Genomic DNA, 57,671 nt, shown 5'->3' with positions numbered 1-57,671 from the left:
TTCGGCCCGCGCCTGCAACCCGCCTGGCAGAACCTCAACAGCGATCTGCATACCGCCATCGGCACCGCGCACAGCCAGACCCTGGCAGACGGCTCGGTACTGGAACTGGACACCGACAGTGCCGTGCGCGTGCGCATGAGCGACCACCGCCGCGACATCGAACTGCTGCGCGGCCGCCTCGCCATCGCCGTGGCGAAAGATGCGTCGCGCCCGCTGCACGTGACCAGCGGCGACGTCGACGCCATGGCCGTGGGCACGCGCTATGTGGTCAACCGCACCGATGCAGGTACCGAAGTCGGCGTGCACGAAGGCATAGTGCGCGTGGCCACGGGCAAGGGTTCGCCGGTGGATCTGCACGCCGGCCAGCAGGCCTTCGTCGCCGCCGATGCCAGCACTGCCCAGCTGTCCGCGCTGTCGGGCGGCAGCGACGACTGGACCCGCGGCGTGCTCAGCGTGGAACAGATGCCACTGCGCCAGGTGCTGGCCGAGCTCGACCGCTACCTGCCCGAACGGGTGGTGCTGAGCAACGCTGCGCGCGGCGACATGCCGATCACCGCGACCTTGCCGCTGGACGATCCGCAGGCGGCGCTGCGCGTGGTGGCGCAGACGTCGCAGCTGAGCCTGCGGCATATTCCGCGCGTCGCCTACATTCTGCGATGAGGACAAGCGTCTGCGTCCTATCGCTTGCCTGCTTGCCGCGCTGCTGCCCCTGCACCTGATCGCGGCCGAACCCGAACCACTCTACGACATCGACCTTGCGCCCGGCCCCTTGCTGGGCTGCCTGGAACAGTTGGCGCTGTTGGCCAATGTGCCCATCGTCGACCGCTCCGACCGCGTGCCGACGGCACCGTGCACGCCGGCCAAAACACGGGCAACGCTGGCGCACGCGCTGGACAACCTGCTCGCCCCGGCCGGCCTGGCCTGGCGCCGGCGCGACGACGGTGCGATCGAAATCGTGGCGGCGGCGCCCAGCCAGCAGCTGAACCTGTCCGAGCTGACCATCGAGGACACGCCACTGCCCTCGGCCGCACCGGTTACCGCGGCCTCGCCACCGGTGACCCTGCTGGCGCACGAGGCCATGAGCATCACCCGGGTCGAATCCGAACGCCTGGCCGACTCGCCCTTCCTCAGCCTGAACCAGATCGGCCGCTACGCACCGAACGTCTATGCCAGCGGCGCCAGCCTCGCCATCCGCGGCCAGGAGCGCGACCTCGACCAGTTCAGCGGCCTGGCCGTGCGCCTGGACGGCATCGACCTGGGCACCAGCCTGATCGAAGGCGACATGGTGCCGGTGGATGCGCTCGCGACCCTGGAACTGCAGCGCGGTCCGCGCAGCTTCGAGCGCGGCGGCAGCGCCACCGCCGGCGCGCTGGATCTGTATACCGGCGCCCCGGCGGAAACGCCGACACTGCGCCTGGGCACCGGCATCGGCAACGAAGGCGCACTGCGCGGCTCGGTATCCTGGTCCGGCCGCTTCGGCGACAGCGAATCCGGCCTGCGCGTAGCGACCGAGCGCCGTGTACTGCCCGATTACGTACACGAAAAATTCGTCACCGAAGCCAATCGCGAAGACCGCGCGGTCGACAACGCCTTCGTCAAGCTCAACCTGGTGCCGGAATTCCTGCCTGGCTTCAGCCTGGAATGGGCCCTGCTCGGCGTCAGCGGCGACGACCCCGCCTTGTATACCGCCGCCGGCGAATTCCCGTTTCCGCTGGACCGCGAGCGCATCAGCTATTCGCGCGAAACCTCGCGTACCCAGACCCATGCCTACGGTTCGGCCCTGAGCCTGCAATACGCACTCGACGACTGGACATTCCGCCTCAACGCCAACAGCACCATCGCGCAGCAGAAAGGCCTGTGGCTGGGTTCCGGCTTCGGCCCCAGCGGCGACTGGAACGTGGAGCGCCGCCGCGCCGTCGGCAGCAGTGCGCAGTACCGGCTGGGCCGCTGGCAGTTCGCCGCAGGCGCGGAGATCAGCGCGGTGTCCTTTGCCGACCTGGACGCGCTGTGGATCGCCGGCTTCCGCCGCCTCGGCGACAGCCGCCAGGACATGGACTTCCGCACCCGCAGCGCCTGGCTCTGGGGCGAATACCGCTTCGAGTCGCCGTTCAGCGTTGGCGTCGGCCTGCGCCAGGTGCGCGAGACGGCCAAGCAGGACTTCCTCAGCATCAGCTGCAGCGTGCCCGAGGGCATCCCGCGCCCAGGCATCTGCGCCGAACTGGACTCCACCCTGGAATTCGCCGAATCCGGCCGCGTCGACACCAATACGCCGGTGCCGCTGATCGTCGGTACCTGGCAGATCGACGAGGACCAGCGCCTGAGCCTCAGCCACGGCCGCGGCATCCGCTCCAGTGCCGGCGTGCGCGCCGAATTCATCCAGCCGGCAGAACGCGACGACTCCACCCAGCTGGGCTGGCAGACGCGCTGGTGGCAGGACCGCCTGGGCATCCGCGCCTCGCTCTTCCATACCTTGATCCGTGAACGGTTCCACTATGTGACCAACCACGTCGGCGCCCGCGGCCGCGTCTACGGCGCCGAGCTGGAAATGGACCTGCGCCTGCACCGGCTGTGGCGCGCCACGCTAGGCCTGGGCCGGCTCAGCGCGCACTACGACTATTACCGCTACTACAACGAAGACCCCAGGCAGCGCCTGCCCGGCGCACCGCGCCAGACGGTGCTGTTCGGCCTGCGTTTCGGCGATGGCGACGGCTGGTACGGCGCGCTCGACGCCTATCACGCCGCCGAAGCCGAAACCACGCTGGACATCAACCCGGGCAACCGCCGCCCGGCCTACAGCCTGCTCGATTTCCGCATCGGCTACCGCCTGCCCTACGCCGACTTCTCCCTGGCGGTGAGCAACGCACTGGACGCGCTGTACCTGGACCGCGTCGACTTCCGCTACAACGACCGGCGCCAGGAAACCCGCTACCGCCTCGGCGATCCGCGCCGGGTGGAACTGCGCTGGCAATACGATCTGCAGTAGCCCCGTGGCCGGCGCAATGCCGGCCCGCACACCTGAAGACCGTGGCGGCTGACGTAGCCGCACCGCCTCGTAGCGGGTTTGCCGCGCCACCGTCGTCAGCCGCCGCCCTGCTTCCGCTGTCGCCCGCTGCGTCGCACGAGCAATTTTTATTTTGCTCGGGTAAAAGACCGGTGCGCCCCTGACTGCTGCGAATCGAGACTGCACATGTTCCGCCCCCGCTTCCTGCTCCTGGCCCTGGCCCTGCTGGCCAGCCCCCTGCTCGCCCAGGCCAAGACCTGCCTGGTACTCGGCGGCGGCGGCGCCCGCGGCGCGGCGCATATCGGCGTACTGAAAGTACTGGAGCGCGAGCGCATTCCGGTCGACTGCATCACTGGCACGTCCATGGGCGCGATCGCCGGCGGCCTCTACGCCGCGGGCTACGACGCCGACGCGGTCGAGGCCGTGCTCAAGGGCATCGACTGGAAAGACATGTTCCGCGACGACCCCTCGCGCGAAGAACTGCCGATGCGGCGCAAGGAAGACGAACTGCGCTTCCTGGGCGGCATCGAACTGGGCCTCAAGGACGGCAGCATCGCCCTGCCCCGCGGCATGATCCAGGGGCAGAAACTGCAATTGCTGCTGCGCCGGCTGCTGCTGTCCACCGCCCACCTGGATACATTCGACCAGCTGCCGATTCCGTTCCGCCCCGTCGCCACCGACATCATCAGCGGCGAAAAAGTCGTGTTCCACGACGGCGACCTGGCCATGGCCATCCGTGCCTCCATGTCGGTGCCCGGCGCGTTCGCGCCGATCCGCTACCGCGGCAAGCTCATGGTAGACGGCGGCATTGTGGACAATGTACCCATCGACATCGCGCGCGAGCTGGGCGCCACGCGCATGATCGTGGTCAGCGTGGGCGAGCCGCTGCTGCCCGAGGAAAAACTCAACTCACCCTTCAGCATCGCCAACCAGATGCTGGGCACCCTGATGAAGCGCGAGACCGACCTGCAACTCGCCAGCCTGGACCAGGACGCCGACGTGCTGCTGGTGCCAGTCATGGGCGATATCGGCAGCGCCGATTTCAACCGCTCGCCCGAAGCCGTCGCCGCCGGCATGGCCGCGGCCGAAGCCGCCCTGCCGGCGCTGCGCCGCTACGCCGTCAGCGAGGCCGACTACGCCGCCTTCCAGCAGCGCCATCGCAAGCCGCGGTTCGATCCGCCGCTGATCGCCTTCCTGGACGTGCTGCGCGGCCGCAGCCGCACCGCCGCTTACGTGGAGCAGCGCCTGTCCGACAGCGTCGGCAAGCCGCTGGATACCGAACAACTGGAAAAAGACATTGGCCTGGCCTATGGCGACGGCAGCTACGAACGCATCACCTACCAGCTGGAAAACCGCGACGGCCAGACCGGCCTGTCGGTACAGCCGGTGGACAAGGGCTGGGGACCGAACTTCCTGCGCTTCGGCCTGCGCCTGTCAGACGATTTCGCCGGCCGCAACAGCTACCAGCTGATCGGCGAAATCAACTTCACCGGCCTGAACGAGCGGGGCGGCGAATCGCGCAACCGGGTCGAGCTGGGCCGCGTCACCGGCCTGCACAGCGAGTTCTACCAGCCCTTCGGCGACGCCGGCCAATACTACGTCGCCCCGTATTTCGACTACCGCGCCTACAACTTCCCGATCGGCGCCGATCTCTCCGTCGCCAACGACGCCGTGGCCGAATACCGTCGCAGCCGCGGCCTGCTCGCGACCGAACTGGGCTATACGCCGAACTCCACCTGGCGCCTGTCCAGCACCCTGGAATACGGCTACGACGAGGCCAAGCGCCGCGTCGGCACGCCCGAGCTGCCCGGCGCCATCAGCAATACCTACGGCGGCCTGATGCTGCGCGCCACCCGCGACAGCCTGGACGATTCCGGCTTTCCCAGCCGCGGCACACGCCTGGACCTGTCGCACGAATTCCTTTTCAGCGGCGAGGACGGCACCGCCTCGGACGTCTCGCGCCTGAGCTGGGACACGGCCTTTTCCCGCGGGCCCAACCGCTGGCTGCTCGGCGCGCGCGTGCATTCCGCGGGCGGCGACAACAACCTGCTGTCCACCTTCGGCACCCTGGGCGGCCTGGCCAACCTGTCGGGCTTTACGGAAAACCAGATCCTGGCCAACCAGATCGCGCTGGGCCGGATGGTCTACTACCGCCGCCTGACCGACGCGGAGCAACTGGTGTCCGTTCCCGTCTACCTCGGCGGCAGCCTCGAAGTCGGCGGCATCTGGGATTCGCGCGAAGCGATCAACCGCAGCGACCTCATCGGCGCCGGCAGTGTCTTCCTCGGCGTGGATACCTTCCTCGGCCCCATGTTCCTGGGCTTCGGCCATGCGGAGGGCGGCAACAATTCGTTCTACCTGAGCTTCGGCAGCCTGCTGCGTTCGGACCCGTAGGGCGGTTTTCCCCGAAGTACAATTGGCCGGATACGTGCCGGCGTACTACCCTCGCGCCGCTGCCAGCCGCCCCGTGCGGGCGAGCCGGCCACCCGACCCGCCGCTTCTTGAAAAGGACGCACCGTGAAAAAGGTATACAACTCCGCCGCCGAAGCCCTGGACGGCCTGCTCTTCGACGACATGACCCTCGCCGCCGGCGGCTTCGGCCTCTGCGGCATTCCGGAGAACCTGATCCAGGCGCTCAAAGAAGCCGGCACCAAGGGCCTGACCATCGTCGGCAACAACGCCGGCGTCGACGATTTCGGCATGGGCCCGCTGCTGAAGACACGCCAGGTCAAGAAAGTCATCGCCTCCTACGTCGGCGAGAACAAGGAATTCGAACGCCAGGTACTGGCCGGCGAGCTGGAACTGGAACTCACCCCGCAAGGCACCCTGGCCGAGCGCCTGCGCGCTGGCGGCGCCGGCATTCCCGGCTTCTATACCCGCACCGCCTTCGGCACCAAGCTGGCGGAAAAGCGCGAGACCAAGGAATTCGACGGCAAGGAATACGTGCTCGAACCGGCCATCACTGCCGACGTATCCATCGTCAAGGCCTGGAAAGGCGACAAGTTCGGCAACCTGGTCTATCGAAAAACCGCGCGTAATTTCAACCCGATGATCGCCACCTGCGGCAAGGTCACCGTGGCCGAAGTGGAAGAGCTGGTGGAAACCGGCGAGCTGGAACCCGACCAGATCCACACCCCCGGCATCTACATCGACCGCATCGTGCAGGGCAAGAACTACGAAAAGCGCATCGAATTCCGCACCGTCACCGGCGGCGCGGCCGGCAAGGAAAACCCCGTGCGCGACATGATGGCCCGGCGTGCCGCGAAAGAACTGCGCGACGGCTACTGCGTCAACCTCGGCATCGGTATCCCGACCCTGGTGGCCAACCATATTCCCGCCGGCGTCAACGTCACCCTGCAGTCGGAGAACGGCCTGCTCGGCATCGGCCCCTTCCCGACCGAAGACAAGGTCGACGCCGACCTGATCAACGCCGGCAAGCAGACCATCACCGCGATCCCCGGATCGAGCTTCTTCTCCAGCGCCGATTCCTTCGCCATGATCCGCGGCGGCCATATCGACCTGTCCATCCTCGGTGGCCTGGAAGTGTCGGAAAACGGCGACCTGGCCAACTGGATGGTGCCGGGCAAGATGGTCAAGGGCCCGGGCGGCGCGATGGACCTGGTCTCCGGCGTCAAGCGCGTCGTCGTGCTGATGGAACACACCGCCAAGGACGGTTCGCCCAAGATCCTGCCCGAATGCGCCCTGCCGCTGACCGGCAAGAACGTGGTCGACCTGATCATCACCGAACTGTGCGTATTCGAAGTCAAGGAAAGCGGCGGACTGCGCCTGATCGAACTGCACGACGGCATCAGCCTGGCCGACGTCAAGGCCAAGACCGGCTGCCAGTTCGAGATTGCCGACGGCGTAGGCTGACGCGGCAGCGTAGGCGAAAGCCAGGTTGGGGTAAGCCAAAGGCGTATCCCAACATCGCGGCCTGTCCGCAGCCCAACGCCCATGCCGAAGCGGTTTACACCCCGCCGGCACACGCATCGACACAACGGAAAACGCTTCGTTTTACAGTCTTTGCCAATGGAACACCGCGATGTCGGGGTTCGCGCTGCTCAGCGCCAACCTACGTAGGTTGGAGTAAGCCAAAGGCGCACCTCCGACATCGCGGCATATCCGCAACAAAAAGCCAGAGCAAGGTCCGATCCAGCCGGCATCTACCGACACGCCCGCTACGCTTTCCGCCACCGCCTCACGGCGGCGCATTCATCCGCGGCATGCCCATGAAATCGCGCTTGACCAGCGCCACGCCCTTCCAGCGCAGCAGGTCGTATGCCGTCGTCGCATGGAAATAGAAATTCGGCTGCGAGAACGACAGCAGGAAATTCTCCGCCGTGAAATCCAGCCGGCGTTCGCCCGCGATGAATTGCATGGGGCGGCCGACAAAGCCGTTCACTTCCGCCGGGTCTATCGCCTGCAGCGCTGCAAGGGTTTCGTACAGGCGCGTCCGCAATGCGTCGAAGGTATCCGGCGGCGTGCTGTTGTCAGGGCTGAACGACCCCTTGCGCACGCCTTCGATCGCGCCCAGCGAATGCACCGCGGTCGATTTGATCTGGTAGGTGAACGGACGCATGTCCTCGGCCAGCCGCGCCTGCAGCAATGCCTCGGCAGCAAGGCCGGTTTCCGCGCAATAGGCCTCGGCCTTGTCGATCAGGCCGAGCATCGCACCCAGCATCTGCACATAGGACGGAACGGTTGCCGCATAGAGCGAGAAAGTCATGCCAGGACTCCGCAGGGAATGGTCGAATCGCGCCGGAGTATACGGCAGCAGTTCGCCACGGCACTGACAGCGAACCCGTCAACACCATGCAACATTCCGCGTGATCCGCCGCAATTGCCCGGCATGTCGTATCCGGTCACACGACGCCTGCGGGCGACTCGCTTAAACTGCCCGTCCCGCCCCACGAACGGACGCACCATGACCGTCAGTCACCATGCCGAAACGTTCTTCGGCAAGCGCGTAGTCGAATTCGCCTACGGCGACGAGCTGAAGAAATCCGCCGCGGTCTACCGCCTGGGCCAGGAATACGAAGCCGACGAAAGCCAGGTCGCGCTGCTCGACGATTTCCTCGCCAAGACCACGCCGGCCACGCTGGAAGCACTGATCCTCGGCGCCTGGGCGACGGCCTCCGAAGACGACCCGCAGGCCTTCCTCGACCGCCTGGTCGAACGCCAGCCGGAACTGACCGAACTCAAGGCGCTGTTCATCGGCGACATGACTTCGGAAGACTGCGAGATCTCCTGGATCAAGCAGGGTGACTACAGCAAATTGCTGAAAACCTTCCACGGCCTGGAAACCCTGCGCATCCGCGGCACCGACGGCCTGGTACTGCCCGCCTTCGAACACCATGCCCTGCGCGAGCTGGCCCTGGAAACCGGCGGCCTGCCCACGAAAATTGTACGCAATATCCAGAATTCCACCATGCCGGCCCTGCGCCATCTGGAACTGTGGCTGGGCGACGACGGCTACGGCTTCGACGGCAAGCTGGGCGACTACATCGAGCTGCTGCGGCATATCCGCCCGGAACGCCTGCACTACCTTGGCCTGCGCAATGCGCAGATCGCCGACGAACTGGCCGAGCATATCGCCCAGCAGCCCTGGCTGAGCAGCCTGCACACGCTGGACCTGTCCATGGGCACCCTCGGCGACAAGGGCGCCGCCGCGCTGATCGCCAGCCCCTATCTGGCCGGCCTGAAAGTGCTGGATCTGAACCACCATTACATTTCCAAGCCGCTGATCACCAGCCTGCGCGCCCTGCCGCTGCAGCTGCGTATCGACGAAGCCCAGGAAGAGGATGACGGCGATCGCTACGTCGAAGTCTCCGAGTGAAGTGCTGCTGCTAGGCCATGCCGCATCGCGGCGCAGCCAGCTGCTGCAGCAGGCCTGCGCACGCGCCGGCGTGGCGCTGGACCTGCTCGACTGGAACGCCTTCCTCGCCGCGCCGGCCCTGCTGGCGCAGCGCCTGGCACAAGGCCGCCATCGCTGGCTCAAGATCGACTCGCCCGGCGAAGACGCCGACTGCGCCCAGCGTCTGCGCCTGCTGGGCTGGCAGGCCGGCGACCGCGCCGCTGCGCCGCCCTCGCCCGTGCTGCACGGCGAACTCGCCACGCAGCACTACTGGCAGGCCGGCTTCGGCCAGGCACTGGGCTGGATCGACGCCGCCGTCGCAGGCGCCGCCGCGCCGCCGCGCCTGCTCAACAGCACGGCCGGCATCCGCGGCATGACCGACAAATGGCAATGCCAGCGGACCCTCGCCGCGCATGTGCCGGTACCGCCGCTGCTGGGACTGTTGCATTCGCTGGAGCAGCTGGATGCGCAGTGGCCCGCAGGCGACTGGCCGCGCGTCTTCCTCAAGCCGCGCTACGGTTCTTCCGCCGCCGGCGTGATCGCCCTGCAGCGCCACCGCGACGGCCGCCTGAGTGCCTACAGTTCGGCGCGGCGCGATGCGAGCGGCCGCGTGTTCAACCACCTGCGCGTCAGCCGCTACAGCCGCCGCAGCGACATCGCGGCACTGGTCGACGCCATTGCCGCACAAGGCGCCTATGCGGAAGCCTGGGTGCGCAAGCCGCGCGCACCGTCGCCGCAGCGCGGCCACTACGATCTGCGCGTCGTCGCCCATGCCGGCCAGGCACGCCAGCGCGTCGCCCGCATCAGCCGCAGCCCCATGACCAACCTGCACCTGGGCAATGCGCGCGCCCAGCCCGACTGGCTGGACCCGCACCGCCAGGCCAGTCTTGCCCGCACCATCGCTGCGGCGGCACAGGCCTTCCCCGGCTGCCACAGCATCGGCTTCGACGCCATCGTGACACCCCACGGCACCACGCTGCTGGAAGCCAACGCCTTCGGCGACCTGCTGCCCGGCCTGCGCCACGACGGCTGCGAAACCTATGACGACCAGGCCAGCCTGATGTGCCATGCCAATTGAAATCCCCGATATGCGCCACATCGCCGGCACGCACGACCTGGTGCTGGTGACCCTGGACACCTTGCGCTACGACGTGGCGCAGCAGCAGTTCCATGCCGGACATTTGCCGCATCTTGCACAATTCATGGGCACCGACGGCTGGCAGCTGCGGCATACGCCAGGCAGCTTCACCTATGCGGCGCATTGCGCTTTTTTTGCCGGCTTCCTGCCCACGCCGGCACAGCCCGGCCTGCATCCGCGCCTGTTCTGCCTGCGCTTTCCCGGCAGCGAAACCACCCACGCCCACAGCCTGGTACTGGACGATGCCGACAGCATCGTCGGCGGCCTCGCCCGGCTCGGCTACCACACGCTGTGCATCGGCGGCGTCGGCTTTTTCAACAAGCAGACGCCGCTGGGCAGCCAGTTGCCGAACCTGTTCGCGGAAAGCCATTGGCAGCCGGAATTCGGCGTGACCGATGCCGATTCCACGGCGCGGCAGGTCGCCCTGGCCTGCGCGCGGCTGCAGAGCGACGATCTGCGCGGCCGCCGCGTTTTCCTGTTCATCAATGTCTCGGCGATCCACCAGCCGAACCGGCATTACCTGGCCGGCGCAGCACAGGATGGCCTGGATACCCATGCCGCCGCGCTGCGCTATGTCGACGCGGCCCTCGCGCCGCTATGGCAGGCGCTGGCGCAGCGCGGGCCGAGTTTCGTCATGCTCTGTTCCGACCACGGCACGTCCTATGGCGAAGACGGCTACCATGGCCATCGCCATGCCCATCCCAGCGTGATGCAGGTGCCGTATACGCATTTCCGGATTGCCGCCCATGACTGACCTGCTCACGCACCTGCGCCAGTCGCCCTATCAGTCCTACAGCTACTCCTATCCGCACAAGTCGGCCTATCGTCCGCTGGCACAGCCGGTGGCGCTGGATATGCTGTGGCAGCAGGAAGACCGCAGCGCCTTGTTCGGTTATATCCATGTTCCTTTCTGCACCTACCGCTGCGGCTTCTGCAACCTGTTTGCCCTGGGCCAGCCGGGCGCGGCGCTGGTCGACGACTACGTGACCCAGCTGGTCGCCCAGTTACGCGTGACCGGCGCGCTGCTGGGCCAGCGCCAGTTCGCCCGTTTCGCCATCGGCGGCGGCACGCCCAGTTACCTTTCCGCTGCGCAGCTGGCGCGCGTATTCGACGCGGTTTACAGCGCGCTTGGCGCAGAGCTGGCACAGATTCCGAGCGGCATTGAAGTCAGCCCCGAGACCGCCACGGCCGAGCGCCTGCAGGTCTGCCGCGACGCCGGCATCGACCGCGTCAGCATGGGCGTGCAGAGCTTTGTCGAAGCAGAACTGTCGGCCCTCGTACGCCCGGCGCAGAACGGCGCCGTGCTGGCCGCCGTCGAGCAGGTGCGCCGGCTGGGCTTCCCCACGCTGAACCTCGACCTGATCTACGGCATACCCGGCCAGACCGCAGCCAGCTTCGCCGCCTCGCTGCGCAGCCTGGTCGCGCTGCAGCCGGAAGAAATATACCTATACCCTTTGTACGTGCGCGAGCGCACCGGCATGGCGCGCCTGCAGCGTGGCAACGTGGCGCTGGCCGACGATCCGCGCCGCGCCCTCTACGACATCGGCCGCGATACCTTGCGCGCTGCCGGCTATACCCAGGTATCCATGCGCCTGTTCCGCGCCGCGCATGCGCCGGAAAGCGGGGGCCCGGCCTACTGCTGCCAGGACGACGGCATGATCGGTTTCGGCTGCGGCGCCCGCTCCTATACGCGCACGCTGCACTATTCCGATCACTACGCGGTGGAACGTGCCGGCGTCAGCGCCATCCTGCGCAACTACATCGCCCAGGATGCAGCCAGCTTCGCCACGGCACGCTACGGCTTCGTGCTGGACGCCGCCGAACAGCGCCGGCGCTACCTGATCCAGTCGCTGCTGACCTGGCCCGGCCTCGATACGCAAGCATTCGCCCGGCGCTTCGGCCTGCCGGCGCACGATTGCTTCGCCGAGCTGGCCGAACTGGAACGGGCCGGCCTGGCCGAGCGCCGCGGCGCTGTCGTGGCGATGACCGAACTGGGCATGGCCCATGCCGATGCCATCGGCCCCTGGCTCAATTCCACCCAGGTGCAGTCGCGGATGAACGCCGATGCGGCGGCTTGAGGCCGATACGCTGCGCCTGCTCTATCGCGGCCGTCTGGCCAGCTGCAACTACGACTGCAGCTATTGCCCGTTCGCCAAGCGGCGCGATTCGGCCGACACCCTGCGCCGCGATGCGGCCGAGCTGCAGCGCTTCGTCGCCTGGTGCGAGCAGGCGCCGGAAACCCTGGCCGTGCTGTTCACGCCCTGGGGCGAGGGCCTGGTGCGGCGCCACTACATCGATGCCCTGGTCCGGCTTAGCCACGCGCCGCGCCTGCGCCGCGTGGCGATACAGACCAACCTGAGCAGCAACCTGCGCTGGCTGGCCCGGGCCAATACGCAAACCCTGGCGCTGTGGTGCACCTTCCATCCTTCGCAACTGGCACAAGCCACGTTTCTGAGGCGCCTTGACCTGCTGCGCGACGCCGGCGTGCGCTTCAGCGTCGGCATGGTCGGCCAGCGCGAAGACATCGCCGCGATAGAAGCCCTGCGCCGCGCGTTGCCGGGCGATGTATACCTCTGGATAAATGCCTTCGATCCGCGCCCGGCGGACTACTACAGCACGCAACAGATACAGCGCCTCAGCGCCGTCGATCCGCATTTCCCGCGCAGCCTGGCGCCGCCGCCCAGCCTCGGCGCCGACTGCCGTGCGGGCGATACGGCGCTTTCCGTCGACGGCGACGGCAACGTGCGGCCCTGTCATTTCGTGCCGCTGCCGCTGGGCAACCTCTACGACGGCAGCTTCCGCCGGCACCGCGCACCGCGCGCCTGCCCGAACGCGCACTGCGACTGCTACATCGGCTACATGCACCGGCGCGATATCGGCCACGAGCGTTATTTCGACCAGGGCGTGCTGGAGCGCGTGATGGACGGCTGGCCGGCAAGCGTGCGTCAGAGTCCGGCAGCCTCGCCGCCGCTGGCGGATTTCGCACCTTGAATTGGCCGGCCTGCTGCCCTAGTCGGTAGCCACCGCCATCCATCGGAACACACCGTCATGATCGAGCTGTACTACTGGCCTACGCCGAACGGTCACAAGATCACGCTACTGCTGGAAGAAGCCAGCATCGACTACCGCATCCATCCCGTCGATATCGGCGCGGGCGAACAGTTCAAGCCCGACTTCCTCGCTTTCTCGCCGAACAACCGCATGCCGGCCATCATCGACCGCGCGCCGGCCGACGGCGGCGAAGCCATCGGCGTGTTCGAGTCGGGTGCCATCCTGCTCTACCTGGCGGAAAAGACCGGCCAGTTCCTGCCCGCCGATGCGCGCCACAAGAAAGTCGTCACCGAGTGGCTGTTCTGGCAGGTCGGCGGCCTCGGTCCCATGGCCGGGCAGAACCATCATTTCGGCACCTATGCGCCGGAAAAGATTCCGTACGCGATCCAGCGCTACGTCAATGAAACCAACCGGCTCTACGGCGTGCTGAACAAGCGCCTGGCCGGCCGCGAATTCATCGCCGGCGACGCCTATACGATTGCCGACATGGCCTGCTATCCGTGGATAGTGCCGCACGAGCGGCAGCAGCAGGATCTCGCCGACTTCCCCCACCTCAAGCGCTGGTTCGACGCCATCGCCCAGCGGCCGGCGACGATCCGCGCCTATGCCAAGGCCGCTGATTTCGCCAGCCGTCCGACCATCACCGAAGAAAGCCGCAAGATCCTGTTCGGGCAAACGGCGCAGAACATTCCCCGCTAGGCCACGCGGCAAAACTACCGATCCGCCCGACATTGCAGCCGGCGGCGCACCGACGCGCCGCCGGCTGCAATGCACCTGCGCTCATTGCCCCCTGCCTACCCACAGCGACGCTTGCCCTGGTAGGGCGCGATGAGCGAAAGCGAATTGCGCCGCCAGACCTACGCACAACGCCGAACCCAGCGCCGCACCGGACGTCCCGCCTGCCGCAGCCACGCAACACACCTACCGGTTCGATCGCGCTGCAAAAGCGCTACTGCTACGAAGCAGTTCGTTGCAACCCTCGCGCGCAGGCCACGCTTGCCGCCGAAGCACGTGTACGCACGGACGAATCGGCAAAATCACCGCGATATATGACGCTTTTGCGTAAGCCAGTGCTTTTGCACACCGCACCGTGGCCGCGGCGGAATCGGTAGAGACTGAACAGAAGACGCATGCGAATGTTTGCCTGCCACGCCGGCCCCGCGCCGCGTGCCGGCAGGAATGCCCCAGCGGCAATCCATAACGCAACGAACGCCACGGACATGCCGCCGTCGGGCGGGCTCGCGCCGGAAAACCGCCTGGCCGGCAGCGTGGACGCGCTGCCGGAAAAGTTCACAACATTACTTTGCACGTCATTGGGGGGATGTATGCGTCGCACACCACTCTACCTGGCCATTGCCTTCGCCAGCTTCGGCGCAGTGCCGGCTATTGCCGCGGCACAGTCGGGCCAGCCGGCCGCTACCGACGAAAACAACGCTACCGAACTGGAAAGCGTCGTCGTCACCGGCTCGCGCATTCCGCGCGCCACCATCGAAGGCCCGGCGCCCGTCACCGTGATCACCGCCGACGACATTCGCGCCAAGGGACTGGCCACGGCCTACGACGTGGTGCGCTCGCTCACCCAATCCACCGGCTCGGTGCAGACGCAGCAATTCCAGGGCTTTACCCCGGGCGCGCAGCAGGTCGACCTGCGCGGCCTCGGCCCCAGCTATACCCTGGTACTGCTCAACGGCCGGCGCATGGCGGATTTTCCGCTGGCCTACAACGGCCAGAGCAATTTCACCGACATCGCCAATATTCCGGTATCGATGATCGAACGCATCGAAGTACTCACCGGCAGCGCCTCGGCGGTGTATGGCTCTGATGCGGTTTCCGGCGTGATCAACTTCATCCTGAAGAAGAAGGCCGACGGCAGCACGCTGAACTATCGCATCGGCGATACCAGCGACGGCGGCGGTTTCTCGCAGCGCCTGCAGATGACCACCGGCGGCAGCATAGGCCGGCTCGATACGCTGTTCGGCGTGGAGTTCTACAAGCAGGATCCCATCTTCCAGTACCAGCGCAGCTTCCAGGATTCGCTCAATGACGATCCCAGCCTGAACGGCCGCGCCGCCGTGCCCAGCCGCGTCTTCCTGCGCTGGAACCCGGCCACCTTGCGCTATATCGACCCGGGCCAGGCCACCTGCGATGCCCTGTCCCATCTGGACCGCGGCACACTCGACTACAGCTTCCGCCCGAACCGCGGCTATTACTGCGGCAGTACCGAAGCGCTTTACGGCACGGTGCAGAACGAACGCGAGAACGGCGTCGGCTACGCCGCACTGACCTACCACCTGACAGACGACACGCGCCTGTACCTGGACTACCAGGCCGCGCATACGCGCGCCAAATTCGGTGGCGGGCCGAATTTCTGGGGCTATACCGGTTCCGGCGACAACGCCTTCATCAATGCCGATACCGGCACCTTCGAAGCCTGGCAGCGCATCTTCACGCCCGAGGAAGTCGGCGGCCTGGACGCGGTGCTGGACTACAACCGCGATACCACGCGCTCGCTCACCACCGGCATCGAAGGCCAGCTCGGCGCCTGGCACTACGACGCCGGCTATTCGCACTCCAGCTTCACCATGGTGCAGGCACACCGCGCCATCCTGTCGGCCGAAGCCGACCGCTTCTTCCTCGGCGAATCCGAAGGCGTGGACGAGGAAACCGGCTATGACATCTTCCGTCCCGACGTGTCGCGCCTGTACCGGCCGCTGACGGTCGCGGAATACAATTCCATTTCTCGCTTTACGCCGATCCGTGGCCGCACCCGCGCCGAGTCGTTCAACCTCACCGTCGACAACGGCGAACTGTTCTCGTTGCCCGCCGGCGACGTCGGCATCGCCGCCGTGGCGGAATACGGCACCCAGTCGTATTCCATGCAGATCGATCCGGATGTACTGAACAACCGCTATTTCAGCTGGACCGGCACCGGCGGCGCCGGCTCGCGCAGCCACTACGCGGTTGGCGCGGAACTGCGCGTGCCCATCCTGTCCACGCTCAGCCTGACGCCGGCCGCGCGCTACGACAGCTACCGCTTCGCCGGCCATTCCACCGGCAAGGCAACCCAGTCGCTGGGCCTGGAATGGCGGCCGCTGGATTCGCTGCTGGTGCGCGGCAGCGCGGCCACCAGCTTCCGCGCACCCGACCTGCACTACGTCTTCGCCGGCCCCAGCGGCGCCTACTACACGCTGACTGACTATTACCTGTGCCGCTCGCGCCAGCCGGACGTGCCGTATTCCGACTGCGATTTCGACAGCGTCTCGGTCAAGGGCACGCGCAGCGGCAACCGCCAGCTCGACGACGAAACCGGCAAGTCGTTCACTTATGGATTTGTCTGGTCGCCGCTGCCCGAGTTCGACCTGAGCCTGGACTACTACGATATCCGCCTGGACAACGCGATCACCGACCGCAGCCTCGACGAAATCCTCAGCAAGGAAGCCGACTGCCGCCTGGGCCGCACCGAAGGCGGCACCGTCGTCGACATCAATTCGCCGACCTGCCAGCAGGTACTCGCCCTGGTCAACCGCAACCCGGCCGACGCGCTGATCAACCCCGGCCAGATCGCCGGCGCCGACACCTATCCGATCAACGCCGCGTCGCTGCGCAACGCCGGCATCGACGCCACCGTGAACTACCGGCTGGAAACCGCGCGCCTGGGCGACTTCCGCTTTCGCTTCAACTACACCGGTGTATTGAAATACACCTATCAACAATTTCCCGGCGACGACGAAATCAACGTGCGCGACGACCGCGGCAACAACAACCTGCGCAGCAAGGTCAGCGGCAGCGTGGCCTGGACCCTGGGCCCGGTCACCACCACCGTGTTCGGCCAGCGCTACGGCTCACTGCCCACGCGCGACCAGAGCGGCCGCTACGGCCCGACCATGACTTACAACCTGTCCGCCGACTACCGCATCAACGACCGCGCGCGCATCGGCCTGGCCATCAACAACGTGCGCAACACACCGCCGCACCGCGACAACACCAACAGCACCTATCCGTACTACGACCAGTTCCAGTTCGACCCCATTGGCCGCCAGTATTTTCTCGAATTCGCCTATCGCTTCGGCGGTTCGGCGGAGCGGTAGGCCGGCACGTCGACGTCGTTGGGGCGAGCCGCCAGGCGAACCCCAACATCGAGGTATTTCCGCCGGGAAATGCATCAAACGGAGCAAAACCGCCGGCTTGAACCAACCCGCTGTTGCGGCGTGACGGTAGGCTTTGTCACGGATTCTCCATCGACGCAACGCCCCGATGCGAAAGGCTTCGGCATCGGGTCTTCGTGGGTGGAACCTCTCGATACGGAAAGCTTCGTTGTGGGTTGTTCGTGGATGACCCACCTCGATGCCGGGGTGCGCCTGGCGGCTTGCCCCAACCGACGTTTTTGTTTGACCGATACGCCGCAAGCACACTCCCGCCGCACGGTGCCAGCTGCCTACCCCCCAACACGGGCAGGCTGGTGCCGGTGAGCGACGCCCACGCAGCGCCCCACCCCGCTGCAACCCCGGCGGTCGTCGCTACAGCGGCGGGAGTGGCTTGCGGCCTATCCCTATCGCCGCTGGCAATGCCGGCTGAGCAGTCCTTCGTTCGGCGCATGGCGTGGTGTCCATAGGCCATACGCGATGCTTTGACGCACCTGGCGCTTTGCTCGACGTTGCGCGGCGTACCGACGGATTTCACGGATTCGGCATCCGTTTTCGCAAGCAGCAAAACCGGCGCCCGTCGTGCGCTACCAGCGAATCCAATCCGCCGGCGCGACGTATTTCTTCGCCGTGAATCTGCAGGACCGCCGTAGCACCCTGCTGGTCGACTGCATCGCGCTGCGGCGCGACTCGCTGCGCCAGGTCCGCCGCACGCATCGCTTCGCTATCGACGCCTGGGTGGCTCTGCCTGACCCCCTGCATGCGATCTGCACAGTGCCCGCAGGCGACGCCGACTATGCAATCCGCTGGGCCTTGATCGAGGCGAAATTTTCCCGCGCCATTGCGCCCAGCGAATTTCGGCATAGCCGCGACAGCGCGCCTGCGCACAGCCGCCGCACGCCGGCGCAATCCATTCCGCCCTGGCGTTGCCCATCCGCGCCAAGGCGCAACTCGTCGCAGCGCGCTTCAGTCGCCGCGTTGCGCCGGCAACACTGCGTGCCACCGCCAGCGCGACCTGTCGCAGCAGCGCCCGCCATCGCCCGAAAACCCGCATCGCAGGTTAATCCATGAATACACTTATCAACACGCCGGTGCGGACGACAGGTATCCGCGCCGGTATGCCACCGCATGCCGCGGCCAGCGAGGATCGCCTGGCACGCCTGGCCGGTCCCGCACTCAAGGCTGCCGCTGCGTTCTGGTATGGCGTCGTCGCGCTGGGCCAGCTGGCCTTCGTCGTCTACATCGCCGGCTTCTACGGCCGCGCCGCCTGGCAGGGCGAGCCCGAACGCTGGAACACCGTGCTGCCACAGGGCTACGTGCCCGGCGACACGCTGGGCAATCTGGTGCTCGGCGTACACCTTGTCTTCGCCTTTGTCATCACCGTCGGCGGCGTGCTTCAGTTGCTGCCGCCACTGCGTCGCGTCGCGCCGGCATTCCACCGCTGGAACGGCCGTGTCTATCTGATCGCCGCCGTGCTGATGAGCATCGGCGGCCTGGTGATGGTGTGGACGCACGGCGCCGTCGACGATGTGTGGCGGCACCTGTCCACCAGCCTCAACGCCGTGCTGATCCTCGTCTTCGCCGGCTTCGCCGTGCACCACGCGCGGGCGCGGCGCCTCAGCCTGCACCGGCGCTGGGCACTGCGCCTGTTCCTCGCCGTCAGCGGCGTGTGGTTTTTCCGTGTCGGGCTGATGTTCTGGATCGTCGCCAACCAGGGACCGGTCGGTTTCGATCCCAAGACGTTTACCGGTCCTTTCCTCACCTTCCTCGCCTTCGCCCAATACCTGCTGCCGCTGGCGCTGCTGGAACTGTATTTCCGCGCAGAGGCCAGCACCGCCACCTATCGGCGCCTGGCCATGGCGGCAGCACTGGCAGTGGTTACGCTGGCCATCGCCGTCGGCATCGTCGCGGCTGCGCGAATCCTCTGGTTGCCCCACCTCTGATGCGCGGCACCGAACGCTGGGTAGACACCGCCGGCAGCGCGCATTCGCAGGTATCGTAGCCGTCATGCCTACTCCCCCCGCTCAGCCGCAACGCGGCCTGGCCCAACTGTTCAACCGCCGCCGCGTCGTCGCCACGCTGGGCCTGTCGCTGCTGTGGGGCCTGCTGCTTTCGCCCAGCTGGTCGAGCAATCGCGCCGGCCTGCTGCTGCGCACGGTGGAAATCGGCCTGGTCGCGATGATCGCGTTCGGCATCGCCGAGCAATGGCCGCGGCGTCTGCCGTCGTGGATTGCGCGCTGGGTGCTGCAGATCATCGCCGTCGCCCTGTCCATCGTGCCGACCGTGGTGGCGATCTACGTCTACACCACCGCGCAGGGCGAACTGCCCTTCTGGAGAGACAGCCAGCGTGCCAGCGGCGTCATCACGCTGAGTGTCACCGGCCTGCTGTTCATACCCTGGGTAGCCGTAACCTCGCTGGTACGCCAGCGCGACAGCTTCATGCGCAACCAGGCCCTCGCCTTCCAGCTCGAACGCAGCGAACTCGAACGCCGTGCCGCCGATGCCCGCCTGCGCCTGCTGCAGGCGCAGGTGGAACCGCACTTCCTGTTCAACACCTTGGCCAACATCCGCGAGCTGGTCGACTCCGGTTCGGCCCAGGCTTCGGCCGTACTCGGCAGCCTGATCGCCTACCTGCGCGCCGCCGTGCCGCGGCTGAACGATCCCGCCACCACGCTGGGCCAGGAAATCGACCTGGTACGCGCCTACCTGGAACTGATGCAGATGCGCATGCCCGACCGCCTGCAGTTTTCCCTGCGCGCCGATGCCGCCGCCCATGCCTTGCGCTGTCCGCCCATGACCTTGCTCGCCCTGGTGGAAAACGCCGTGCGCCACGGCATCGATCCCAGCGAAGAAGGCGGCCGCATCGACGTGCGCATACAGGTGGAAAATGGACATTGTTGCATCCAGGTCCGCGACAGCGGCATTGGCCTGGCTGCCGGCAGCACCGCCGGACTCGGCACCGGGCTGTCGTCCCTGCGCGAACGCCTGCACCTCACCTTCGGCAACGAGGCACAGCTGAACCTCAGTGCCGTACACCCGCACGGCGCCTGCGCCGACCTGCAGTTTCCCGCCCGGCCCAGTACCGCATGAACCGCCGCCCGACTGCCCTGATTGCCGACGACGAACCGCTGCTGCGCAAAGCCCTCGCACGCCTGCTGGCCACGGCCTGGCCCGAACTGGAGATCGTGGCGCTGGCGCGCAACGGCCGCGAAGCCGTCGAACGCTTCGAGGCCTTGCAGCCGGACATCTGTTTTCTCGACGTGCACATGCCGGGGCTTTCCGGCGTGGAAGCCGCGCAGCAGATCGGCCGCCGTGCGCAGCTGGTGTTCGTGACCGCCTACGACAACTACGCCGTGCAGGCGTTTCAGCACGGCGCGCTGGATTACCTGATGAAGCCCGTCGACAGCGCGCGGCTGGCCGATACCGTGGCGCGGCTGCAGGAACGCCTGCGTGCGGCGCAACCGCGGCCAGATACCGACGCCTTGCTGGAAGAACTGGCCGTGCACCTGCGCAGGAAGCTGGGCCTGGGCCAGCCATCGGCTGCCAGCGACAGCGCGCCGGTTCCGGTACCTGAGCCGCAGCCCGCCGCTGTCGCATCGAGCACGCCGACGGCGCCCTTGCGCTGGCTTCGCGCCGCCGTCGGACAGGCGGTACGGCTGATCGCCGTCGACGACATCGACTATCTGCGCTCGGACGAGAAATACACGCGCATTGCCTGGCGCGGCGACGGTGGCAAGGCCGCCGAGGCGCTGGTGCGCACGCCGCTGAAAGAGCTGTTGCCACAACTGGACCCGGCCCAGTTCGCCCAGGTGCATCGCTCGGTGGTGGTGAACCTGCGCGCGATCAGCCATGTGGTGCGCGGCGAGAACGAGACGGCGGATATCCACCTGAAACACCGGGCAGAGGTACTGCCGGTGAGCCGGAGCTATCTGGGCTTGTTTCGGCAGATGTAGAAAGCCGCACGATCCTGCAGACGTTGCGCTCCGCGCGGTTGCTGGTCGAAGGAGCGCCGATCGATCACCGCGTGGTGGCACCGGGCGCGCAGCCGGTTTCGATGACGCGCCAGCGTTGGAGGGAAGCCGGCATGAAGGCGGCGGCATCGCGGCGCGGACGACGCACGGGCGGACAGACCGGCGGAGGCGGATTGAGACGGGATAGCCACAGACGCGTTGCTGCGCTTGGCGTGTGAGCAGCAGTGGCAATCGTCTGAATGGGCCAGGCCGCGCCTTGGGCGCGGCGCTTCGCGGTCCGGGCGTGGAAGGAGGCGAAAAAAGCGCGGAACGCAGCGGTAAACGGGCCGAGAGCCGCAGTCAACGCGTGGAGTTCCGCGGTCAAAGGGTGGAACGCCACGGTCAACGCGTGGAACGCCGCGGTCAAAGGGCGGAACGCCGCGGTCAACGCGTGGAGTTCCGCGGTCAAAGGGCGGAACGCCGCGGTCAACGCGTGGAGTTCCGCGGTCAAAGGGCGGAACGCCACGGTCAACGCGTGGAGTTCCGCGGTCAAAGGGCGGAACGCCGCGATCAAAGCGCGGAACGCCCCGATCAATGCAAGGCCGCTACACCGTCCAGATTGCAGACCCGAATCACCGGACCGGCTAGCTGGCCCGGCTGGCCTGCCGGATGACGGCCAGCGCTTTTTCGGGATCGCAGCCATAGATGCCCGCGCCCCAGGCGGCATTGAGTTCGACACAGGCCCAGCCGCGGCCAGCGATATGGCCGATGTCGACGACGATGGCCGCGGGCAGGTCTACGCGCGAATCGGCGAGCAACTGCGCCATGAAGGCTTCGGCGGCGGCGTCTTCGCCGGGTTCGCTGTGGAATTCGCTGGCACGCTGCAGTTCGCCGTGGCGGCTGTAGAGGGAATAGGTCACCAGCTTCCGGTCGAGAACAAAGCAGCGGAATTCGCATTCCCAGGCGACGACGTCGGAGACCAGCACGGGCATGTCGTCGTCGAACGCATGCGGCAGTTCGTTGCCGGTATAGACGTCGGCGGGGAAGGATTTGTCGTTCGGCGGTTTGACGAAGCGCGGCGCCGGCTGGCTTCGCGCGGCGCCCAGGCTGGTCAACGTAATGGCGCGCCGGCGGTATTCGTCGGGCAGGCGTACCAGCCAGTCTTCGGGCGGGTCGATCAGGGTCACGCCGGCCTGTTCGGCGAGGGAAGGGCCGAACAGGGCCTCGACGTAGAGGACGAGATCAGCACGTGCCTGCAGGTGTCCGGGCAGGCGCCAGCTGGACAGGCGCTCTACGGACCAGCCCAGCCGGCCGGCGGCGCGCCACAGCGATTGGGCGTCTTCGGTCTGGCGGGGAGTGAGGATCAGGGTTGGCATGGGAGGCGGAAGTCCGGGAAGCGTGTCGCGAGACAGGGGGCTTGCTCGAAGGGTGATTGCAAGCGCCTTGGGTAGGGGTTCTTCGATGCGGTGGTACCGCGATGTTGGGATGCGCCTGCGGCTTACCCCAACCTACGTTGTTTTTGTGGTTTTTCGCGCATTTCCTGCCGGGTTCTGCCGCCCGATCTTACGTCCGGCACAGGTCTGGCGCGGGGTTTGCACGCAGCATCCGCGGTGGCTTTCGGGAATCTCATGGCTCATTTCGTTACCGGCCTTATCGCGCGTCGCACGGCTTTGCGGGCTTTTGCGAATCGGTATGGTTTGCCGGCCCCGGTGATGTTGAACGAGGTGCTGGCGCTTCTGCCGCTGGACGAGGACATGCTGGATGCCTTGCTGCCGGCGCCTGCAGCGGATTTCGTGGCCGGCTTCAATATGCTGTCGCCGGGCCTGATGCAGGCGCTGCAGGCGGGCTCGGAGCGCAGCACGCTGCTGTATTTCGAGACGGAATATTTCGGCGGCATGGGTACGCAAGGCGCTGTCGTGTTCCGCGACGGCGAGCTGGTGTTCGGGCCGCAGTCGGCGGAGCTGGGGCCGATCAACAATGCACTGGCTTTGCTCGGCGTGCGCACCGTGCCACCGGCAGTCGACGAATTCGAAACGGTAGGCCTGCAGCTGCATGGCAGCACGGACGAATGGCTGGCCAGCGCGACGGAGGATTGAGCCGCCCGCTGCCGTAGCCGCCGCTTGTAGCACCCCTCCCGCGGCACCCGCAGCGGCAGAACTGTTACGCCCCGTGTCAGACAACGACACGCGTGACAGTCCCCGCTGTCGGATTGCGCTTGTGCCCGGGAAACAAGCGGCGTCTGCGCGGGATGCCGGCCAGGTTATCGGCGGCGGCCTGGCTTTTGCTGTTGCCACGCGGCTGCACCACAGTTTTCAAGCAGGGGGGGGGGGGATTTATGCACTCGTACACTTTGCGTTCTTTCGGAGCGCCCGAATGAGCGCGCGACATCTGGCGGCGGCCACCTTGCTGATGCTGCCGGCAGCGGCGTTCGCGGCCTTCAGCATGGACTGGTATTCGATCAACGGCGGCGGCGGTGTTTCCAGCGCGCCCGGCATCAGCCTGGCCGGCACGATAGGCCAAGCCTCGCCGGGCTACTCCAACAGCACCGGCTACAGCCTGACGGCCGGTTTCTGGGTGGCCGCGCCGCTGGTTTCCGATGTGATCTTTCGCGATGGCCTTCAGGGGGCAACACCATGATTTCGGCACGACGCTGCCTGCTGGCGGCATTGATTGCCAGCGCACTGGCTTTTGCCGCCGCACAGGCGGCCCCGCAGGGGCAGAGCTTTACCTACCAGGGCCAGCTGAAGCTGGATAACGCGCCGTTTACCGGCACGCGCAATCTCACCTTCGCGCTGTTCGACGCGGCCACGGGCGGCGTGCAGATCGGCAGCACGGTGACGGCGAATGCGTACCCGGTGCTGGACGGGCTGTTCACCATCGACCTGAACTTTCCCGGCGCCTTCGGCGGCCAGCAGCGCTGGCTGGAAGTGACGGTGAACGGCCAGCCGCTGACGCCGCGCCAGCCGGTCACGGCGGCGCCGGTGGCGCAGTACGCGCTGAGCGGCAATCCCGGGGCTACCGGCGCGACGGGAGCAACCGGCGCGACCGGCGCAACGGGTTTGCAGGGACCGACCGGCGCGACCGGCCCGCAAGGTGCCGCCGGCGCAACAGGAGCCCAGGGCAGCACGGGCGTCACCGGCGCGCAGGGCGAGACCGGGGCAGCCGGCCCGACCGGGGCGACCGGTGCCACGGGCAGCAATGGCGTCACCGGAGCGACGGGCGATACCGGCGCGGCCGGCGCAACCGGACTTATCGGTCCCATCGGACCTGTCGGCCCGACCGGGGCAACCGGCAGCAACGGCGTCACGGGCACGCAGGGTGAAATCGGTCCGGTAGGCCCGCAGGGCCCGGCCGGTCCGCAGGGCACCGCCGGCACGCTGGCCGCCTACGGCGATGGCAGTGCCGGCACCTTGTCGGTACCGGTGGGCAATACGCTGGATCTGACCACGGCAGGCGGCTACAACACCCTCACCGCGCAGGGCAAGAGCACTCTGCAGTTCAGCGACATCACGATCTCTGGCAACCTGATCGTTCCCAGCGGCACCCAGCTGCGCGCAACGGGCACGGTGACGATCAGCGGCTCCATCACCGTGGCTACGGCTGCGATGGATTCAGGCAACGGCCCGGCGCATCCCGGGGTTTCGCTGGCACCCGCCGGCCAGCTGCAGGGCGGTATCGGCCTGGGCCCCCTGCAGGCGGCGCAGCTGCGCAGACCGGTCGTCGTCGGCGGCGGTGCCGGCGATCGCAATATCTCCTTCGCCACCACTACCGGCGGCGAAGGCGGCGGCAGCCTGGTCATCGCGGCGCGCGGCAATGTCAGCATCAGCGCCAGCGGCTCGATCACTGCCAACGGCAGCAGCGGCGCAAACCCCGGCGTAACCAGCGATATTCCCGGCCCGGGCGGCGGTGCTGGCGGTGTCCTGCTGATCGCCTCCCAGGGCAACATCAGCGTCAACGGCACGGTTCGCGCCAACGGTGGCATCGGCGGTCCTGGCGTCAACGGCAACGGCGGCACGGGCGGAGCGGGCGGCGGCGGCGGGGGCGGCGGCGGCATCATCCGGCTGATGGCGGCGGGCACGATCGCCACTGCCGGCACCCTGCAAGTCAACGGCGGCGCGGCCGGTACCGATGCGTCTTCCAGCGCGTTCAACCAGGCCGGCAGTGGCGGTGGCGCCTGCGGCGGCAATGGTGGCAATGGCGGCAACGGCACGACGGCGTTCGTGCCGTCGACCGCGGGTTCGGCGGGCTATGTGTTCAGCGTGACGACGCCCACGCCGGAAAACCTGTTGTAAGCCAGCGAGAAAACCGCGGCGGTGCTGCGACAGCGCCGCCGCGCGCAGGTGCGGTGAGCCAACGGCGAACGCCTCCATCGCGGCCTGTGCGCCACACCAATCGCCAACCGCAACGATCTGCCTCCCCGCAACCCACGCTGCCGCGACGGCCACGGCATTTCCGCCGGCAGGCGCGTCGATTTACCCTGCTTCCGCTCCGCCCCCGCTTCGCCCTTTTGCCGTGGCAAAGGCGGGGCCTTGGCCTGCCGGACAGACCTTGGTCTGGGGTTTTTTCGGCACGGAACGCCTCGATGTGGAGGTTCCTTCGGCGGGGGCTTGCGCGGGGCGGTGCGCCTCGATGTCGCGGTTCCTTCGGCACGGGCTCTACGCCGGGCGGTATACCTCGCTGTTGGGGTGCGCCTGCGGCTTGGCCCAACCTATGTTCTGGACTGCTTGTGAGCCGACCTGTCTACCGCTTCGCCTCGTTCCGCCTGGATGTCGCCGCGCGCGAATTGCGCGGCGACGGCGTGCTGCTGAACGTGTCGCCGAAGGTGTTCGACGGGCTGGTCTGGCTGATCGAGCACCGTGACCGCGCGATCGGCCGCGACGAGCTGATTGCGGCGATCTGGGGCCGCGCCGACGTGACCGATGCGCAGCTGGGCCAGCTGATGCGCAAGCTGCGCCGCGCAGTCGGCGACGAGGGCGAAGGCCAGTCGCTGGTGCGCACGGTGCCGCGCTTCGGCTATCGCTGGGTGGCGGAAACGCGCCTGGAACCGGCCGCCGCTACGCCAGTCGCCGCCGATACACCGCCCGCCGCGCCTGCTGTGCCGGCAAAGCCGCGCCGACGCTGGGCAATGGCCGGCATTGCCGCCGTGCTGCTGGCCGCGATCGGCCTGGCCTGGTGGCAGACCCGGCGCGATGCCCACGAGAACGACGTGATCGCGGTGCTGCCGGTGGCGATCGAACCCGCCGGCGAGCGCGAGTCGGCCTGGCTGCGCCTGGGCCTGATGGACCAGCTGGCCGAGGAGCTGCGCCGCGCCGGCCTGCGCGTGGTGCCTAGCGACAATATCGCCACGGCGGCGCGCAACGACGGCACTGCGCTGCTCGGCGAGGAACGCGTGACCGCCGCCACCGGCGCACGGCGGTTCGTCGCGGCAACCACGCGGCGCATGGCCAGCGGCTGGGTCAGCCGCATCGAATGGCGCGAAGAGGGCCGCGTGCGGCGCGAAGTGGAAGCCAGCGCCGACAGCGCCGTGGGCGCCACGCGCAAGGCCAGCCGGCAATTGCTGCTGGCGCTGGGACGCCCGCCCGCCGCGCTGGGCGCCGAGCAGGGCGATGCGGCTGCCGCGCAATGGCTGGAGCGCATCGACGCGCTGCTGCTGGATACGGATTTCCCCGCCGCGCGTGCCGCCCTGGCCAGTGCGCCCGAGGCGCTGCGCCGCAGCGTGGCCGGCCAGTTGCGCCAGGCCGACCTGGAACTGGCCACGCAGCGCATGGCCGAGGCCAGGCAGGGCTACGTGGCGGTGCTGGCGCACGAACCGGCCACCGAGATCGACGCGCTGACCCGCGCCCGCGCCCTGATCGGCGTGGCCGGGCCGGTGGCCCAGGAAGGCGACCTGGCCGGCGCACGGCAGCACCTGAGCAGCGCCATCGGCATTCTCGATGCGCTGAATGCGCCGCAGCTGCTGGGCGAAGCGCTGTACGGCCGTGGCATGTTTGCCCTGGTACAGGGCGACCTGGACCACGCCGAGGCGGATTTTTCCCAGGCGCGCATTGCGCTGGAACTGGCCGGCGCCAGCCTGCAGCTGGCCCGCCTGCAAGGCCAGCAGGCCAACCTGCTGGCGGTGCGCCACCGGCACGCGGAAGCGCTGGCCTTGTGGAGCGGGGCCGCCGACCGCTTCGAACGCTTCGGCGATGCCGAGGCTTTCATCGATGCCCTGGGCAATGCCGCCACCGAACAGCTGTCGCTGCTGCAGCCGCAGTCGGCCCAGGCCACGCTGCAGCGCGCCGACGCCTGGCTGGCGCGGCTGGATCATCCGCTCAGCGATGCGCTGTTCCGCTTTGTCGCGGCCCGCGTACTGGCGCAGAACGGCCGCCTGCAGGCCGCGCGCGAGCAGTTCGAGGCCTTGCTGACCGATACCGCGACCGGCCAGGTCAGCGGCATGGCCGCGACCGTCGGGCTGGAGCTGGCCAGGCTGGACCTGGCCGGTGGCAACGCCGCCGCCGCGGCGCGTCGCGCCGACGCAGCCATGACCCGGTTACAGCAGCCGGACCTGGCCTCGCCGCTGTACGCGCGCATTCGCCATGACGGCTGGCTGCTGCTGATCCGCGCGCTGCGCAGTGCCGGCGACGGGCCACGCGCGGCGCAGGAAACGCAGCGTTTCCTGGCCCAGGCCGATGCGGACGAAGCCGCACCGGTCTATACCCACCTGGCCGACGCGGAATTGCAATGGCCGGGCAACAGAGTGGCGGCCGTGCGTGCCTATGAAGCCAGCCTCGCCGCAGCGCGGCGCAGCGGCGCGCCGGGCGACATGGCCGAGGTAGTGGTGTCGTACGCGCAGGCCCTGCTGGCCGCCGGCGACATCGACGCGGCCACGCGCATCGCCGGGCAGACCAGCGCCTGGGCCACGCAGGATTTCGCCTGCGCCGTGCTGCAGGCCCGCCTCTACCTCGCCCTGCAGCAGCGCGACGCCTTCGCCCGGGCCATGGCCAGCCTGCGCCAGCTGGCGGGAGAACGGCCGCTGCCGCCGGATCTGGCCGCTGCGGCGCGCACGCCGCGCTGAGCCAGCGCCTGGAAAATTCCTTGGCATTTCAAGCCGTAGTGGCAATCGATCATGGAACGGCCATGCCGATGCCGCGCAACAGGGCCGACAGTGCGCTGCTATCGCTGGCAGACCGCCGTGCGATACGCGCGCCCTGCCACCGATCCGGGACAACACCGTGACCTACTCACACCGATTGCTCAGCCTCTTCCTGCCGCTGCTGTTGGCGGCTACGGCAAACGCCGACACTGCCGCACCGCGACGTACCCTGGGCCCGGACGTGCAGGCGGCGCAGGCCGGGCAGCCGCGCGAAGGGCTGCAGCCGACGCCAGCCTCGGTGCACGCGCTGCTGGGTTCGGTGCCCGCCTACGCACTGGAAATGACCCTCAGTTTCGCCCGGCGCTATTCCACCTTCGATGCCTCGGCCCCGGCCAATACCGCCATCGTCGGCCCTACGCCGGCCGATGCCCAGCTGTGGACCGGCACCTTCGTGCGCGACGATTTCAGCAAGCAGTACCTGCTCGGCGATGCCAACGTGCTGCGCACCATCAGCACCGCCAGCGGTGCGGTCACTGATATCGGCGACAGCGTGCCGCCGGTCGAGGGCGAATACTGGGTCGGCATGAAGTGGGACCCGACCACCGACCAGGTCTTCGCCGCCGCCTGCAATCACACCGTCGGTGCCGGCTGCCACCTCTACACCATCGACACCGCGACAGCCGCCGTCACGCCGGTGGCGCCGATCGCCGGCGCCTCGGGCGACTACGTGCTGATGGACCTGGCGATCAATTCGGCCGGCGAGATCTACGCGGTCAACCTGATCGAGCCCTACGACAACTACCTGGTGAAGCTGGACAAGGTCAGCGGCGCAGTCACGGTGATAGGCCCGACCGGCGTGAATGCCGCCTATGCCCAGGGCATGGATTTCGACAAGCGCACCGACACGCTGTACTGGGCCGCGTTCGGCGCGCTCGGTGCCGGCGGCGCGTTCCAGGGCCAGGTGTATACGGTGGATACCGCCACCGGCGGCGTCACCCACCTGGGCACGACGCCCAACGGCGGCAGCGAGATCTGGGCGCTGTCCATCGCCACCAGCGCGCCCAGCGGCCAGGCCTGGAATTTCGACGACGTGACGGCGCCGGCCCTGCCCGCGGGCTGGACCACGGCGGCCAGCGGCGTCGGCGCCGGCTGGGCCACGCAGACGGCGGTTCACGCCAGCGCGCCGAACGCCGCGCATAGTGCCGAGGCCACCGTCGCCGGCGAGGCCAGCCTGTACAGCCCGGTCGTGCGCGCCGGCAACAACTACGAACTGTCCTTCCGCCACCGCTGGAACCTGGACATCAGCCCCTACGACGGCGGCGTACTGGAAATCGCCATCGACGGCGGCGCATTCAACGACATCATCGCGGCCGGCGGCACCTTCGTTTCCGGCGGCTATACCGACCTGCTGTTCGGCTGCTGCGGCGGCAACCCGCTGGGCGCGCGCAACGCCTGGACGCGGGGCAACCAGTCCACCTTCGTCACCACCCGCGTCACCCTGCCCAGCGCCGCCGCAGGCCGCAACGTGCAATTCCGCTGGCGCTTCGGTACCGACTCGTCCACCGCCGCGGCGGCACCGAATGGCTGGTGGATCGATTCGGTCAGCCTCGGCGCGCCCGGCCCCAGCGGTCCTGCCGCGACGCTGTCGGCCGCCAGCCTGGAGATCAGCGTGCCGGCCGGCGCCACCCTGGCCGAAGCGGTGAACCTGAGCAATGTCGGCGCGGCCGCATTGACGTTCAGCAGCAGCCTGTCCAGCAGCAATTGCAGCGCCAGCACCGGTCCGGCCTGGCTCACGGCGACGCCGGCCAGCGGCACGCTCGCGGCCGGCCAGGGCAAGGACGTCTGGGTCGCCGCCAACGCCAGCACCCTGGCCCCCGGCCAGTACTACGCCGTGCTCTGCGTGGCCAGCAATGACCCGGCCCACGCCACGCTCAGCGTGCCCGTGGCGGTCACGGTCACGCCGGCCGAAAACGACGACGGCCTGTTCTGCAGCAGCTTCGAAGGCGGCGAAAACGGCGGCTGCGCCACGACGACCGTCGGCAACGTGGTCTACAGCGGCCCGCTCAACTGGCCCGTGCCGGCCGACCTGGACGGCCTGGCCATCGACCTGGTGACCGGCGCCCACGGCCCCTGGAACGCCGCCACGATTGCCGACATCAACCTGTATTCGGCCAAGGAAGCCAGCGGCGCTTCGCTGCACGTGTACTGGTATGCCGACCTTGTCACCACGGCCAATGTCGGCGGCCTGATCGACATCAGCCCCGCTGGCGGCATCCATTTCTCGGTACTGCAGCGCGGCGCCCGCTTCGGCCCGGAAGACAGCATGTGGTTCGTGCCCACTTCCGGCCCGCTGGACAACTGGCTGCCCGGCGCCACCGGCTACCTGGGCCTGACCTTCCTCAACGAACAGACTGGCCAGCTCAACTACGGCTACGTACATGTACAGGCAGGCAGCGGCGCCGGCTTTCCCGCCACCGTGCTGGACTATGCCTACGACCGCAGCGGCGCGGCCATCGCGATTCCGTAAGCACACCGCATCATTTTCCCCATCGACGCCTTGAAAACAAATATACGCAGGCTGGGGTAGGCCGCAGGCGCACCCCAACATCGAGGCACTTCCGCAACAGAAACTCCACGGCGAAGGAATGCTTTTCCGGCACAGCCAGGCATTCCTTCGCCCAGAGTTCGTAGCAGCCGGCACACCGGGATGCCGGCATGCACCCAACACCGGATGCCCCGCTCACGGAATCGCATACGCCGTATACAGCTCGCTGGCGATCTTCCACTCGCCGTCCACCTTGAGCAGCTGCAATACCTTCCAGCCATAGCCACCGCGCCCCGTCGACAGACGAGTGGTGACGAAATCCAGCGACACCTGGGCCAGCTCGCCGTCCTGCGCGATGCGCACGTTGTAGAACTGCTGCTGGAAACGCTCGCCGCTGTCGAATACCGCGGCCTTGAAGTCGGCATAGCGCCGTGTGTCGACCGCACCGGCCGTCTTGCCGCTCGCCGCGTCCGTGGAGGAAAACGGGATATCGCGACTGAGCAGCAGCGATTCGAATCGCGCCGGATCGCGCCCGATGACGCTTTGCGTATAGGCGGCAAGCACCTGCCCGATGGCCTCGCGATCGGCCGCGCTGGCCCGGTGCCTGCCGACATAGCCCGGCACTGCCGCGGGCGCGGCGACAGCGCCGGCGGCAATGCACAGCAGCGCCAGGGCGGACACGCAACGTATTGCATAATTTCCTAAAGCGGCATAGTTCATCTGAAGTTCCTGGGAAGAGAAAAACAAAACGGCACGAGCACTGCTATGGCGCCGCAGCAGGTGCCGACAGGTGCAGCACCTCGAGTACCTCGCTCTCGCTCGTCGCTGCGGGCGGCGAACGCCACAAGGCAAAGCGCAGCCACTGCCAGGCCGCTGCATCCAGGCCGGCAAAACACGAGTGCAGGCCGGCGGTCCGCGCCGCCGCACGGCAGGCGTCGCTTTCGCTGGCGGCGGCGCGGTCCAGCTCGGTGTCGGCGGCGACGGGTATCCGCGACAGCGTGGCGAACCGGGGAACATCGTCGATGGCGGGGCCTGTAGCGCTCGCGATTTCCTGCCAGCTGTATACGGCGGGCCGGCCGAATGCCTGCGCCAGGGCGCGGAATGCGGCCGAGCGCAGGAAGGCCGTCATCGCCGACGCATCGCGCCACAGATAGAACGGTGCATAGCAGTTGCGACCACCGCTGCGCCGGTCGGCGACAAGGAACGCCTTGTAGTGCAGGCCCGGCAGGCGGTCGAACTGGCCGCCGATAGCCGCGACGCGCTGGCGTATCGCCTGCATGTCAAACGTATCGGGAAAATCGAAGCGGTAGTGCATCGCCAGCATGGCGGCCCCTGCTCAGCAAAATGGCGCGACACGACCACCGGGCAACTGCACCGGGGCAAACAGCAGCACGCCCTGCCATCGCCGGGGCCACTGTAGCCACGGCCGATCCGGCGTACTATCGAAACCTTCGAACGTAATCGTTTAGGTTTGCTAAAGCATGATCCTTGACCTTGCCGCCCTGCAGACCCTGGTTGCCGCGATCGATCTGAACGGTTTCGGCAAGGCCGCCGAGCATCTGCACCGCACGCCCGGCGCGGTCAGCCAGCAGCTCAAGGCGCTGGAGGAAAAAGTCGGCGCACCGCTGTTTCGCAAGGTCGGCCGGCAGCAGGTGCCGACCGATGCAGGCGAAGTGCTGCTGGCCTTTGCCCGGCGGCTGCTGCAGCTCAATGACGAAGCCGCGCTGGCCCTGCGCGGCCTGCACCTCGACGGCGAAGTGCGCTTCGGCATGCCGCAGGATTTCGCCGACAGCGGCCTGCCGCAGACCCTGGCGACATTCGCCCGTGCCCACGCTGCCGTGCGCATCGACATCAGCGTCGATCGCAGCGCCACGCTGCAGACCCAGCTCGCCCGCGGCGCGCTCGACCTGGTGCTCGCCTTCGGCGAATCCGCCGACCCCACGCCGCCGCTCGCCCGCCTGCCGGTGCGCTGGTTCGCCCATCCCGAGTTCACGCTGCAACGTGGACAGCCAGTGCCGCTGTTGCTGCTGGGCAACCCCTGCGCCTTCCGCCAGGCCGCCATCGATGCGCTCGACAAGGCCCGGCGCCCCTGGCGCATCGCCCTGTCCAGCGGCAGCGTCTCCGCGATCTGGGCCGCCGCCGCCGCCGGCCTGGGCGTGACTGCCCGCGCGGATGTGCATATACCCGACGGGCTGACGTGCGTGGACAAGGCGTTCAAACTGCCGCGCCTGGGCAACATTGCGCTGCAGCTGAGCCAGAATCGGTCGCGCACGAATGCGGCCGCCGATCACCTGCGCGAGCTGGTGCAGGAAGCTGTGCGAAGCAGATTGGGCTAGACCTCGGGCGCGATCGGCGTCGAAGTGGCCGATCGTCCGGGAGCCCATAGCGGAGAGGCTTCCGCGTTTGCGGAAATCCCTTCTTATTATCTTTTTACAGAAAAATTGGAAAGAAACACGGTTTCGCCTACGGGTTTTACTGGCGCGATACCTCGCTGTCGAACATGCCCGCGGCTTGCCCCAACCTTGCTTTCAGCTGCGCCATTGCAGCAACGCAGCAAGCAACGGCCTGCTGATGTCACCGCCGCGCAGCGCCTCTCGCCAACGCCGGGGAATGCCGCCCAAGCCCCAACGGATACCGGCCAGCCCGCCGGCAACGCAGGCGGTGGTGTCCGTGTCATGGCCCATGCGCACCGCGGCACGGACGGCCTGCTCGTAGCCGGGCTGCTGCAGGCAGAGCATGGCCGAGCGCAGGCAGTCGACGACATAACCCGATCCGCTGGCGTGCAAAGGCTCGTCCGGACGGATATTCCATTCCAGTTCTTCCTGCTCCGCTGCAGAGTCGGCATATAAGTGCCGCAAGGTGGCGACCGCACCGCTCCAGGGATCGGCCACGCCGGTCAGCAGACCGCGCGCCATCAGGCAATACAGGGCACAGCACACCTGGGCGCGCAGATGGCCGTGGGTGACCAGCGACTGGCGCTGCGCATCGCGCACCAGCTCGGCGTCGCTGCCCCGGTGCCACAGCGCCAGCGGCAGCACGCGCATCAGCGAGCCGTTGCCGTTGCTGTTCACGCTGGCCGGGCCGGCGCTGTCGGCGGCGGCGCCGGCACGCACGGCTCGCAGGGCAATGCCGGTGGTGATGCCGATGTCGAACACGATGCCGTCGACCGCCAGGTAGCCGTATTCGTACCAGTTCAGCAGGCGGCGGGAAAAATCGTCTAATTCCAGTTCGCCACAATGCAGCAACGACGCGAGCAGGCACAGCGCCTGGGCGCCATCGTCCGACCAGGTACCCGGCGGCACGCTGGCGTGGGAACGCAGGAAGCCCGCGGGCGGATCGAACTCGATCGTAGCGGCATCGGGAATGGCCGTCGGCGGCTGGAATTCGTAGGGCACGCCCAGCGCATCGCCGACGAGCAGGCCGATCAGGCCACCGGCGATGCGATCCTGCAGCGTGGGAATAGGGCTGGCGTTGCGGGTATTCATGGGTGTTGGTTCCGCTGGCAGGCGGCCATGGTCGCGCAAAAGCGCTGGGCCGGCCATGTCTTTCAAGTTCGCGGCGCGGGCGATGCGAACGTTGCAGCGGTGACGGACACGCAACGCCGGAAGGGGATGAGTGGGGGCGCAGCTTGGGCCAAGCCGCAGGCTAGCCCGACAGCGAGGCAGGCCAAGCGGCGCAAAGCCCAGGGCGAAGGAATGATCGTTTTAGCGGAACACCCGCAACAGCGTTCCTTCGGCATGGGTTTTTTGTAGGGAATGCGCCGCGATGCTGGGGTGCGCCTGCGGCTTACCCCAGCCGACGAACTTTTCTGTTACAGCCGCGAGCGCGAAATCGTCTTGCTCACCGTTTGTCCATTGATGGAATAGGTGAATTTCGCGACGCCTTCCTGGCCCGGCTCCATGCCGAAATCCAGCGTGGCGGTGCCGACGGGCGTGTACTGCGCGGCATCCGGCGGATAGGTCGCGGCGGTCCAGGGCGGACCGCTGCTCTGCACCACCTGGCCGGTCCAGCGCGTGGTGTTTTGCCAGCTGCCGGCCTGCAAGGTGTACCACTGCGGCTGGCGCTGCGCGTCGAATACGAACAGCGCGCCGAACAGCAGATGCTGCGCGCCCTGGTGCAGCGACAGCCCCCAGCCGGCTTCGTTTGCCGTGCCCCAGAGGCCGCTGTAGTCGGCGATCGGATACGGCAACGGCGGATAGACGGCGACATAGGCGATCGAGCTGACCTGGAAAGCAATGCTTGCCGACGGCGAGTCGGCGCCTTGCGCATAGAGTTCGGCGCGGTAGTCGCCAGCCGGGAAAGCGCCGAGCTGGATATCGACGACTTCCGGCGGACCGGGCGCGAAGCAGAGCACGGGCTGGTGCTGCAGCACCAGGGTGCGGCCGCGCAGTTCGACGCTTACCGACTGCTTGTTGAAGCTGCAGCTGTCGACGGTCAGGCGCAACTGCACGCGTTCGAATTGCACCGGATCGGCCGGCACGACCTGCGGCGCGGCCGTCGCCGCAAACGACAGCAGCCCTGCCGCCAGGACGCAAAAAGGTTTGAACATATCCATACGTTGACTCCACCACTGTGGTTGCCCCCACGCACCAGGGACGCCCGTATGGCGGTCTGCGTCGCGGCCTCGTGCATAAGAGCCAGCAATGCGCAGCAATCGCAACAGGCTCAGCAGCTGTAATGGACCTGGTGGGCCACTTCACGCACCTGCTCGCCTTTTTTTGCCGCGCCAGACAGGTATAGCGTCGGGCGGCTGTTGTAGCTGTTCGTCGCATCCATCAGCAGATCGACCCGGCCATCGCCGTCGAGATCGCCAGCAAACAGCAGGGCCGGCTGGGCGCCGGCGAATTCGACCACTCCGTTGAGCTGCGTCCCGCCTGGCGCATCGAACAGGAATTGCGTACCCCCACTGCTGGCCAGGCTGATTTCGCAGCGGATGTAGGAATCCTGCGCACTGCAGCGCGTCTCCAGACGATAGTCGGTATCGCCCAAGGCGAAGCCCAGGTCTTTTTGGACGCTGAGATTTTCGGTTCCGGATACCGCCACCGCCACCGGGCCATGGCGCAATCCTTTTATGCCATCAAGGAAAACGAGCGGCTCGATGCCCTGCGCCGACACGTTGCGGCCCAGATCGCCGTCAGGGTCGTCGCCGATTGCCGCTTCGACGACGTCTATCTTCACTCTTACGCGCTGCAGTCGCGCGCGACCGCCGCCGACGACCAGGGCCAACACAGACTGGCCGTCGCGAAAATGAACTTCGCTGGCGTCAAGACCTGCCCCGGGCAGGCTTAGTTGGGGATCGGCGAGGGCTGCGGTGGACAGTACGAGCAGGACGGCGGCAAGGGTTTTCATGGACCGCACTATTGACGCGGCATAAGACGACGCCAGGGCGCAAAGCTGACGAATTGCGGGCAGATACCCTGCCGCTATCGCGCCCAGTCCCAGGCCGATGCAGCACTGCGCCCAGGCGGGAAGCGGCGGCTTCTGGGCTCAGGCAAACCCTGCAGTAGCGGTTACCCGGCCCTGGCAGGCTCTTCCACGCGCGCAATTATCGCTTCATCCGAAACAAGCGATATAATCCGCGCCCTCCTCGCCGCCGAGGGGCGCTGCAAGTCCGTGCGCTGGTGCATCGCGTAGCGGAATCAGGCTCGGCGGAATCGGGTTCCATTCCGACACTGCGCCCGCCCCAAGCACTGGAGTTCACCATGAATGCCGTCGTAAAGCCGCAGCAAGACTACAAAGTCGCCGATATGTCCCTGGCCGACTGGGGCCGCAAGGAAATCGAGATCGCCGAGCACGAAATGCCGGGCCTGATGTCGATCCGCAAGAAGTACGCCGCGTCCAAGCCGCTCAAGGGCGTGCGCGTGACCGGCTCGCTGCACATGACCATCCAGACCGCGGTTCTGATCGAGACCCTGGTCGACCTCGGCGCCTCGGTGCGCTGGGCCTCCTGCAACATCTTCTCCACCCAGGACCATGCCGCTGCCGCCATCGCCGCGACCGGCGTGCCGGTGTTCGCCTGGAAGGGCGAGTCGCTGGAAGAGTACTGGGACTGCACCCTGGACTGCGTCACCCATCCGGGCCTGAAGGGTCCGGAACTGGTCGTCGACGACGGCGGCGACGTGACCCTGCTGATCCACAAGGGCTATGAGCTGGAACAGGGTTCGGACTGGGTCAACACCCCGTCGTCCTCGCACGAAGAGCAGATCATCAAGAACCTGCTCAAGCGCGTGCACAAGGAACGCCCGAACTTCTGGACTGCCGTGGTCAAGGACTGGCGTGGTGTTTCCGAAGAAACCACCACCGGCGTGCACCGCCTGTACCAGATGGTGGAAGCCGGCAAGCTGCTGGTTCCGGCCATCAACGTGAACGACTCGGTGACCAAGTCGAAGTTCGACAACCTGTACGGCTGCCGCGAATCGCTGGCCGACGGCCTCAAGCGCGCGATGGACGTGATGCTGGCCGGCAAGGTGGCCGTGGTCGCCGGCTACGGCGACGTGGGCAAGGGCTCGGCCCATTCCCTGCGCGCCTACGGCTGCCGCGTGATCGTGACCGAAATCGATCCGATCAACGCCCTGCAGGCGGCGATGGAAGGCTTCCAGGTCGACACGCTGGAATCCTCGCTCGGCACCGCCGACATCTACGTGACCACGACCGGCAACAAGGACGTGATCACCGTCGAGCACATGCAGAAGATGAAGAACCAGGCCATCGTCTGCAACATCGGCCACTTCGACAACGAAATCCAGGTCGACGCGCTGAACGTGCTGGCCGGCGTGAAGAAGATCAACATCAAGCCGCAGGTGGACAAGTACGTGCTGCCCAACGGCAACGAAATGTTCCTGCTGGCCGAAGGCCGCCTGGTCAACCTGGGCTGCGCCACCGGCCATCCGAGCTTCGTCATGTCGAACTCGTTCTCCAACCAGACCCTGGCCCAGCTCGACCTGTGGGCGAACAAGGACACGTACGAAAAGACGGTCTACCGCCTGCCCAAGAAGCTGGACGAGGAAGTCGCGCGCCTGCACCTGGAAAAGATCGGCGTGAAGCTGACCCGCCTCACCGCCGACCAGGCCGCGTACCTGGGCGTGGATGCGGACGGTCCGTACAAGCCGGAACACTACCGCTACTAAGCGGAATTGTTCACAAGCGTAAAAAGCCGGCGGAAAACCGCCGGCTTTTTTTATGGAAAATCACCGGACGGGGTGCGCCACAGGCCGGCCCGCCCCCGGCAGCTCGTGCTTTGCCGCAACCCGTACCAAAGTCGCATGACGCATCGCAGCATCTAGGCAAGACCGCGGGCCGCGTGGTATCACAAAGCCGGAGGGGTGGCCTCCGCGGCGGGGATTCCGGGGCATGCGGAACGACTACGACGAGATGTACGGCCGCGACGGCGCCGTACGGCCTCACTACGGCGCGTTCGACGACTGGCTGCAGTCCACACCGGCACTACAGATCGAGCACAAGCGGCGCGAAGCCGAGATCGCCTTTCACCGCGTCGGCATCACGTTTTCCGTCTACGGCGAAGACGCCGGCAATGAACGCCTGATTCCTTTCGACCTGGTGCCGCGCATCGTGCCGGCGGCGGAATGGCGCGTGCTGGAAACCGGCCTGCGCCAGCGCGTGCACGCGCTGAACCTGTTTCTCGGCGACGTCTACGGCGAGCAGCGCATCCTGCGCGAAGGCCGCGTACCACGCGACCTGGTGCTGAACAACAGTGCCTACCGCAACGAGATGCGCGGGCTGGCGGTACCCGGCGGCGTTTACTCGCATATCTCGGGCATCGACCTGGTGCGTGCCGACGACGGCGAGTACTACGTACTGGAAGACAATCTGCGCGTGCCGTCGGGTGTGTCGTACATGCTGGAAAACCGCCGCATGATGGCGCGGCTGATTCCGGAAATGTTCGCCCGCCTGCCGATCGCGCCGGTGGAACGCTATCCGGATGCGCTGCTGGAAATCCTGCGCGAAGCCGCGCCGGCCGGCATCGAACAGCCGGTCGTGGCGGTGCTCACGCCGGGCTCGGCCAACTCGGCGTATTACGAGCATGCCTTCCTGGCACAGCAGATGGGCGTGGAACTGGTCGAGGGCGCCGACCTGTTCGTGCGCGACGACACGGTGTACGCACGCACCACGCGCGGACCGCAGCGCGTACACGTGATCTACCGGCGCATCAACGACGACTATCTCGATCCGAATGTATTCCGGCCCGAATCGCTGCTCGGCGTGCCCGGCCTGTTCAACGCCTATCGCGCCGGCCGCGTCACCCTGGCGAACGCGCCGGGCAGCGGCGTCGGCGACGACAAGTCGGTCTACCCCTATGTGCCGGAGATGATCCGCTTCTACCTGAGCGAAGAACCCATTCTGCACAATGTTCCAACCTATCAATTGCGCCGGCCGGACGACCTGAAGTACACGCTGGAGCATCTGGCCGAACTGGTGGTGAAGGAAGTCCACGGCGCCGGCGGCTACGGCATGCTGGTCGGACCCGCATCGAGCAAGGCCGAGATCGAGGAATTCCGCGCACGCATCCTGGCCACGCCGGACAACTACATCGCCCAGCCGACGCTGGCCTTGTCCACCTGTCCCACCTTCGTCGAAAGCGGCCTGGCGCCGCGGCATATCGACCTGCGCCCGTACATCCTGTGCGGCCGGCGCATCCATGTGATGCCGGGCGGGCTGACCCGCGTGGCGCTGCGCGAAGGCTCGCTGGTAGTCAATTCGTCCCAGGGCGGCGGTACCAAGGACACCTGGGTACTGGAAGGAGGCGCCTGATGCTGTGTCGTACTGCCAACGATCTGTACTGGGCCTCGCGGCATATGGAGCGCGCGGAAAATACCGCGCGGCTGATCGACGTGACCCTGCGCATCGCGCTGCTGCCGGAACGCTACGACCGCGGCAAGGCCGAGGCCGCGGTGTGGTGCCGCGCCCTGGACGCGCTGGACCTGGTCGACACGGTGCGCCAGCAGTACGGCCGCATCGACGGCGAAACGGTACTGCGGCACCTGATTCTGGCCGCGGACAATCCCTCGTCGATCTACAGCTGCCTGCGCGCTGCGCGCGAGGCCGCGCGCGCGCAGCGCGTCGCCATCACCGGCGAGATGTACGAAGACTTGAACACCTCGTGGCTGGACATGCGCAACAACAGCTGGGCGCGCATCCAGGCCGACGGCATCAACAACCTGCTGGAATGGGTGAAAAGCCGCTCGGCCTCGTTCCGTGGCGTGACCATCGGCACGCTGGGCCGCGGCGAGGGCTATCACTTCCTGCAGCTGGGCGCGTTCATCGAGCGCGCCGACTGGGCCATCCGCCTGCTCGATATCGCCGGCAGCGACACCGAGGCGGAAGCACCGGATACGCAGGATGCCGCGGTGTATTTCCGCTGGAGCGCGCTGCTGCAGTCGCTGTCGGCGTTCGAGACCTACCGGCGCCTGTACCGCGAAACGGTGAGCGCGGCGACGGTGGCGGAACTGATGCTGCTGCAGGAAAGCAATCCGCGTTCGCTACTGACCTGTACCAGCACCCTGCACGGCGTGCTGCGCACCCTCGCCGGCGGGCAAAGCCTGGAATGCGTGCGCCTGGCCGGCGCGCTGTCGGCGCAGTCGCGCTATGCGCGCATCGACGAAGTGCTCGGCAACGGCCTGGAGCCGTGGCTGCAGGATGCGATGGCGCGGCTGAGCCGCCTGGGCGAGGAAATCCACCGCCAGTTCATGCTGTCCACCGACATCGCCCAACCCACCTTGCCCCAACTGCAGGTACAGCCATGAATCACTTCACGCCAGGCAGCGATGCCGTGCAGAATCCCGCGTTGCTCCGCCGCGCCGGCTTCGATCTGCTTCCATGACCTACTGCATCGGCTTGAACCTCGACGAAGGCCTGTTGTTCGCCTCCGACTCGCGCACCAACGCTGGCGTCGACGACGTGCGCCGCACCAGCAAGATGCGCGTATTCCAGGTGGCCGGCGAACGCCTGATCGTGACCTTGTCCACCGGCAACCTGTCGCTGACCCAGAACGCGATGAACCTGCTGGAACACCGCGCCCTGCACCAGCCCGACCAGCCCGGGCTGTACAACGTCCGGTCGATCTTCGAAGTGGCCACGCTGCTCGGCGACGCCTTGCGCGAAATCCGCAAGCGCGACGAACCGTACCTGCGTTCCAGCGGCATCGACCCCAGCGGCTCGTTCATCGTCGGCGGCCAGATCAAGGGCGAGGCGCCGCGCCTGTTCCTGGTCTATTCCGAAGGCAATTTCATCGAAAGCAATCCGGATACGCCCTGGTTCCAGGCTGGCGAGATCAAGTTCGGCAAGCCGATCCTCGATCGCATCGTCAGCTGCAAGACCTCGCTGCTGGAAGCGACCAAGTGCGCGCTGGTGTCGTTCGATTCGACCATGCGCTCGAACCTGTCGGTCGGCCCGCCGATCGACCTGCTGCTGTACAAGCGCGATGCGCTGGTGATCGCGCAGCAGGTGCGCCTGGATGACAACGACGTCTACCTCAACGTGGTGCGGCGCGAATGGAACGACGCCCTGCGTGCCGCACTGCATGCGCTGCCTGCGCCGGACTGGCTGCCGCCGCAATAATCGCTGCGGCAGCTGGCCGAACAGGATTGCCGAAGCATTTCGGAGCGGGCCAGGCGCGGCGAAGACACCTGGCGGAAATCCGGCGACGAGGCGCAACGACGCCGCACCGAAAGACAACAAAAAAGATTCGCGCGCTGCCGCATCGGCAGGCTATGCGCTCAATCGAGCCCGCAGACCCGATTGCGGCCCTGCTGCTTGGCCCGGTACAGCGCACCGTCCACCGCGGCAAAGAACTCGTCCGGCGTGCGCTGGCGCCGACGCTGGCCGACGCCGATGCTGACCGTGACCGTGCTGCCGGCCACATCCGCCGCCAGCGGCGAGGCGGCGACGCGCCGGCACAGCTGCTCCGCCGTCGCCAGCGCCAGGTTCCCGCCATCGCCTTCCAGCAGCACGGCAAACTCTTCGCCGCCAATGCGCGCCAGGCGCGCACCCGGCGGGTCGAAATGCAGGCGCAGGCGCTCGGCCAGCGCAACCAGTACCGCATCGCCGACGGCATGGCCGTGGCGATCGTTGATCTGCTTGAAGTGATCGATATCGATCACCAGCAGCGCCAGCGGCGTGTTCTGCACGAACGCACGCTCCAGGTTGACGGTGAACTCGCGCCGGTTGTCCAGGCCGGTGAGCGCATCGGTGCGGCTTTGCAGTTCGTACCGATCGCGCTGGTGGCGCAGGGCCAGTTCCAGCGAGAGCTGCCGTTCGTACTGATTGCGGCTGGCGCGCAGCGCCGACAGCAGGTAGACCAGATATACCGTCAGCGCGAACGCGACGCCGCCCAGGTCCGCCAGGCGCCAGCTGAGCACCACGCTGGGCAGGAACAGCAGCGCAATTCCCAGCGCGGCACGCCGCCAGCGCATCGCAAACGTATGCGCATAAGCCGTCGCATAGGCGATGGTGCAGATGATGGCGGCCATGCGTGTAGGCGCGAGCGAGGGATCGAGCAGCAGCCAGAGCGTGATTCCACCCCAGACCAGCGCAGTGACCAGGAACAGCGCCCACCACGCATTCAACAGCTGGCGTTCTGCTCCCGCCGCCTGCGCGCTGCGTCGCGCCAGCAGCACGCGTCCCGCCGTAAAGCCGACGAACAGCAGCAACAGGCCCAGCGCAAGCAGCGGCCGATCCCGCGGCAGATGGCCCAGATACGCCACCACCAGCCAGCCCAGCACGTAGAACACCCCGCCGAGCACACCGCGTGCCGCGGTCTCGGCCAGTTCGCGGCCTAGCCGGAACTGGGCATCGACGGCGGGATCGCGCGGAGTAGCGGGCATGGGTCGATTCTGCCCCAGGGCAAGGCGGGGCGGGTTATACAAGTCGTGACAGGGGGAGCGACGGTAAGCACGATTCAGCGGGTTGATGCAGCAAACAGGCGTTTTGCAAAAATTCTTCGATGGCGAAACACCAAGATGCTGGAGTTCCCTGGCAGCGGCGGCCAACCCCTATCGCAATTCCCGGTCAACACCTCGCAGCAGCAGCGACCGTTGCCGTTGCCGTTGCCGTTGCCGTTGCCGTTGCCGTTGCCGTTGCCGTTGCCGTTGCTCGTGATGGTGCTTTGGCTTGGCAATGGCTGTTGCGGTTGGTTCTGCGCGCAGGAAGCGCGCTTGTCCCGGTGCCCCGTATGCCGCGGTGAGACCGCGAAGGGAAAAGCCCGCAGGGGCGCGGCCAGGGATGGCCGCGAGTCGGCGCAGGGGACAGGATGTGCCGTGCGTCGACCGCCGTAGCGGCCTCACGCCGTTTGGGGCCAGGGATGGCCCAAAACCGCGGCGTCCGGGGGCCTTTCTCTTTGTCTTCTTTCTCTTTGGGCAAGCTAAAGAGAAAGAAGGCCGCGCGCCGCAGACGGGCGAAGCCGCCTTTGCTTTGGGCGCCGAACCGGAGCAGCCCCCTGCAGGCGCGCGCGAAACGCGCCGCCAGGCACACAAACAACATCCGCCAACGGCGGGCTCCTTCGCCCAAAACCTGATAGCGAAGCAAAGTCCAGCACCGCCCCCTCACCCCAACCCTCTCCCCCCGACAGCTGTCGGGGGAGAGGGAGCAGAGCACGGGCTGCGGCCAATGCACCGCCAGGCGCACAACCAACCAAGTCCGCCAACGGCGGACTCCTGCGCGAAAACCGGGAAACGAAGCAGAGTCCGGCACCGCCCCCTCTCCCCCGCCCGTCTCCCCCCAAGCAAGGCTTGGAGGAGAGGGAGTGTTCCCGCAGCCCCAGCACCCAGCACCCAACAGCGAACCGCCAAATCCGCCACCCCGCCCATCTATCTCTATATCCGGAATTAGAGATATATTGCGCCCCGCTCCCCCACGCAGGAAAAGCCAAGCAATGTCCCCCTCCTCCCCCCTGTCGATTCCGGTCTCGCTGGAGTTCTTCCCGCCCAAGACAGACGAGCAGCGCGATAGCTTGGAAAAAGCGTTGCCGGCGCTCAAAGCGCTGCAGCCGGAATATGTGTCGGTCACCTTCGGGGCCGGCGGGTCCACGCTCAGCTATACGCCGGATACGGTCTGCCAGCTGCGTGATGACCATGGCCTCGACGCTGCGCCGCATCTGTCCTGCATGGGCGGTACGCGCAAGGAAATCCGCAGCCTGCTGGAGCTGTACCGCACAAAGGGCTGCAAGCGCATCGTCGCGCTGCGCGGCGATCTGCCTTCGGGCATGGCTGGCTATGGCGAATTCCGCTATGCCAGCGACCTGGTCGCGTTTATCCGCGAAGAAACCGGCGACTACTTCCATATCGAGGTGGCCGGCTATCCGGAAACGCATCCCCAGGCCGATGATGCCCAGGCCGATCTGGCGCATTTCAAGCGCAAGGTCGACGCCGGTGCCAATGGCGTGATCACCCAGTACTTCTACAACGCGGATGCGTTTTTCCGCTTTGTCGCCGACGCGCGCCGGCTCGGTGTGCAGGTGCCCATCGTGCCGGGCATCATGCCGATCACCAACTATTCCCAATTGCGGCGCTTTTCCGAGATGTGTGGCGCGGAGATCCCGCGCTGGGTCGCGCGCCGGCTGCAGTCCTTCGGCGACGACGCGGAAGCGATCCGCGAATTCGGCACCGACGTAGTTGCCGAGCTGTGCCGGCGCCTGATCGACGGCGGTGCACCGTCGCTGCACTTCTATACGCTCAATCGCGCCAAGGCGACTACGGCGATCATCGAACGGCTGAAATAGTCTCCCGGCAAAACCCCCACGCATGAGCCCCTGCCCTCTCCTTTCGCGAGTAGCCTGAGTTCTAGGTATTCAGCGACGTATGGGGATACGTCGCGATCGTTTCGCCGGCACGACAGGTGCCGGCGTCCGAGGGAGGGGAGGATCCGGCTGCTGTAACCCGGTTGGCGCGCAGCTCCTATCGCGCCGGGTCCGCTTGCGCGCTGTACCGTGGGGAGATCGGCATGAATCGGTATTTTCTGTGGAGTGTTGCAGGAGCGGGCTTGCTGGCGTCGGGTATGGCGGCAGCGCAGGGATCGCAGGATCTGTTTGCACCGGTGGCATCGGTATATCGCGCCGTAGAAAGCGACGCCGCGTACGCGGCGCTGGCGAACGAGCCCAGCTCGGCCGCACTCAACGTGGTGGGGGTCAATGCCAATGCATTGTCGCTCGACAGTGCAAGCCTCAGCCTGGACCTTGATGTGAATGGTCCGATGAAGCTGACCGCGCTGCGTACGAATTCGTACCAGGTCGAGGACGGCAGCATCGTCTGGACCGGCGTGATCGCCGAGACCGCACTCAAGCGCACCATGACGCCCAGCGAAATCCGCGAGGACGCGCTGAATACTGTGGTGCTGGTGCGCAATGGCGACAAGATCACCGGCAATGTTCGCGTGATGGGCCAGCTGTTCAAGATCCGCCCGCTGCACGACGCGCGTCACGTGGTGGTGGAAGTGGACGAGCACGCGATGCCGCTGGACCATCCGCCCAGCTATCGCTCCACGTTCGACCGCGCCGCGCCGCTGCCGGTGGATGCGCCGGTAGCCGAGGCCAATACGATCATCCGCGTACTGGTGAACTACACCCAACGCGTGGCCAGCGTATCGGGCGACATCAACGGCCTGATCAATCTGGCAGTGGCCGAGTCCAACCAGGGCTATACCAACTCCGGTGTGCAGATCACCATGCAGCTGGCGGCGAAATCGCAGGTCACCTATACCGAGACCGGCAATTTCGATACCGACCTGGCCCGTTATCGCGGCACATCGGATGGCTACATGGATGCCATCCACAGCCAGCGCAACAGCACCACCGCCGACGTCGCCGTGCTGATGGTGAACAACACGGCATACTGCGGCCTGGCCTCGGCCATTGGCGCCACCGCGTCATCGGCGTTCGCCGAAGTGTATTGGGACTGCGCCACGGGCTATTACTCGTTCGCGCACGAGATCGGCCACCTGCAGTCGGCGCGGCACGATCCGGCCAATGATCCGACCAATACGCCGTATGCCTATGGCCACGGCTTCCAGTCCTCTGCCGGTGGCTGGCGCACCATCATGGCCTATGCCTGCTCCACGGGTACCTGCACGCGCATCAACTACTGGTCGAACCCGGCCAAGACCTATGGCGGCCGCGCCATGGGCACGACCAATCGCAACGACAACGCCCGCGTGCTCAACAACACGCGCGCCACGGTTGCCGGTTTCCGCTGAGTTGTAGCGTTCGTATAAAACGGCATGGGCGCCGCAATGGCGCCCATGCCGCGTTGCAGCACTATCGCCAAATAGCTATTGCAATTTGTGATACTGAATGACTGCGGTCACAGAATCGACAATTTGTCCCCGTCTTGCGCTTGACCCGCGCTACGCCCGCAGCCAGAGTGGTCGCTCGGCCTGGAGAGAAGTCCCGGCTCTTTACAGGCCATAAGGCAGGTTCGACGCCGTTCGTACCGGCACCGTCCAGGGCCCTGCCGCTACCGGGATTGCAGTTCTTGCACTAGCGGAGATATACACAATGAAACAACGCATTCTTGCGCGTGCCTGTGTGCTCGCCATCGCCGCCGTCGCCGCGCCCGCTTTCGCCGCCGACAACACGCTGTTCCAGCCCGCCGCCCTGACCCCGCTGAAAACCGACGCGGCATTTGCCGCACTGGCGAACGAAGCCTCGACCTTCTCCGTCGACGTGGTGGCGGCCAACGCCGCAGCAGTAGACACCTCGACCGAAACCCTGAAGCTCGACCTGGACATCGGCGGGCCGATCCGCCTGACCGCCGAACGGCTGAGCAGCCAGCGCAACGAAGACGGCATCGTGACCTGGCACGGCACCATCGCCGAAACGCGCTACAACGGCGCGCGGCAGGCTTCCGACATTGCCGACGACCCGATGAATTCGGTGACCCTGGTGCGCAACGGCGACAAGCTCACCGGCAATATCCGCGTAAAAGGACAGCTCTACGCGCTGCGGCCGCTGTTCGACGGCCGCCACGTCATCGTTGAAGTGGACGAGGCAAAAATGCCGGCCGACCACGACGAAGCGGCGTACGCAAGCATGTTCGAGCAGGAGCGCAACCGGCCGGTATCGCCGGCCGCGCCAAAGGCGGTAGAGGCGAACACAACGGTGCGCGTACTGGTGAACTACACCACGGCCGCACGCAACGCGACGGCGGACATCGTCGGCCTGATCAACCTGGCCGTGACCGAGTCCAACCAGGGCTATGTCAACAGCGGCGTGGAACTCACCTTGCAGCTGGCCGGCACCGGCGTGGTGACCTATACCGAAACCGGCAACTTCAGCACCGAGCTGTCGCGCTACCGCTCCACCAGCGACGGCTACATGGACGCCATCCACGCCCAGCGCAACAGCACCACCGCCGACGTCGCCGTGCTGATCGTCAACGGCAGCGCCTATTGCGGCATCGGCTACATGAACGTCACGGCCTCGTCGGCGTTTACCGTGGTCGCACGCACCTGCGCCACCGGCTACTACTCCTTCGCCCACGAGATCGGCCACAACTTCGGTGCCAACCACGATCCGGCCAATGCCAGCGGTTCGCCTTACGCCTACGGCCACGGCTACCAGCGTCCGGCCAACGGCTGGCGCACCATCATGGCCTATGCCTGTTCCGGCGCAAGCTGCACGCGCATCAATTTCTGGTCGAATCCGAACAAGACCTACGGCGGTGTGGCCATGGGTACCGCGGCAACCAACAACAACGCCCGCGTGCTGACCGAGCGCAAGGCGACCGTCGCCGCGTTCCGCTGAAACAACCGCAACGGCCATGCCTGCGCAAAACGCCGGCAATGCCGCGATCAGGCGCGGGACTGTTCGCAGTCCCGCGCTTTCGTGCAGGCCATCCCAGCCGTGCAGCACGCCTTGTCTATCGGCAATGGCAGCAGATACGCTCGCGCCTTCTGTCGCGGAGTGGCGCCATGCTCAATGAGATAACGATCGAAGACTTCGAAGCGCTGGTCGGACAGACACTGCGACTGTCCAGCGGTCCGGACTATCTCGACCTGGAGCTCAAACAGGCCCGGCCACTGCGCAATCCCAGCCCGCGTGCGGCCACACCATTTGCGCTGGAACTGCGGGAAAACGGCGCCGATCGCACGATCGGCCAGGGACTGTACCGGCTGCATCATCCGACGCTGGGCGAGCTGGATCTGTTCGTCGTGCCGATCGGGCCGGACGGGACCGGGGTTTGCTACGAAATTACGTTCAACTAGGGATCGCGATACAAGATTGAATGCCGAGGCTTTTTGCGATCCTTTCCCTGATTTTTAGAGAAAGAGACCGTTTGCTCAGGCGGTGTATCCGGGCGGAGTCCAGCCGAGGAAGTGGTAGACGCCGCGCTCTTCGATCAGACGGAAGCCGAGACGCTCGTACAGGTGCAGCGCAGGGTTGTTCGGCTCTACATGCAGGGTGATTTCGGCGGCGTCTTCGCGCGCCAGCTGCATCAGTGCCTCGATCATGCAGCGGCCCAGGCCCAGGCCGCGCTTGCTGTCGACCAGGGCGATGTCCATCAGGCGGATTTCCCGCGGCGACGGATACAGGTAGATGCGGCCTATGGGCTGGCCGTGCTGACGCACGACCAGCAGCTCGGCGCCGACGTAGTTCTTGCGGTAGTGGTCGCGCTGCAGTTGGAACTGGTCGTAGAGGAATTCGCGCCGGGCCTGGTCGGTCCACGGTACCTGGCTCACTTCCTGCCAGCGCGTGGACGCATACAGGTCGCGCAGGAAGGCCGTGTCGGCCTCCTGCTCGGGGACAAATTCCAGTTGGGGACAATGCGGCATCAGCCGCATTGCCAGCGCGAGTTTGCTCAAGCGGGTTCCAGGTCGAAGATCAGGTAGTCGGCGTCGATGGCGCGGCCGTCGCGGCGCATCAGCGGCCGGTCGTCGTTGCCCGACCAGAGGTAATCGCTGGCGCTGAAGCGCTTGCCGGTGCTGTGCAGGATCACGTAGCGGCCGGGCGTGAGCTGGCCGCTGCGCGCTTCGCCGAGACTGATGCTGCTGGGCACACCGGTCTTGCGCTTGGCGCCGCCAGGCGTAAGCACGAAACCGCCGAACGAAGGCGCCTGCACGTAAAACGCAATGGGGCCGCTGCCGCTGCGCTGTCCCTGATCGGCCGTGGCATAGACCAGGGCCATGTTCACGCTGCTGCCGCTGCCGAAGAAGGCCGATTCCACATCGACTGCACCGAGGCTGCTGACCCGTGCCTGCACCAGCCCATGCACGGTCACCTTGGCGCGGCGCAGGTTGGCGGCAACCTGGGTCCAGGACTCCTGCCAGGCACCGGTGATCTCGGCTTCGCCGCCACTGCCGGCCAGACGCAACACGACAAATTTTTCGGCCACTGCATCGGCAGCCTGCGCTGCACTGCTTAAACCACCCACAAGCCCTAAACCCAGCAACGCCGCAGGCGCGCCAAGAAATTCCCGACGTTTCATGTTTTTCCCCTGTGCCGGCATCCCGCGATACCAGACTGTTACCCACTGTAACGTGGACCCACCTGCAGCCAAAGCAGGAAGCGGGCCGACGACGCAGTTTTACCGCTTGTTACAAACAAAGCGGCTCGCACTGGGGCGAGCCGCTGGACTTGCTGCTGAAACCACCGGCCGAAAATCCGGCCAGGGCGACTGTCCTCAGGGACGAGCCGGGAACACACCCTGCAAAGCGATGCAGAAGGTCAACGTCAGATACGGCTGCAAATTGTTGTGCGGCAGGCTGCTGCCGGTGAGGCTGAGCGCCTGGAAATTCATCTGCACCAGCGGCGGTGTCGAGGCCGGCGCATAGATAGAGCCGTTGTTCGACGTGGTCATGATGCGGTTCGGCGCCGGCGTATTGTCGGTGGCGATGTCGGCCGCTACCTGCATGCTGTGGGTATGCACCGGAATTTCGGTCTGCAGCAAGGTCACCGTGGCAGTGCCCGACTCCTGGCCGAGGAAGTATTCCGTGCCGGTAGTCGACTGGCCCCAGTGCATGGGCGCGTTGCCGGCCATGTTCGGCAGCGCGAAGGTCGACTTGCCGTCGCCGCCATACGTAGTACCCAGCAGCGAGAACAACGCGGTGTTCTGACTCAGCGGCAACAGCTGGCCGTTACAGGTGGCCCAGCCCCTGGGCGCAAAGTTGAACCCGAAGATGCGGATTTCAGCAACGAATGGATCTGCCATGACGCGCCCCCTCAGGTCTGCGACGGAAAAATGCCGAACAGCGAAATGATGAAACTCACGCAGAGGTAAGGCTGCATGTTTTCATGCGGCTGATTGCCACCGACTGGACTGATGGCGTTGGGCGAGATAGCGCCCGCGCCGACATCGGCGATATAGGCCTGCACCGTAGGCCCCTGTGCAAGGATGCTGTTCTGCGGTTGCGGATTCTGCGCCTGCGTCGTCGACGCGAGCAGCGAGTGCGTGTGATTGGGAATCTGCTGCCCGGTGAGCGTGACGGATTCGCTGCCGGCCGACTCGCCGATCTGGAAGGTCTGCCCGGACAGCGTGCCCGCATGCAGCGGCAGGCGGCCTTGCAGGTTGGGCAGGGCGAATGTTTCCTGACCGTCGCCGCCGTAAGTGGTGCCGATCAGCTGGAACAGCACTTCGTTTTCGGAGATGGGCAGCAGCTGTCCGTTGCAGAACATCCAGCCTGCGGGGGGGAAATTACCGCCGAACATGCGGATTTCACCGACATAGGGTTGTGCCATGACGTGGGCTCCTCAGGTCTGACTCGGGAAGATGCCCTGCAGGGCAATGCAGAAATTCAGCACCAGATACGGCTGCATGTTGTTGTGCGCCTGGCTGCCGCCGAAATTGGTGATCGAGCTGGGCTGCAAAGTCGTGAGCGCCTGCGGCGTCAGGTACATGCCCGAGGACGAAGACGCCAGCAGCATGGTGTTGTTCGGCACATTGGTCGTCGCAGCGCCGTTGGTGGCGTTGATGAAATGGTTGTGCTGCGGCATTTCCTGCATGGTCAAGGTGTGAGCGGTTTCACCGCCCCTCTGGCCAAGAACGAAGCTGGAGCTGCCGCCGGTATATACCGAGGTACGACCGCGCAGATCGGGCAAGGCGAAGTTGACCCGCCCATCGCCGCCGTAGGTCGTCCCCAGCAGCGAGAACAAGGCCTGGTTCTGATTGATGGGCAGCAGCTGCCCGTTGCACTGCGCCCAGCCCTTGGGCGGGAAATTGAAACTCATGATGCGGACTTCGGCTAAAAATGGCTCTGCCATGACGCCTCCCCTGGTGGTGCGTTGCGTGGTCGGATAAATCGGCGACTGCGTACTTGCGTCCTGCGTCGGCGCCCTGCGTCAGCGTCCCGCGCGCCGAGCGCTTACTGCGGCGCCGGCCTGGAGGGCCGGCGCCATAGTTCTCATTGTGAGCGTTGTATCAGAAGCAAACTGCGGTTCCGGTGGTGAAATTGGTAATGCCGTTGACCGTTGCCGTGGGCTGCGCGTTGGTATTTGCGCCGTTCAAGTAGGTGACGACATCCGCCGCGGTACCGGTGCCGCCGACATTGCGCAGGCGGAAGTTCGCGACCGGCGCGCCGGTTTCCAGCGGGAACAGGCGCAGACGCATGTTGCCCGCCGCCACGCTGTTGTCCCAGGTACCGGTGACGGTGTTGTTCTGGATGTCGGCGCAGAGCTGGCTGCCGTCGGTGTCATCGGTGCCGGTCTGCATGAACACCGCATGGCCGACGCGGGTACCGGCCGGCACCGGCGGATCGGGCGAGAGGAACTGGTTGTTCGTCACCACCACGCCGGTGGTGTCGTTCAACTGTCCCAGCACTTCCACCGCGCGCTGGCGGATGTGCTGCACGGTGTTGCCGGTGATGGTCACGCGCATGTTGCCGCTCTGGCCTTCGTTGGTCACCGAGATGCCGTTGCAGCCGTTGCAGTTGTTGCCGCTGTCGACGGCGGCGCCACCGATGACGTTGTTGGTGAAGCTGCCGACGAACAGGCCGGTTGCACCGGTGCCCTTGCGGAACGTGACCGGCGTGGCGCCCGACGTGACCGTGCCCGTGACGGTGACGGTGTTGTTGGTCACCGTCGCATTCATGGTCGCGGCGTTGTCGGTCAGGAACTGCATGGCGAGCGAGTTATCCGTGTAGGTGTTCGCTGCGCCGGCGCCGCCGACGTTGAACGTCATCTGCGCGTTGCCGATGCCCTGCGCCGTGATCGCCGTGCCGAAGTTGCGGCGGAAGGTCGAGTTGGTCACGGTCGTGTTCATCTGCGAGGTGCCGTTGCCGGCGACCAGCATGCCCTGTGCGGCGGTCGAGATGTAGGTGCCGCGGTCGAAGGTCGAGCCGTCCACCGTCATGGTCAGCGCACTCGCGGCACTCGGGTTCTGCACCTCGAACTGGCGATGGAAGTTGCCGGTGAAGCTCGAGTTCTGCACGTTCACCGTGCCGCGCAGGTTGACGAACTGCACGCCGTCTTCGAGCACTTCGTCGCCGACGTTCTGCACCGTGACGTCGTCCATGGTCAGGCCGTTCACGTCGTTGCCGTTGATGCCCATCTGCGCACCGCCGACCACATCGACGTTGCTCAAGGCCACGGCACTGGTGGTAACGAGGTGGATGCCCGCGCCGCAGTTCGTGTTGGTGCCGTTGAGCGCATCGCCGCAGGTCGCCGCCGGTGCCTGGTTGGTGCCGTTGCCGGTGAAGCCCATGTTCGACATCGACAGGCTCTTCAGGCCGTTGGTCATGATGCCGTGCGCGGACTTGTTCTGGATCGTGCCGCCGGAGTTGGTGGTGGTGCCGACGCCGGTGATGGTGAGACCACCGTTGCCTGCCGCCGTACCGGTATTGGCGAGCGCGATGCCGTTGGCGCCGGTGCCATTGTTGGTGATGTTGCGGAAGGTCAGGCCGCCGGCACCGATCTGCGTGGTGGCGACGTTGAGCGAGACACCGGTGCCGGTGGTGGTGATGGTGTTCACCACCGCACCGGGTGCCGTGATCGTCATGGTGCCGCCGCCGGTCGCATCCACACCGTTGCCGGTGGTCGAGCTGACCACCAGGCCGCCCGATACGTTGACCGTGCCGCTGGTCTGGTGGCGCAGGCCCGTACCGCCGGTCGAGGTGAGCGACAGCGCGCCGCTGAAGTTCATCGTCGCCGCGCCGTTGGTCGACAGGTCGATGGCATTGGCTGCCGCCGAGCTGATCGTGCTTGCTCCGCTGAAGGTCTGCGTGCCGCCGGTATTGTTGCTCAGGCGGATACCGGTGCTGCTGTTGGTCTTGTTGATCGTGCCAGCATAAGTGAACGTCGGCGAGCTCGAGTCGATGCGGATCGCTTCGTTGGTCGGGTTGGTGATGGCCGAACCCGCGTTGCTGAAGTTGATCGAACCGGCGGAGCCCGTCACGACATCGATACCCGCGTCGCCGCCGTTCAGCGTCACCACGCCAGTGGCGTTGAGCGTGCCGTCGAGGTTGTTCAGGTTGATGCCGGTGCCGGCCGTGGCATTCAGCGCGCCGCTCAGATTGATGGTGCCGCTCGGTTTGTTCGTAACGTCGAGCAGCAGGCCTGCGCTGGCCTTGCTGACGCTGCCGGCGTACGCCAGGGTGGCGGTGCCGCCGGTCACGGCGAAGGACGTGGCGGTGGCGCCGGACAGCGCGCCGGTGCCGAGATCGACGGTGCCGTTGACGTTGGTGAGCGAGACGTTGTTGGCGCCGCCGCTGGAGGTCAGCGTGCCGACCACCGAGGTCGCATCGAAGCTGCCATTGGTGAGGTTGATCGCCTGGCCGTTCGTATTGATGCGCACGTCGTCGTAAACCCGCAGCGTGCCGAAGCCGGTGCCGCTGATGCCCGCACCCGACACGTTGCCGATCTGCACGCCGCGCACGATGTTGTTGCTGCCCAGCGTGACGCCGTTGCCGGCGGCGTTGGTGATGACCGGCGGGGTCTGGTCGACCAGCGGACGCGCAATCGAATTGCTCGGCGGGGTGATGCCCAGCTCTGCATCGAAGTCGTTCACGGTCGCCGCATCGATGGCGTGGCCGACCAGCTCGACACCGTTGGCCAGCGTGACGCCGGTGGTGTAGTTGCCAGCGAACACGAAGATGCGATCGCCGACGTTGGTCGCCGCAGCGGCGGCCGGAGTCAGCGTCTGCAGCGGCTGCTGCAAGGTGCCGTCGCGCGTACCGACCACGACGGCGTCGTCATCGACGAAGAAGATGCGCGGACCGGACACCACCAGCGTCACCGTGACCGGCGTGCTGCAGGCCTGCGGCGTGCCGTCGTCGCAGACCGTGTACTGGAAGGTGTCGTTGCCGGTGAAGCCGGCCGGCGGGTTGTAGGTGAAGGCGCCGGTGGCGTTGCTGATCGCCACTTCGCCGCCGTTGACCGACACGATCGGCGAGGTGCCGATGGCGAAGTTGCTGCTGTCCGGATCGGCGATGTTGCCCGGCACCAGCAGGTCGCCGGTGCTGCCGTCGGCGACGCCGATGGCGATGTGCGTATGCACCGGGATATTGGCGACCGGCGTTACCGTCGGCGGATCGTTGACGCAGGTCACTGTGACGGTGACCGTGGTCGAGCTGCCACCCGGCGTCAGCGTATAGGTGAAGGTCGCCAGCGTCGTGCCCGGCGGGTTGTTGCAGTAATTCGCGATGGGCGCATAGGTCAGGCCGGTGCCGCCGCCAGTGATGACGACCGAGCCGTTGGCCGGCTGGGTCACCGAGGCAATCGACTTCGGACCGCCGTCCGGATCGGTGTCGTTGGTCAGCACCGGAATCGCGGTGGCGCCGGAATCTTCGAGCACGGTGACCGCATCGGCCACGGCAACCGGCGGATCGTCGACGCAGGTCACGGTGACGGTGACGGTGGTGCTGCTGCCGCCCGGCGTCAGGGTGTAGGTGAAGGTATCGAGCGTCGTGCCCGGAGGCGCGTTGCAGTAGTTCGCATTCGGCGCATAGGTCAGGCCGGTGCCGCCACCGGTGATGACGACCGTGCCGTTGGCCGGCTGGGTGACCGAGCCCACGTTGATCGGCGAACCGTCCGGGTTGGAGTCGTTGCCCAGCACATTGATGGCGTTGGCACCCGAATCCTCGACCACAGTAGCCACGTCGGCGACCGCGACCGGATTGTCGACCACGCAGGTCACGCTGACGCTGACCGTGGCGACGCTGCCGCCCGGCGTCAGGGTGTAGGTGAACGTATCCGGCGTGGTGCCCGGCGGCAGGTTGCAGTAGTTCGGGTTGGGCAGGTAGGTCAGGCCGCTGCCGCCGCCGGTGATGACGACTACGCCATTGGCCGGCTGGGTGACGGAAACAATCGACTTCGGACCGCCGTCGACATCGGTGTCGTTGGCCAGTACCGGAATCGCCGTGGCCGGATCGTCTTCGGTGATGGTGATCGTGTCGTTGACCGCGACCGGGTTGTCGTCGACGCAGGTCACCGTGATGCTGACCGTGCCCACGCTGCCGCCCGGATTCAGGGTGTAGGTGAAGGTATCCGGCGTGGTGCCCGGAGGTGCGTTGCAGTAGTTCGGGTTGGGCTGGTAGGTCAGGCCGCTGCCGCCGCCGGTGACGACCACAGTGCCGTTGAGCGGCTGCGTGACCGAGGCGATCGCGATCGGGCCGCCGTCGATGTCGGTGTCATTGGCCAGCACGTTGACCGCGGTCGCCGCGGCGTCTTCGAGCACGGTAGCCGCATCGTTGACCGCGACCGGCGCATCGTCGACCGGACTGATCGTGATCGTCAGCGTCACCGGGGCCGATGTGTCGACGCCGCCGTTCGTGGTGCCGCCGTTGTCCTGCAGCGTGACGCTGAAGGTCGCGGTGCCGCTTGCATTCGCCGCCGGCGTGAAGAGCAGCTGGCCGGCGACCGAGATGGTTGGCAGCGACGAGAACAGCGCGCCGCCGCTGACCACCGCGACGTTGAAGCCGAACGCCTGGCCGGACTCGTCGGCCGGACCGGCCGAGAGCGCCGTGGCCCAGGCGATGCTGGCCGGGCCGGAATCTTCGCCCACCACCGGATTGGCACCCGGCGTGAAGCCCGGCGCATCGTTGACCGCGGTGACGTTGATCACGAAGGTCTGCACCGCCGAGGTGTCGTTGCCGCCGTTGGCCGTGCCGCCGTTGTCCTGGCCGCGCACGCTGATCGTCGCCGTGCCGTTGGCGTTGGCTGCCGTGGTGTAGGTCAGCGTGCCGTTCGCGGCGATGGCCGGGCCGGCGCTGAACAGTGCGGCATTGGTGTTGTTGGTGATGCTGAAGGTGATGGTCTGGGTGCCGTCGTCGCCATCGGCGATGCCGGTCAGGAACGCCGCCACGGTCTGCGCACCCGCGTCTTCCAGCACGGTCTGCGGACCGCCGACGGTGAACACCGGCGGGTCGTTGACGTTGTTCACCGTGATGGTGAAGGTCTGCGCGGCCGAGGTATCGACGCCGCCGTTGGCGGTGCCGCCGCTGTCGGACAGCACCGAGCTGACGGTCGCGGTACCGAAGGTGCCGTTGGTCGCGGTGAAAGTCAGCGTGCCGGTGGCCGAGACGGCCGGCGGCGTGCTGAAGGTCAGACTGCCGGTGGTGGCGCCGACCGTCGTCGCGAAGGACAGCGTCTGGCCGGATTCATCGGGCGGACCGGCGGAAATCGCCGTGTGGAAATTGGCAAATGTCTGCGGGCCGGCACTTTCCAGTGCGCTGGCCGAGGTGCCACCGCTGAAGCTGGGCACGTCGTTGACCGCGGTGACATTGATTACGAAAGTCTGCGGCGCCGAGGTGTCGTTGCCGCCGTTGGCGGTGCCGCCGTTGTCCTGGCCGCGCACGGTGATGGTCGCCGTGCCGTTGGCATTCGCCGCCGGCGTATAGGTCAGCGTGCCGTTCGGAGCAATGGCCGGGCCGGCGCTGAACAAGGCGGCATTGGTGTTGTTGGTGATGTTGAAGGCGATGGTCTGGCTGCCGTCGTCGCCGTCGCTGATGCCGGTCAGGAAGCCGGCCGCGGTCTGCGCGCCGCCGTCTTCCAGCGCGGTCTGCGGACCGCCGACGGTGAATACCGGCGGGTCGTTGATGTTGCTGACCGTGATGGTGAAGGTCTGCGCCGCCGAGGTATCGACACCGCCGTTGGCCGTGCCGCCGTTGTCGGACAGCACCGAGCTGACCGTGGCCGTGCCGAAGGTGCCGGCGGTCGCGGTGAAGGTCAGCGTGCCGGTCGGCGAAACCGCCGGCGGCGTGCTGAAGGTCAGGCTGCCGGTGGTGGCGCCGAGCGTCGTGGCGAAGGACAGGGCCTGGCCGGATTCGTCGGGCGGACCGGCGGAAATCGCCGTGTGGAAATTCGGAACACTCTGCGGGCCGGCGCTTTCGAAGGCCGAGGCCGCCGTGCCGCCGGTGAAGCTGGGCACGTCGTTGACCGCGGTGACGTTGATCACGAAGGTCTGCGGCGCCGAGGTGTCGTTACCGCCGTTGGCCGTGCCGCCGTTGTCCTGGCCGCGCACGGTGATCGTCGCCGTGCCGTTGGCGTTGGCCGCCGGCGTATAGCTCAGCGTGCCGTTTGCGGCGATGGCCGGACCGGCGCTGAACAGCGCGGCATTGGTATTGTTGGTGATGTTGAACGCGATGGTCTGGGTGCCGTCGTCGCCGTCGGCGATGCCGGTCAGGAATGCCGCCACGGTCTGTGCGCCGGCATCTTCCAGCGCGGTCTGCGGGCCGCCGACGGTGAACACCGGCGGGTCGTTGACGTTGTTGACGGTGATGACGAAGGTCTGCGCGGCCGAGGTATCGACGCCGCCGTTGGCGGTACCGCCGCTGTCGGACAGGACCGAGCTGATGGTCGCGGTGCCGAAGGTGCCGTTGGTCGCGGTGAAGGTCAGCGTGCCGGTCGGCGAAACCGCCGGCGGCGTGCTGAAGGTCAGGCTGCCGGTGGTGGCGCCGACCGTCGTCGCGAAGGACAGCGTCTGGCCGGATTCATCGGGCGGACCGGCGGAAATCGCCGTGTGGAAATTGGCAAATGTCTGCGG

General features: G+C 66.7%; 43 protein-coding genes, 1 pseudogene and 1 riboswitch (1 of these 45 only partly in view). Of the genes and pseudogenes, 29 read left to right on the top strand and 15 right to left on the bottom strand.

Features of this window, described 5'->3' with window-relative positions:
* From DFR29_RS06345 to DFR29_RS06330, 4 genes are all read left to right on the top strand, one after another.
* Positions 1-660, top strand: the 3' portion of a protein-coding gene (locus tag DFR29_RS06345) for a FecR family protein (protein WP_166653912.1). 288 nt of this gene lie to the left of the window's left edge; only the last 660 of its 948 coding nucleotides appear in the window; its start codon lies beyond the left edge, outside the window; it ends in the stop codon at positions 658-660.
* Between the two features lie 109 nt (positions 661-769).
* Positions 770-2,983 carry a TonB-dependent receptor gene (locus DFR29_RS06340; protein ID WP_133817745.1) on the top strand — a complete coding sequence of 738 codons (2,214 nt, stop codon included), beginning with the start codon at positions 770-772 and terminating at the stop codon, positions 2,981-2,983.
* A gap of 204 nt (positions 2,984-3,187) precedes the next feature.
* On the top strand, positions 3,188-5,395 hold the full coding sequence (locus DFR29_RS06335) for a patatin-like phospholipase family protein (RefSeq protein WP_133817744.1): 2,208 nt from the start codon (positions 3,188-3,190) through the stop codon (positions 5,393-5,395).
* A gap of 123 nt (positions 5,396-5,518) precedes the next feature.
* On the top strand, positions 5,519-6,874 hold the full coding sequence (locus DFR29_RS06330) for a 3-oxoacid CoA-transferase (RefSeq protein ID WP_133817743.1): 1,356 nt from the start codon (positions 5,519-5,521) through the stop codon (positions 6,872-6,874).
* Between the two features lie 325 nt (positions 6,875-7,199).
* Here the strand turns inward: DFR29_RS06330 and DFR29_RS06325 are convergent, their stop codons facing one another.
* Entirely contained in the window at positions 7,200-7,727 is a 528-nt protein-coding gene (locus tag DFR29_RS06325; protein ID WP_133817742.1) for a DUF1993 domain-containing protein, read from the bottom strand.
* 198 nt (positions 7,728-7,925) lie between these two features.
* Between DFR29_RS06325 and DFR29_RS06320 the strand changes: the two genes are divergently transcribed.
* The 11 genes and pseudogenes from DFR29_RS06320 to DFR29_RS06270 all read left to right on the top strand — a co-directional run bounded on the left by DFR29_RS06320 (position 7,926) and on the right by DFR29_RS06270 (position 21,139).
* On the top strand, positions 7,926-8,837 hold the full coding sequence (locus tag DFR29_RS06320; RefSeq protein ID WP_133817741.1) for an STM4015 family protein: 912 nt from the start codon (positions 7,926-7,928) through the stop codon (positions 8,835-8,837).
* Positions 8,803-9,933 carry an STM4014 family protein gene (locus DFR29_RS06315; RefSeq protein WP_133817740.1) on the top strand — a complete coding sequence of 377 codons (1,131 nt, stop codon included), beginning with the start codon at positions 8,803-8,805 and terminating at the stop codon, positions 9,931-9,933. Before DFR29_RS06320 ends, DFR29_RS06315 begins: the two co-directional genes overlap by 35 nt.
* Complete coding sequence (locus tag DFR29_RS06310; protein WP_208113523.1) at positions 9,923-10,747, top strand: STM4013/SEN3800 family hydrolase; 825 nt, start codon at positions 9,923-9,925, stop codon at positions 10,745-10,747. The genes DFR29_RS06315 and DFR29_RS06310 overlap by 11 nt, the downstream gene beginning before the upstream one ends.
* Complete coding sequence (locus DFR29_RS06305) at positions 10,740-12,071, top strand: STM4012 family radical SAM protein (RefSeq protein ID WP_133817739.1); 1,332 nt, start codon at positions 10,740-10,742, stop codon at positions 12,069-12,071. Before DFR29_RS06310 ends, DFR29_RS06305 begins: the two co-directional genes overlap by 8 nt.
* A pseudogene (locus DFR29_RS06300) lies at positions 12,058-12,912 on the top strand (STM4011 family radical SAM protein); the annotation flags it as partial. The gene DFR29_RS06305 and the pseudogene DFR29_RS06300, both read left to right, overlap by 14 nt.
* A 129-nt stretch (positions 12,913-13,041) precedes the next feature.
* Complete coding sequence (locus DFR29_RS06295) at positions 13,042-13,743, top strand: glutathione binding-like protein (RefSeq protein ID WP_133817737.1); 702 nt, start codon at positions 13,042-13,044, stop codon at positions 13,741-13,743.
* Between the two features lie 626 nt (positions 13,744-14,369).
* Entirely contained in the window at positions 14,370-17,132 is a 2,763-nt protein-coding gene (locus DFR29_RS06290; protein ID WP_166653911.1) for a TonB-dependent receptor plug domain-containing protein, read from the top strand.
* Between the two features lie 636 nt (positions 17,133-17,768).
* On the top strand, positions 17,769-18,257 hold the full coding sequence (locus DFR29_RS30470) for an REP-associated tyrosine transposase (protein WP_425598823.1): 489 nt from the start codon (positions 17,769-17,771) through the stop codon (positions 18,255-18,257).
* On the top strand, positions 18,254-19,129 hold the full coding sequence (locus DFR29_RS06280; RefSeq protein ID WP_133817735.1) for a DUF2306 domain-containing protein: 876 nt from the start codon (positions 18,254-18,256) through the stop codon (positions 19,127-19,129). Before DFR29_RS30470 ends, DFR29_RS06280 begins: the two co-directional genes overlap by 4 nt.
* A 64-nt stretch (positions 19,130-19,193) precedes the next feature.
* Positions 19,194-20,276, top strand: coding sequence for a sensor histidine kinase (locus tag DFR29_RS06275; protein ID WP_133817734.1), 1,083 nt, complete (start codon positions 19,194-19,196; stop codon positions 20,274-20,276).
* Positions 20,273-21,139 carry a LytR/AlgR family response regulator transcription factor gene (locus tag DFR29_RS06270; RefSeq protein ID WP_133817733.1) on the top strand — a complete coding sequence of 289 codons (867 nt, stop codon included), beginning with the start codon at positions 20,273-20,275 and terminating at the stop codon, positions 21,137-21,139. Before DFR29_RS06275 ends, DFR29_RS06270 begins: the two co-directional genes overlap by 4 nt.
* Positions 21,140-21,203: 64 nt before the next feature.
* Here the strand turns inward: DFR29_RS06270 and DFR29_RS06265 are convergent, their stop codons facing one another.
* The gene (locus tag DFR29_RS06265; protein ID WP_208113522.1) at positions 21,204-21,689 is read right to left on the bottom strand and encodes a hypothetical protein; all 486 of its coding nucleotides are present in this window, start codon (positions 21,687-21,689) and stop codon (positions 21,204-21,206) included.
* A gap of 91 nt (positions 21,690-21,780) precedes the next feature.
* Entirely contained in the window at positions 21,781-22,512 is a 732-nt protein-coding gene (locus tag DFR29_RS06260; RefSeq protein WP_133817731.1) for an ATP-grasp domain-containing protein, read from the bottom strand.
* 336 nt (positions 22,513-22,848) lie between these two features.
* Between DFR29_RS06260 and DFR29_RS06255 the strand changes: the two genes are divergently transcribed.
* From DFR29_RS06255 to DFR29_RS06235, 5 genes are all read left to right on the top strand, one after another.
* On the top strand, positions 22,849-23,232 hold the full coding sequence (locus DFR29_RS06255) for a hypothetical protein (RefSeq protein WP_133817730.1): 384 nt from the start codon (positions 22,849-22,851) through the stop codon (positions 23,230-23,232).
* 277 nt (positions 23,233-23,509) lie between these two features.
* A complete protein-coding gene (locus DFR29_RS06250) occupies positions 23,510-23,773 on the top strand; it encodes a hypothetical protein (protein ID WP_133817729.1) in 264 nt (87 codons plus the stop codon).
* The gene (locus tag DFR29_RS30300; RefSeq protein WP_133817728.1) at positions 23,770-25,428 is read left to right on the top strand and encodes a collagen-like domain-containing protein; all 1,659 of its coding nucleotides are present in this window, start codon (positions 23,770-23,772) and stop codon (positions 25,426-25,428) included. The genes DFR29_RS06250 and DFR29_RS30300 overlap by 4 nt, the downstream gene beginning before the upstream one ends.
* Before the next feature lie 434 nt (positions 25,429-25,862).
* The gene (locus DFR29_RS06240; RefSeq protein WP_166653910.1) at positions 25,863-28,190 is read left to right on the top strand and encodes a winged helix-turn-helix domain-containing protein; all 2,328 of its coding nucleotides are present in this window, start codon (positions 25,863-25,865) and stop codon (positions 28,188-28,190) included.
* Between the two features lie 157 nt (positions 28,191-28,347).
* Entirely contained in the window at positions 28,348-30,735 is a 2,388-nt protein-coding gene (locus DFR29_RS06235) for a BACON domain-containing protein (RefSeq protein WP_133817726.1), read from the top strand.
* A 213-nt stretch (positions 30,736-30,948) separates the two neighbouring features.
* Here the strand turns inward: DFR29_RS06235 and DFR29_RS06230 are convergent, their stop codons facing one another.
* Positions 30,949-31,434, bottom strand: coding sequence for a nuclear transport factor 2 family protein (locus tag DFR29_RS06230; protein WP_133817725.1), 486 nt, complete (start codon positions 31,432-31,434; stop codon positions 30,949-30,951).
* An 82-nt stretch (positions 31,435-31,516) separates the two neighbouring features.
* The gene (locus tag DFR29_RS06225; RefSeq protein WP_133817724.1) at positions 31,517-32,077 is read right to left on the bottom strand and encodes a DUF4865 family protein; all 561 of its coding nucleotides are present in this window, start codon (positions 32,075-32,077) and stop codon (positions 31,517-31,519) included.
* Positions 32,078-32,234: 157 nt separating this feature from the next.
* On the opposite strand from DFR29_RS06225, the gene DFR29_RS06220 reads away from it, so the two are divergent.
* Positions 32,235-33,089, top strand: coding sequence for a LysR substrate-binding domain-containing protein (locus tag DFR29_RS06220; RefSeq protein ID WP_133817723.1), 855 nt, complete (start codon positions 32,235-32,237; stop codon positions 33,087-33,089).
* 192 nt (positions 33,090-33,281) lie between these two features.
* Here the strand turns inward: DFR29_RS06220 and DFR29_RS06215 are convergent, their stop codons facing one another.
* The 3 genes from DFR29_RS06215 to DFR29_RS06205 all read right to left on the bottom strand — a co-directional run bounded on the left by DFR29_RS06215 (position 33,282) and on the right by DFR29_RS06205 (position 36,102).
* Entirely contained in the window at positions 33,282-34,238 is a 957-nt protein-coding gene (locus DFR29_RS06215) for an ADP-ribosylglycohydrolase family protein (RefSeq protein ID WP_208113521.1), read from the bottom strand.
* A 326-nt stretch (positions 34,239-34,564) separates the two neighbouring features.
* Positions 34,565-35,308 (bottom strand): hypothetical protein, encoded by a 744-nt coding sequence (locus tag DFR29_RS06210; protein WP_133817722.1) that lies wholly within the window; start codon positions 35,306-35,308, stop codon positions 34,565-34,567.
* 110 nt (positions 35,309-35,418) lie between these two features.
* Positions 35,419-36,102 carry a hypothetical protein gene (locus DFR29_RS06205; protein WP_133817721.1) on the bottom strand — a complete coding sequence of 228 codons (684 nt, stop codon included), beginning with the start codon at positions 36,100-36,102 and terminating at the stop codon, positions 35,419-35,421.
* Positions 36,103-36,342: 240 nt separating this feature from the next.
* Positions 36,343-36,440, top strand: a riboswitch (S-adenosyl-L-homocysteine riboswitch).
* A 15-nt stretch (positions 36,441-36,455) separates the two neighbouring features.
* On the opposite strand from DFR29_RS06205, the gene ahcY reads away from it, so the two are divergent.
* The 4 genes from ahcY to DFR29_RS06185 all read left to right on the top strand — a co-directional run bounded on the left by ahcY (position 36,456) and on the right by DFR29_RS06185 (position 41,328).
* Positions 36,456-37,880: an adenosylhomocysteinase gene (gene ahcY / locus DFR29_RS06200; RefSeq protein ID WP_133817720.1), complete on the top strand. Its 1,425-nt coding sequence runs from the start codon at positions 36,456-36,458 to the stop codon at positions 37,878-37,880.
* Between the two features lie 223 nt (positions 37,881-38,103).
* Positions 38,104-39,522 (top strand): circularly permuted type 2 ATP-grasp protein, encoded by a 1,419-nt coding sequence (locus tag DFR29_RS06195; RefSeq protein WP_208113520.1) that lies wholly within the window; start codon positions 38,104-38,106, stop codon positions 39,520-39,522.
* Positions 39,522-40,514, top strand: coding sequence for an alpha-E domain-containing protein (locus DFR29_RS06190; RefSeq protein ID WP_133817719.1), 993 nt, complete (start codon positions 39,522-39,524; stop codon positions 40,512-40,514). Before DFR29_RS06195 ends, DFR29_RS06190 begins: the two co-directional genes overlap by 1 nt.
* A gap of 73 nt (positions 40,515-40,587) precedes the next feature.
* Positions 40,588-41,328 (top strand): proteasome-type protease, encoded by a 741-nt coding sequence (locus tag DFR29_RS06185; protein ID WP_133817718.1) that lies wholly within the window; start codon positions 40,588-40,590, stop codon positions 41,326-41,328.
* A gap of 158 nt (positions 41,329-41,486) precedes the next feature.
* Here DFR29_RS06185 and DFR29_RS06180 read toward each other — a convergent pair whose 3' ends face one another.
* On the bottom strand, positions 41,487-42,593 hold the full coding sequence (locus DFR29_RS06180; protein ID WP_133817717.1) for a GGDEF domain-containing protein: 1,107 nt from the start codon (positions 42,591-42,593) through the stop codon (positions 41,487-41,489).
* 1,046 nt (positions 42,594-43,639) lie between these two features.
* Between DFR29_RS06180 and metF the strand changes: the two genes are divergently transcribed.
* The 4 genes from metF (at position 43,640) to DFR29_RS06155 (ending at position 47,964) form a co-directional block, all read left to right on the top strand.
* A complete protein-coding gene (metF, locus tag DFR29_RS06170; RefSeq protein ID WP_133817715.1) occupies positions 43,640-44,485 on the top strand; it encodes a methylenetetrahydrofolate reductase [NAD(P)H] in 846 nt (281 codons plus the stop codon).
* 221 nt (positions 44,486-44,706) lie between these two features.
* A complete protein-coding gene (locus tag DFR29_RS06165) occupies positions 44,707-45,954 on the top strand; it encodes a M12 family metallo-peptidase (RefSeq protein WP_133817714.1) in 1,248 nt (415 codons plus the stop codon).
* 301 nt (positions 45,955-46,255) lie between these two features.
* A complete protein-coding gene (locus tag DFR29_RS06160; protein ID WP_133817713.1) occupies positions 46,256-47,503 on the top strand; it encodes a M12 family metallo-peptidase in 1,248 nt (415 codons plus the stop codon).
* A 167-nt stretch (positions 47,504-47,670) separates the two neighbouring features.
* Positions 47,671-47,964, top strand: a complete 294-nt coding sequence (locus tag DFR29_RS06155; RefSeq protein ID WP_133817712.1) for a DUF6916 family protein — start codon at positions 47,671-47,673, stop codon at positions 47,962-47,964.
* A 75-nt stretch (positions 47,965-48,039) separates the two neighbouring features.
* On the opposite strand, the gene DFR29_RS06150 is transcribed toward DFR29_RS06155, so the two are convergent.
* The 6 genes from DFR29_RS06150 to DFR29_RS06125 form a co-directional block, all read right to left on the bottom strand.
* The gene (locus DFR29_RS06150) at positions 48,040-48,561 is read right to left on the bottom strand and encodes a GNAT family N-acetyltransferase (RefSeq protein ID WP_133817711.1); all 522 of its coding nucleotides are present in this window, start codon (positions 48,559-48,561) and stop codon (positions 48,040-48,042) included.
* Positions 48,558-49,184: a hypothetical protein gene (locus DFR29_RS06145; protein WP_133817710.1), complete on the bottom strand. Its 627-nt coding sequence runs from the start codon at positions 49,182-49,184 to the stop codon at positions 48,558-48,560. Before DFR29_RS06145 ends, DFR29_RS06150 begins: the two co-directional genes overlap by 4 nt.
* A gap of 195 nt (positions 49,185-49,379) precedes the next feature.
* Positions 49,380-49,907 carry a phage tail protein gene (locus DFR29_RS06140; RefSeq protein ID WP_133817709.1) on the bottom strand — a complete coding sequence of 176 codons (528 nt, stop codon included), beginning with the start codon at positions 49,905-49,907 and terminating at the stop codon, positions 49,380-49,382.
* Between the two features lie 11 nt (positions 49,908-49,918).
* Positions 49,919-50,434: a phage tail protein gene (locus tag DFR29_RS06135; RefSeq protein ID WP_133817708.1), complete on the bottom strand. Its 516-nt coding sequence runs from the start codon at positions 50,432-50,434 to the stop codon at positions 49,919-49,921.
* A 12-nt stretch (positions 50,435-50,446) separates the two neighbouring features.
* The gene (locus tag DFR29_RS06130; RefSeq protein ID WP_133817707.1) at positions 50,447-50,956 is read right to left on the bottom strand and encodes a phage tail protein; all 510 of its coding nucleotides are present in this window, start codon (positions 50,954-50,956) and stop codon (positions 50,447-50,449) included.
* A 157-nt stretch (positions 50,957-51,113) separates the two neighbouring features.
* A partial coding sequence (locus DFR29_RS06125) for an Ig-like domain-containing protein (protein WP_166653909.1) occupies positions 51,114-57,671 on the bottom strand: 6,558 nt, incomplete at its 5' end.

The sequence above is a fragment of the Tahibacter aquaticus genome (genome assembly GCF_004363655.1).
In the GTDB taxonomy this organism is placed as follows: domain Bacteria; phylum Pseudomonadota; class Gammaproteobacteria; order Xanthomonadales; family Rhodanobacteraceae; genus Tahibacter; species Tahibacter aquaticus.
Note: the sequence above shows the minus strand (reverse complement) of the source record. Positions and strands in the feature narration are given on the sequence as shown.

Coding starts and splice junctions, on each gene's coding strand:
- DFR29_RS06335 (WP_133817744.1), top strand. CDS start 3,188: ATGTTCCGCCCCCGCTTCCTGCTCCTGGCCCTGGCCCTGCTGGCCAGC.
- DFR29_RS06325 (WP_133817742.1), bottom strand. CDS start 7,727: ATGACTTTCTCGCTCTATGCGGCAACCGTTCCGTCCTATGTGCAGATG.
- DFR29_RS06320 (WP_133817741.1), top strand. CDS start 7,926: ATGACCGTCAGTCACCATGCCGAAACGTTCTTCGGCAAGCGCGTAGTC.
- DFR29_RS06315 (WP_133817740.1), top strand. CDS start 8,803: ATGACGGCGATCGCTACGTCGAAGTCTCCGAGTGAAGTGCTGCTGCTA.
- DFR29_RS06310 (WP_208113523.1), top strand. CDS start 9,923: ATGCCAATTGAAATCCCCGATATGCGCCACATCGCCGGCACGCACGAC.
- DFR29_RS06305 (WP_133817739.1), top strand. CDS start 10,740: ATGACTGACCTGCTCACGCACCTGCGCCAGTCGCCCTATCAGTCCTAC.
- DFR29_RS06295 (WP_133817737.1), top strand. CDS start 13,042: ATGATCGAGCTGTACTACTGGCCTACGCCGAACGGTCACAAGATCACG.
- DFR29_RS06290 (WP_166653911.1), top strand. CDS start 14,370: ATGCGTCGCACACCACTCTACCTGGCCATTGCCTTCGCCAGCTTCGGC.
- DFR29_RS06280 (WP_133817735.1), top strand. CDS start 18,254: ATGAATACACTTATCAACACGCCGGTGCGGACGACAGGTATCCGCGCC.
- DFR29_RS06275 (WP_133817734.1), top strand. CDS start 19,194: ATGCCTACTCCCCCCGCTCAGCCGCAACGCGGCCTGGCCCAACTGTTC.
- DFR29_RS06270 (WP_133817733.1), top strand. CDS start 20,273: ATGAACCGCCGCCCGACTGCCCTGATTGCCGACGACGAACCGCTGCTG.
- DFR29_RS06260 (WP_133817731.1), bottom strand. CDS start 22,512: ATGCCAACCCTGATCCTCACTCCCCGCCAGACCGAAGACGCCCAATCG.
- DFR29_RS06255 (WP_133817730.1), top strand. CDS start 22,849: ATGTTGAACGAGGTGCTGGCGCTTCTGCCGCTGGACGAGGACATGCTG.
- DFR29_RS06250 (WP_133817729.1), top strand. CDS start 23,510: ATGAGCGCGCGACATCTGGCGGCGGCCACCTTGCTGATGCTGCCGGCA.
- DFR29_RS30300 (WP_133817728.1), top strand. CDS start 23,770: ATGATTTCGGCACGACGCTGCCTGCTGGCGGCATTGATTGCCAGCGCA.
- DFR29_RS06225 (WP_133817724.1), bottom strand. CDS start 32,077: ATGCTGGCGATGCACTACCGCTTCGATTTTCCCGATACGTTTGACATG.
- DFR29_RS06220 (WP_133817723.1), top strand. CDS start 32,235: ATGATCCTTGACCTTGCCGCCCTGCAGACCCTGGTTGCCGCGATCGAT.
- DFR29_RS06215 (WP_208113521.1), bottom strand. CDS start 34,238: ATGAATACCCGCAACGCCAGCCCTATTCCCACGCTGCAGGATCGCATC.
- DFR29_RS06210 (WP_133817722.1), bottom strand. CDS start 35,308: ATGGATATGTTCAAACCTTTTTGCGTCCTGGCGGCAGGGCTGCTGTCG.
- DFR29_RS06205 (WP_133817721.1), bottom strand. CDS start 36,102: ATGAAAACCCTTGCCGCCGTCCTGCTCGTACTGTCCACCGCAGCCCTC.
- ahcY (WP_133817720.1), top strand. CDS start 36,456: ATGAATGCCGTCGTAAAGCCGCAGCAAGACTACAAAGTCGCCGATATG.
- DFR29_RS06195 (WP_208113520.1), top strand. CDS start 38,104: ATGCGGAACGACTACGACGAGATGTACGGCCGCGACGGCGCCGTACGG.
- DFR29_RS06190 (WP_133817719.1), top strand. CDS start 39,522: ATGCTGTGTCGTACTGCCAACGATCTGTACTGGGCCTCGCGGCATATG.
- DFR29_RS06185 (WP_133817718.1), top strand. CDS start 40,588: ATGACCTACTGCATCGGCTTGAACCTCGACGAAGGCCTGTTGTTCGCC.
- DFR29_RS06180 (WP_133817717.1), bottom strand. CDS start 42,593: ATGCCCGCTACTCCGCGCGATCCCGCCGTCGATGCCCAGTTCCGGCTA.
- metF (WP_133817715.1), top strand. CDS start 43,640: ATGTCCCCCTCCTCCCCCCTGTCGATTCCGGTCTCGCTGGAGTTCTTC.
- DFR29_RS06165 (WP_133817714.1), top strand. CDS start 44,707: ATGAATCGGTATTTTCTGTGGAGTGTTGCAGGAGCGGGCTTGCTGGCG.
- DFR29_RS06160 (WP_133817713.1), top strand. CDS start 46,256: ATGAAACAACGCATTCTTGCGCGTGCCTGTGTGCTCGCCATCGCCGCC.
- DFR29_RS06155 (WP_133817712.1), top strand. CDS start 47,671: ATGCTCAATGAGATAACGATCGAAGACTTCGAAGCGCTGGTCGGACAG.
- DFR29_RS06145 (WP_133817710.1), bottom strand. CDS start 49,184: ATGAAACGTCGGGAATTTCTTGGCGCGCCTGCGGCGTTGCTGGGTTTA.
- DFR29_RS06140 (WP_133817709.1), bottom strand. CDS start 49,907: ATGGCAGATCCATTCGTTGCTGAAATCCGCATCTTCGGGTTCAACTTT.
- DFR29_RS06135 (WP_133817708.1), bottom strand. CDS start 50,434: ATGGCACAACCCTATGTCGGTGAAATCCGCATGTTCGGCGGTAATTTC.
- DFR29_RS06130 (WP_133817707.1), bottom strand. CDS start 50,956: ATGGCAGAGCCATTTTTAGCCGAAGTCCGCATCATGAGTTTCAATTTC.